The organism is Lapidilactobacillus gannanensis (assembly GCF_003946675.1).
Taxonomy (GTDB): domain Bacteria; phylum Bacillota; class Bacilli; order Lactobacillales; family Lactobacillaceae; genus Lapidilactobacillus; species Lapidilactobacillus gannanensis.
The window spans coordinates 1-57671 of record NZ_RHOT01000010.1; the positions used below are offsets into that span (position 1 = coordinate 1).

Below are 57671 nucleotides of genomic sequence, written 5' to 3' on the forward strand. Positions count from 1 at the left end.
TCCGGCCCATACAAAAACTCCTTCCTAGGAAGACAAGCTTTAATTATTTGCTTGTCTACCCAAGAAGGAGTATAGCCGGCAAAATTTACCGAACGCTTTTCTGATTTCAACAGTTATCTGCCTGTTAAAACCCGACCATATTTTTAGTTTGGCCAACAATTGGACCCGCTAATTATGAATAACGATTACTCGTCATCAACCTTGATTTTACTTGAAGCTTTAACGAATGGTAACCAAATCATAAAGGCGATGACCATCGTAATGATTGAAAGTAACGTTGCCCGCCAGTCAAAGTTCGTTGCTAGGAAGGCATACAAAACAGGTGGTGTGATCCAAGGTACAGCAACTTGGACTGGACTAACCCAACCAGCCTGAGTAATGAAGTAAGCTATCGTCACATCAACTACTGGTGCGACAATAAATGGAATAAAGTAAATCGCATTTAGAACGACTGGTAAACCAAACATAATTGGTTCATTAATGTTGAATAGTCCCGGTGCCAAAGCTAATTTAGCGACTGCTTTTTCATCGCTACGTTTAGAAAAGGCTAGAATAGCAACAATCAACAAGACAGTTCCACCGGCACCACCAAACCAAGCATAAATATCAAATGAACCACGAACCCATTGATAAGGAATTTTAGCATGATTCTTCATTGCTTCGATATTTAAGTTTTGGGCTGGCGTCCAAATAGATTCCAATACTGGTCCTAAAACATTAGAACCATGAATACCGAAGAACCAGAAGATTTGAACTAAGAAGGTAACTAAAATAACCATGCCAAAGCCTTGTCCAGCTTTCATCAAGGGGGCTTGAATTGTTTTTGCCAACCAATCACCAAAGAATGCACCTGTCATCTTCGTAAATAAGAAGTTGATCAATGAAACAGCGTACATGGAAATCATCCCAGGAATCAATGCCGCAAACGCTTTGGATACTGCAGGCGGTACACTATCGGGCATCTTAATGGTCAAATCTTTCTTCATTAACCAAATATAAATTGATACCGCAATCGCCCCGAAAATCATAGCTGTAAATAGATTGGCTGAATTCAACTGTCCCATGGCAAAAACACCATTAACAGTTACAGAATTATTAGTAGCAACTGCACCAGAATCATTCAACACTTTAACTGCTGATTGAGAAATATTCTTAGTTAAACTAACCATGCTGGTATTGTTGATACTCATAAAGAAGGCAGCGACAGATAATAATGAGCCTGACAATCCATCAACACCATAGTTATGAGCTAAATGATAGCCCCACATTGAGGCAAAATAAATTGAAAAAATAGCAAGTGAACCGTTCCAAACAGTACCATCAATCGTAATAATTGGCTGCACGGCGTTAACGAAGCCCGTCCAACCCCATTGTTCTGGATAAGTCTGTAATAACGCATTTAATAATGTTGATAATGAACCTGCCATGGTAATCGGCATTGTTGCAATAAACCCATCGCGCAATGCCATTAGCCATTTGATCGAACCAATTTTAGTCGCAATTGGAACGACATATTTCTCAAGCCAATTCATAATTGCTTGCATAATAAAACCTCCATTTATCCCCTTAATGCTGAATTTTAAGTTAAACGATTAACGATTAACTGACCGGGCAATTGTGACAATCGTATGTCGCAATCCCCGAATTGTTAATGACATTTGATAAATGTTTTCAACTAAGGCAACGCCACTGAATCCGGCATCACCTAAATGTTGAATATCAAAGCCACAACGTTTATTAGCCAGCGCAATTTCGCGAATTGTCGCACGATCTGCACCCTCTTGACTGGTCCCGATTGCTGATAAAGTTAGCGCGCCAGCTTGATGTACCAATTGCACCTTTTGATAAACCATTGCCTCGGTTAAACCAGGTACCGTACCAACTGCTGGCATTAAAATAATGTCGGCACCCTGAGCCACAAAGTCCTGCAAAATATCATCCTCGGGAATGACTGCCTCATTGGCACCACCGCCATGCATTTTACCAGCGATGATCAACCCGTGAAAATTCGCCTTGACCAAAGCAATACTCTTAAGAATTTGCTGTGTCGAAACACCTGTGCCTGGATTGCCAGCCAAACAAATAAAGTCAACCCCTAATTCATCAGCGGCCGCAATTGTCGCTAAGGTACAAGTTCGACCTAAAGCAATTTGATCACGATCTTCTAACATCTCAACAGAAGGGTCAATTGGCTCCAAATTAATCCCTACTGGCCGTCCGACTAACGAGCGTAAAGTCTTCACGACTTCTTTGCCAGTACCAATCCCCTTTACTTCGGGATGAAAAACATCAAAGCCATTTAATAAAATCAAATTGGCACCATAAGCAACCGCTACTTCTGCATTGGAAAGATCATCAATTAGCGGCGAATGGGTGGCAACTGTTTCACAACAAATAATTCTACCTTCAGAGGCTTGAATTGCCTGCTTCAATTCTGGTGCAGTCAATTTAAGCACGGTTGATGCATCACTACCTAATAATCGCTTCATTTTTTTATATGACCCTTTGTCTTTTTTTGATTCACAATAATAACATTACCTTGAGTATAAGGATGGCGCGAATGAGACAGTTCAAAAGGTGTCCCATCTTCAAAATAAACCACTTGGCTGACTTCCAAAATAGGATCACAAGGTCCCAGTGCCAATTCTGTCTGATCAACAGTCGTTGCCTTATCAGCACGAACAATTCGATAAGACGAGCCAATTTGTCGACCAAAATGATGCTCAATATAACTGTAAATTGACTTTAACAACACTGCCCGCGTAATCCCAGGTACTGCCTTAAAAGGCATCACTGTATATTCAATTGCATATGGCTGCTGATTCAAATACCGTACACGACAAATATCATAAACTGGATCTGTCTCCTTAATCAGTAGATTATCCCGTTCATTCTGATCAGGAAATCTTGTATCAAATCGCAGAATCTTGCTAGTCACTTGACCCTGATTTCGCAAACGATAAGTCGCACCATGATACTCACTAGCTAAAGTATCTAATTTAGAAATTTGCAAGGCACTTTGCCGAATATAAGTACCAGAACCACGAATACTATAAAGATAACCAGCATCCACTAAAATTTTTAACGCCTGTTGAATCGTCATTCGACTGGTTTTAAATTCAGCGGCCAAATCATTTTGCCGAGGCAAAGGCTGATTAACTGGATAGCGTCCTGATTTAATTCGTTCCATTAATTCTTGAGAGATCTCTTCATATTTAGGCATTAGCTGCCTCCTAACCGCAAACGTTTACAAACTAAGTATAAAGGCTATTTTTGAATATATAAAGTCATATTTTAAATAAACATTATCATATTAGAAAATATACCTTGTCATTTATCTAATGACTTCGAATTGAAACTTGTTCGAATTGTCAAAAATCAACATCCCCCATTACTTTAACTAGATATTGCAGATAGCTGTTAAAATTCGTATAATTAACTTATTAACGCGATAGTAGCTCACGTGGATAGAGCGACGGCCTCCTAAGCCGTAGGTAAAGAGTTCGAATCTCTTCTGTCGCATATTTCTGGTAAAATGGGAAAAGCATGGATAGCAAAGCCCTTATAAATACTGACTTTTAGCAAATGGGAAAAACAGGAAAATAGAAAAGTGTGGACAATGTGTGGACAAAAAAGTGTGATTTTCAAAAAGTGTCCACACTTTTGTCTGTATCCGTTAATATAAATGGCGACAGAACTTGTAATTTTATCAATTGCGAATACTAATTATTTTTAACCAGATCAAACGAATCTGGGACATAAGTTATTTTATTAAAAATAAAATGAACGTTAACTGCTGAAACGTGGCCTCAAAAGGCAACTGGTTCCGCTTAACGCAAAAATGCCGAGCAATTCTAACGAATTGCTCGGCATTTTACGTTCATGCGCACCGGCTGACTGCCTGGTGTCACACTCTTTTTTTGCATGAACTGGCTATAGTCCTGATTAGTCATGGTTATTTAAATGTCACCAAAGATATTGTATTAAAAGATATCCGATAAAAATTAGTGTGTTTAAGTAGTCGCAGCGCTTGTCATTGAGCCATCGCCAGCAACCGATCTGCGGTTAAGGGAGCCGAAAGCTTATAGTTTTTCTGTTAGCTTAACATCAGGGTACTTATCCCTGAACCAATTTTCTGCAAAGTGATTTTCGAATAAGAAGAGTGGCTTATCCTCCAGATCCTTCACCAATAAATTACGATTAGACGACATCTTCGGATCTAATTGTTCAGGATCAATCCACCGAGCCGTCCGTGCGCCGATTGGCTTCATGACAACTTCGGAATTGTATTCATGCATCATCCGATATTGGAAAACTTCAAATTGCAGCTGACCCACAGCTCCAAGAATATAATCATCTGTATTATAAGTCTTGTACAACTGAACGGCCCCTTCTTGGACCAATTGTTGCATTCCCTTATGGAAAGACTTCTGCTTCATCACGTTCTTAGCCGTAACTTCCATAAATAGTTCAGGAGTAAATTGTGGTAGCGGTTCAAATTCAACCGCTTCTTTGCCACCATAGATACTGTCACCAATTTGGAAATTACCAGTGTCATAGAGACCAACAATGTCGCCAGCCACAGCGGATGAAACTTGTTCCCGTTCAGCTGACATGAACTCAGTGGCATTATTTAACCGCAAGGGCTTACCCGTCCGCGTCAAAGTTACCGTCATGCCCTTGGTGAATTCACCTGAACAAATCCGGACAAACGCAATCCGATCACGATGAGCTGGATTCATATTCGCCTGAATTTTGAAAACAAAACCGGCAAATTCCGGCGCTGTCGCTGGTAAATCAGTGCCATTTTGCAATTGATGATCACTAGGTGCTGGTGCCATACTTAAGAAACTCTTCAAGAAAGTCTCCACGCCGAAATTAGTTAAGGCTGAACCGAAATAAACTGGTGTTTGCTGACCAGCTAGAACCTTCTGCAAATCAAATTGATTGCCGGCTTCTTCTAACAACTCAACATCAGCCACCGCTTGCTGATAAACAGCATCTTGCTTCAAAGGATTGTCACCAACAATCTCACCAGTTTCAGGATCTAGGGGTAAGAACCGCTTAGACTCATCGGTAGGCCGATAAAGTTCAAGTTGTTGCTGCTGACGATTATAGATTCCCTTCAAACCTTTGCCCATACCAATTGGCCAATTCATGGCGACGCCCTCAATATTTAAGAGCTCTTCCAACTCAGCAATTAAGTCTAGCGGCTCACGACCATCACGGTCCAATTTATTCATAAATGTAAAAATAGGAATGCCCCGTTGCTTAACAACTTTAAATAATTTCTTAGTTTGAGGCTCGATCCCTTTAGCTGAATCGATCACCATGACCGCCGCATCAACTGCCATTAATGTGCGATAAGTATCTTCTGAGAAGTCCTCATGTCCCGGCGTATCCAAAATATTGACGCGCTTTCCGTCAAAATCAAACTGCATCACTGAACTGGTGACAGAAATCCCACGTTTCTTTTCAATATCCATCCAGTCAGAAGTCGCAAAATTTCCCGACTTCTTCGCTTTGACGGTACCAGCCTGCCGGATGACCCCACCAAACAATAACATTTGTTCAGTAATAGTTGTTTTCCCAGCATCAGGATGAGAAATAATCGCGAAAGTCCGACGTTTGGCTACCGCTGTTGCTAATTCACTTGTATTCATATTTACCTCACTTCATTCATCACAACGACATTATCAAATAAAATATTCTGTTCTGATTATAGCACGACAATTAGCCCAACCTTAGCTGGTCAAAAATTAACCAGCTCCAGTAACTAGGCTTAATGATCGACGACAAATCAATTAGCGCTCACATCGGTGAAATCGCACCTTTCTTAATAAATCAAAAAACTACAAAAAACCAGTAAAAAAGAGTTCGGGGTTTCGGTCCCAAACTCCTCATGTTAATTATCTTCAGGTTCTTCTGGAATAACAACAGGTTCTGCGGGTATTTCAAGCGTCACATTTTCTAACCGTGAACCACGCACCACGCCAGTTGTTAGCACCATACCATTGGCTAAAGTCACTTGTAAATGATTGCCATTAGTTGGGATTGTGCCTAATTCAGTAATTACAAAACCAGCAATTGTATCCACATCATCATTTTCCAGATTGGTCCCAAACTGATCATTAAAATCAGATAGCGGCATCTTCCCCGCAATTACATAACGATGATCATTGACCTTAGTGAAAAGTGTTTCTGTCGCATCAGACTCGTCATCAATCTCACCAACAATTTCTTCAATTAAATCTTCAATTGTGGCTAAACCGACAACACCACCATACTCATCCAAAAGGATAGCCATTTGCTGGTGAGTTTTTTGCATCTCTAACAGTAATTCATTAATGTTAACTGTTTCCGGAACAAACATTGGCGCCGTCATAATATCAGCAAGTTTTAAATGATCAAAACCTGTACTGTGAGCCTTCTGCAAAATATTCTTAATATGCAAAATTCCCACAATCACGTCTTTGTCTTCTTGATAAACGGGCACTCGTGAATATGGTTGGGCCAAAATCCGGTCGATATTATCACTATCCGGATCATTAATATCCACCATAAAGGCATCCGTCCGTGGCACCATTACTTCTCGTGCCATAATATCATTGAAGTTGATAATGCCCTCTAACATGTTGTATTCATCTGGATTGATAACACCAGTTTTACGTGACTTCTCAATCACTGACAACATATCATCACGGGTGACTTGATTATCAGCCGTTGATAAATCAACTGGCGTAACCTTCACTAATAAATTAGTGGAAGCTGACAATAACCACACGAAGGGACGTAAGAAACCACGCACAAATTTGACTGGACCGACACTAAGTTTAGCAACTTGTTCAGCCTTAGCCAAGGCAATTTGTTTAGGAAATAGTTCCCCAAAAACTAGGGAAATATATGACAGAATAATCGTAATAATAATGACAGAAGCTTGTTCAGCCCAGCTAGCAGTGCCAAAAACTGGTGCTAAAAGTTTAGCCATTGATGTTGCTGCACTTGCTGATGATAAGAAACCAGCAAAGGTAATAGCGACTTGAATCGTTGCCAAGAAGCTACTAGAGTCATTCATGACTTGCAATAACGACTTGGCACGCTTATCACCATCACTTGCCTCTGCTTCAATTTTGTTACGATTGACGGAAACGATCGCCATCTCAGCCGCCGCGAAAAACGCATTCACGAAGGTCAAGATCACGATCAAAAGTATCTGTCCACCCAACGACGAACTGGCCGGGTCACCACTCATTAATGAATCCACTCACTTTCGATTTTAAAATTTATGTTGAATGAGATAATTATACCAACTGCTTTACTCGCTTTCAATACTGTGACCTACAAAAGCGACTGTTTTAATTAAAAGATGATTAAAAAATAATATTGCGACCACTAGCCACCAAAATTGCACAAACTCATGGCAAAAGTTCCTTTATCAAAGTAGGCTGAACTTTAACTGCTGAAACGCGTTCACAAGAAGTAACCGCCCTTGGTCGCACCCCTAGGATAGCCCCTCACGTGGAAAAATCGGCTCAGCAACGAACGCATCGGCCACTTGATATGACTATTTAGAGTCATCCTTCGTTGCAACAAAGGCCGCTTCAGTTTTAGCCTTTTTCCGCAGCCGATAGAAATCAAGTAAATACTTAACTGTGGTTTTACCAACAGCGTAAACCGGAATACAAAGAACGATTCCCAGAAATCCAAACATATTACCAGCCACTAAAATCAGCACGATGATCGTTAACGGATGGATCTGTAGCGTCTTGCCAATGACATGTGGGTAAATCAGATTACCATCCAATTGCTGCACGATAATCACAACGATTGCTACTAAAATGGCCTTAGGGAATGAGACTGTTAAAGCAACCAAAATGGCTGGGAACACCCCTAGCCAAGGGCCTAAATAGGGCACAATGTTCATTAAGCCAGCAATAAACGCCAATAACAGCGCGTATGGCATCCGAATAATTAAATAGCCAATAAAGGTTAAAGTGCCAACAAATAACATATCCAAAAACTGACCAGCAAAATAAGTTGAAATTGTTTGATTCATTCTAGTTAATAATTCAGCAACCTCACTGCGAAACCGTTCTGGAAATAGACGCTGAATATTAGGCACTAACTTATGACCATCCTTTAATAGATAGTATAAAATAACTGGCACCGTCAAGGCACTGACAGCAAAACCACTCACTGAAGTAATCACCGTGCCAAAATTACCAAAATTTTGCGTAATAAATTTGCCGATCTCGGGATATAACGTTGTCGGCTGTAAGTTGATTTGATTAATCAATTGATTGACATGATATTTTTTAGCCCAGGCACTACTTAAAACCTGCTCATAAGTATGCTGGATGTCCTTAGCAAAAGTCGGTAAGTTACTAATGATATGAGAAATTTGGTTAACCAATTGGGGAATCACGGCACCAATACTCAACAATAACAACCCAAACAACAATAGAAAGGCAATTAATATTCCCCAACCACGCTTAATTTTTATTTTTTCCAATAAGTTAATTAGTGGATTAAGCAGGTAGTAGAGAAATCCGGCAAATAGAAACGGACCAAACAGCGTCGCAATAAAGGTTTGGATGGGACCAAAAATAAAACTAATTTTACTTAACACCAAAATTAACGTCGCAATGACTAGTAATTCTAAGCCAATTAATAAGATCCGCGAATTTTTCAATTTATTAAACATAATTTTCCTCAAATTTTTCTCGTCAAAACCGATTCAGAATAAGGTATAATGAAAGCAACTGGTCACAGCTTGACCAAGATCAACTTAGCCAGGGAGGCTATTTTTACAATGGATTTAACAATCAAGCATGCCTCGGGTGCGATGACTCAATTATATCAAGATTCACTACAAATACGCAAAACAGTTTTTGTTGAGGAACAGCAAGTTGCGGTTGCGTTGGAAATTGATCAATTCGAAAATGTGGCGACTAATTATGTCGGTTACTTGGATAAAATGCCGGTGGTTACCTGCCGCACAATTGTTGAAGCGGATGGTGGTTGGCACATCCAGCGCGTGGCAACCTTGCGCGAATATCGTCACCACGATTACGCTAAAACATTATTAACTAGTGTCATTACTGCAGCTCAGAAAGCGCGCGTACCTTATTTAATTTTAGGCGCCCAATTAACGGCGGTCCCGTTTTATCAGAAGTTAAAATTTCAAGCCACGACACGGCCAATTTTTCTTGATGCAAACATTCGTCATCAGGAAATGCGGTTAGAGTTAAACCATTAATTGTAAAAGTGAGGTTATAATATGTCCCGTTTTAAATTAAATGTTACGTACTTTTTCCTATTTGTGGTGCCTTATGTGACGGCCATCTTTATGATCAGTTCTGCTTATGATGCGTTAGTGCAACATTGGGATAATTGGTGGCGGTTAGGTGTTGGAGGTTTAGTTGGTGCCTGCATCATGTTGGCCTTAAAAATTATTATTCAACGACCACTGGGGCTGTTAGTCCTGCAAGATCCTAAATCTTGGGTTGCCCATTTTGGTAAATTCTTCTTGATTGATCAAGGTAAAGTGCTCGTGATTTTTAATTTAATCCTCGACTTTATTCTTAGTATTGCCGGAATTTATTTCATTCACTGGTTATTACCCCGGAATATTATTATTCAAAGTTCCCTAGGATGGCCCATTGTGGTCATGTTTATCTCCACCGCGATTGGTTCTTATCTTGCTTACGATATCTTAAGCATTGATCCAGAGCAACGATAATTACAAATTGTCATAACGGTTCAGCAGCTAAGGAAAGTTACAGAGTAACTCACAGTCTCGTCAGAAATAGTGTGTGCTCAAAAGGCAGTCAGCCGGTGAGCATTACAAAAAATGTCGAACAATTCGTTAGAATTGCTCGACATTTTTGCGTTAAGCGGAACCGGTTGCTTTTTGAAAACAGCGGTAGTAGTTACAGTTGCACTTTTAAATTTCAGGAATCAAATACTTTTTCTTTTATCAGTGAGACACAATTGGTCGCTGGCCAAAGCACAGTTAATCATGATCACCATTATAAATAGTATTCGGTACCGTTACATAATCGACTTCCTTTAAGGCCTGCAGATCACGACCACCCGCATATGAAATCGCCGATTGTAAATCTTCCTGAAGATCACGCAATTCTTGGTACAAATCACCCTTCAAAGGCAATAAAACTTTCTTGCCCTCAATATGTTGATGAACTTGTTTCTGTGATTCAGATGCGGAACCGAAATAAACCTTATACTTCTGGTCATGATGAGTCACAACTTCGCCAGGTGACTGTTCATACCCTGCTAAAAGCGAACCAACCATCACCATGGTCGCACCAAAACGAATTGATTTTGCAATATCGCCATGAGTTCGAATTCCGCCATCAGCAATAATTGGCTTAGTCGCGACACTTTGGCACCATGCTAACGCTGAGAGCTGCCAGCCACCCGTTCCAAAACCAGTTTTCAACTTAGTGATACAGGCTCGACCAGGACCAATTCCCACCTTGGTAGCATCAGCACCGGCCGCTTCTAAATCTCGTACGCCATCAGGTGTCCCAACATTCCCAGCAATCACAAAACTTTCAGGTAGACTTTGTTTAATTATTTTAATCATTTCGATCACACTATCAGCATGCCCATGAGCAATATCGATTGTGATATATTCCGGCGTTAATTTAGCAGCAACAAGTGACTTAACAAACGCGACTTCATCAGGTTTCACACCAACTGAAATTGAGGCATAAAGACCAGCAGCCTGTATTTTCCGAACAAAACTCAACCGTCGCTCTGGTGCAAAACGATGCATCACATAGAAATAATCATGTTTTGCTAACCAGAATGCCAAAGGTTCATCAATAACTGTTTGCATATTGGCGGGTACTACGGGTAATTTAAATGTTCGCTTTCCCAATTTAACGGCCGTATTAATCTCACGACGACTGTTCACAACACAGCGCCGTGGAATTAATTGAATATTCTCATAATCAAACGTTTCTAACACTTAATCACCTTTTTCAATTGTTCTTGTTTTTCAGCTCAGCAGAACCATCATACCAAATAAAGTATATTTTATCAACTATTTCCGAACTTTAATAAGCCATATAATCAGTTTAATTCGTATTTATTTAAATCAGTTGAAACCCAAATCCTGCCAATTATTGAAAATCAATTACTGCTAAAACGTGCTCTCAAAAAGCCATCGGTTTCGCTTAACGCAAAAAAGCAACCAATTCGTCTGAATTGGTTGCTTTTTTACATTAACACTCACCAGCTAACCACAGTTGTCACACGCTGTGACTTAATAACTGATGGCAAGTAGATTTTCTAAGGAACAATCTGCACTTAATCTCGATAAGAGACACAAATTTATTTGACCAGTAGTGCTTCCTTAGCATGAATTAACTCAGTTAGTAATTGGCAAATTGGTGTTGCTAAGTTTAACTCGGCTGCTTTTTTAGCAACATAGCCATTAAGGTAGTCAATTTCAGTTAGCCGATGATGCAAGATCAAATCCTGATACATTGAAGGATAGTGTAACCCCGCCTGCTTAGGATCGTACAGTGCTTCGATTTGCTGAGCAACTGGCTCAATGGTCAAAGTTACTTGATCTGTTGCTTTAGCGACTAAAGCAAATTCAGCAATAATTTGCCGCAATAATGATGCTGCTTGTGGAAGTTGACCGAATTCACCAATATTACAATCTAATAAAGTGCACAGTGTATTCAGGGTCCCATTAACACAAGCCTTCCGCCAAATGGAAAAGATAACATTTTCGCTATAGACTGCATTCAAGCCAGCCTGGCTGAAAAGATCACAAATTTCTTTAGCAGCAGTCTCTCCCGCTGGATCAATATTCTGAACCTCAACACGGCCATTACCAACTAACTTAACATGGCCTGGTCCTACAAGTCCTGCAGTCCACAGGGTCACGCCCATAAAGATATTCTCTTTACGAACATATTTCTCTAATGTTGGCACATGGCCTAACCCATTCAGCAAACATACAATCTTAGTGGTTTCACCTAAAATAGGCTCAATTGCCGCTAACATATTCGCCAAGCCCATTGACTTGGTAAAGAGAATGACCAGCTCAGGTTTTTCCTGAACATCTGCCGGTAAATAGGCTGGTAATTTTACTTGGGAACTGCCAGTTTCGGTATCAACCGTCAGCCCTTTTTCATTAATAGCCTGAACATGGGCAGCCCATTGATCAATTAAAATAACCTGATTACCGGCCCGACTTAACATCACGCCAAAACGCGATCCCATCGCACCTGCACCAGCAATTGCAATTTTCATAAATAAAATCTCCCTTCTGTAAATTACATGCCAATTCTACCTAATTTTGGCGCTAACAGCTAATAAAATGAACTATTCATCAGCTCTTAAACCATCGGGCTTTTAATAAATTATTAATTGTATTTAGCAGCCACTAATTAGCGCTCTAGCAGCGAGCACCTTTGCATGCAAACGACGTTATAACGCCTTACTAAAATGTTGCCGCAGCTTACTAATAAGATTGATCAAAAGACCAATGATGCCAATTGCCAGTAACAAATATCCCAACGGAATCAAGAAAAATGGTTCGTGTAATATTCCCTGGCTATCAACATATGAACCAATCAAGCCACTGATCAAAAAACAACCGCCACCTAAAACTAATAAAATCAAACTAATGATTCGCAACCGTAACTGCCGCATTTGACTGCCATCACGCATTAACTTTTGCTTCATGGTCACATCTCCTAGAATTAATTGATCAAGTGACAATTGAAAAGTTTGGGCAATTAGAACAACCATGGTTAAATCCGGCAAATTCCGATTAGTCTCCCAACTAGAAATTGTTTGCCGCGAGACATTTAATTGGCGCGCCAACTCCTCTTGGGTCAATTGTCGAGTCCGACGCAATTGCTTAATCTGTTTACCAAAATCCATCTTCAATCACTCCGATCTCTCTAGTCGTAACCTAAAGCAATCCAAAAATAAAGCTACTATTGCTGGCATCCATTAAACTTGGCCGCCAGCAATAGTAGCATCATTATCTCCTTAGGGCATTCGACGTTATAACGCTGGTTCATTAATCAGCTTAGTGCTGACCTTGGGCTTTCATTGCACTCGCATAGCCACGCTTCGACTTATAACCAGCAGCTAGAACGGTCTTCATTTCTTCAATATGCTTCAATTTAGTTGCTTCGGCCTTAGCACCAAAAATGAATTTGGCCCATTCTCGCTGATAGCCAGTCGTTAAGGTCTTAAAGAAATCACTTAATGCTGGTTCTGCCGCTAACAACGCCGCTACTTTAGGAATATCAACTTCATAATCAGCTAAACTTTTAGTTGCCACTACTGTCATCCCTCCTTAATTCCATTTTGAGCGAATCATGTCACCAAAATTCATTGCGCCCTGTGCATACTTATTTTTCATAGCAGGTTTAATTCGAAGTGCACAATCCTTCGCAATTTTATCGGCAATTTCCGGAACTGTTAAGGTTGAAGTATCCAAGATGGTGGGAAATTCAATTTCCGAATCCATTTGATCAGTCGTTGAAATTTTCGACAACATAAATTGATTATGCAAATCGCCACGTTTTTGCAGGCGCTTCTTGATCACCTCTGGTGTGGCCGTCAAAGTATAGTGGCGCACATCAATCTGAGCGGCCTGCAATTTACCAATAATTTCATCAAAATAAGTTGCATTGCTAAGGCGCATTGGAACAATTACCGTCTGCGAAGTTTGTAAACTAATTTTTCGCAACAACTGATAATTCCACTGCCGCCATTCAGGATAGTCCTGGAAGTTGTCCAGTAATAGTTCCGCTGGTAATTTTTTCTTCAGTAAAGCACCAATATTATCTGGTCGATACAAAATCGAGGCACTTAACCGCCGATTCAATTCATAAGCAACAATATTCTTGCCCACACCAACAGGCCCATTTAGCCAAATAATCATCTGCGTCACTCTTTCTCAAAATTCTTATACCTTATCATACCATCTCTACCGCAAGCGTAACATGTCACTAAAAATTAATTTGCTAATTAACGTTTTTTTGCTATAATTTCAGTTTGTTGTCGCTTATTTGGTATAATGAAAAGTAAGATTATTTCTAATTCGAAATAAACTGGTCATTCAAACGTTTAACTTTAAAAATTTTACGGTTAGTTATTTTAAATGTGTTTTCTTGCCAAATAGCTGCAGCTAATTGAAATTTATGAGTGTGCAACTTTTACCACCACCGACTGTTTAAATTAGTCTGCGCTAACAACACGACAAGAAAAATACGCTGATATTTTGATTGGAGGTCAGTAGATGACTACTGCCAGGATTGTTTATGCCAGTATGACTGGTAATAACGAAGAAATTGCGGGAATTGTTGAAGAGGCTTTTCAGGATTTAGAGATTGATGTTGAAACGACTGAAATCTCGCAGGCCGATGCAGCTGATTACCAAAAGGCTGATATTTGTGTTTTAGTCACTTATACTTATGGTGAAGGTGACATGCCTGATGAAGCGCAAGATTTCTATGACGATTTACTTGAAGAAGATTTAACTGGTAAAATTTATGGTACTTGTGGTTCAGGTGACCGTTTCTATGAGGGGCATTTCTGTGCCACCGTGGACGATTTCGACAAAGCCTTTGCTCAAACCGGGGCCACTAAAGGTGCAGACAGTGTTAAGGTTGATTTAGCTGCTGAGGCTGATGATATTGCAAATTTAGAAGCTTTTGTACAAAAGCTGGTTACTGCTGCAACTAATCGGTAACGCTAATGGAGAAAATAATCGGCTTTATTCGGCGTCATCGCGATTTTTGGGCGTACACGCTATTTGGCTTCTTAGCATCGGTGATTAATATTGTCTCCTTTATGCTAATTAAACAAGTTTTCCATACGCACTATATCTTTGCTAACACCTTAGCTTGGTTGATCTCGGTTATTTTTGGTTTTTTCACTAATAAATCACTTGTCTTTAAGTCTAAGTACTCGACTGGTTATGCGTTATTCACAGAATTATTAGCCTTTTTCTTCTTCCGTGGCTTAAGTTTTTTCGCCGATTCAGGCTTGATGGTGCTGTTCATCAGTGTCTTACATTGGAATAGCTTCATTAGTAAAACGATTGATCAAGTATTGGTTGGTCTGTTAAATTATGCAACTTCACGCTATACTTTCAGTAAAGAGAAAAAAGAAATGACCGCACGGTTGCGCAAGTTGCGCCAAGAGCGCCTGCACAACTATCGCCAAAAAAAGACGACTAATCATTCTAAGAAAACAGCATCACACAAAGAGCAATCAAAATAGCGAGCCGTGACAGTAATTTATTCTCTAAAAATAAAAACGAACGCTAACAGCTAAAACGTGTCCTCAAAAGACAACTGGCTCCGCTTAACGCCAAACACCGCACAATTCTTCTAACGAATTGTGCGGTGTTTTACGTTAAAGTTCACCGGCTGACCGCCTTTTGTGACACGCTTTTTGTTGATTAGGGAAATGTTTTGTCTTTTGTAACCACATCTTAACTACTAAAATGCAATCCATCTTTGATAGATGGACTTCAGTCGCCCGACTATTTTTTAAATTGTCGCTAACAATCAACGCATCTATTCACGATTGACTAGGACGTTAGACAATTCAGGCTATGATAATTCGTCCTTTTTTGCTTGAATTAAATTATCAAGGTGATCCAAATACTCACTATTTTCTTGTTGCGCAACAAAATTACTAATTAAGCGTTCCATCGTCGCTTTGGATACAACAGTACTTAAATAGGCCTCTTCCGTCATGACTGGCCGGTAAAGTCGCGTTAGAACAGTGCCACTGTAACCAATGCTCGAAGTTTTAATATACTTAGCCTCAAGTAATTTCCGCAAAACTGCTTGAATGGTATTTTTACTAATTTTAGTTTGTTCGCTAATTACCCGTGCTGATAACTCCTCATTAGTGCCCCACAAAATCTGCATAATTGCCAATTCTCGTTTTGTAAAAATCGGTTCATCCACTCCGAAAATCTCCCATCAAAAAGATTGTTATGTTATTATTAAACCGCAAATGGCAGAAAAAGGAAAGTGTTTTCAGCATATTTTTGTGCAAAAAGCTTATTTTTTAATAAAAAAAGAAAGTGATTAGCTCATTTTACTTCAATATTAAAAAACACAATTTTCAGTAAATACACGCAGTCACTCATTTTTTTACTCACATACTTAACAATTGGTCACCAAAATTTACCATGGTTATTATCTGCTCGTTAAACCTCAAAAAATTAGCAAGTTCGCCATAAAGCTTTAATGGTTGTTGTGTAAATTCACAAAAGCAACGCGATATGACGTTTCTTTATTAGTCAGTAATACTTTTTAGTCCAATGATGCTTTCTTTAAGATGAGTAAAATAAAGCTTATTCACGTCGTTGCGCTTCAAGTTGTTCGAGACGTTGTTGCCATTTCATCTCGCGGCGATAATAAATAATCGCTAGAAACAAAATGATTGACACTGCCACTGAGAAAGCTGATTGGAACCCAGCAAAAATTTTGTTCAGAAGCATCAGCAAACTACCACCAAGTAGAATTGTCGTAAAGCGCCAATTACCATGTTGCCAAAAATCAATCTTCATCATGCCACCAAACTTTCAATTAATTATCGTCGTTGTTTCGTCCAGTCACCCAATTTGTAAACATGTAAGCCACTATGGCCGCCGAAAATATTAATAGCACATCAACTAACGAGGCATAGCCCAAATTTCCGCCCCGATAAACGATTGGACTTAACCATTGAATAATCGGAAATAATGCCAAAAAATTAATCAGCCACTGTAACCGCCAGCGCCAAACAATTAGCTTAGAGAAACGTCTCATTAATTTCACCTCGTCAAATTTGCTCGTAAACTTAATAATTGCCAGGTTGTCGTCCAATCTAAAACAATCAGTAAACTGAGTCCTAATGCCAACCAAAATTCTAATCGCCAAAATAATAAGCCGATCAGACCCAGCGCTAACCAGCTCAAATGTTTAAATCGCCGTAGCTTTTGCGCTGCTGTTAATTGCCACCAAAAAATAGGCATTGTCGCCTCCCGGAAAACCTTATTTAAATAACTGCTAACAAATTGTACTATTGTGATCATTATAACGGATAATCGATTTTATTCATAGTACTGGTTATTACTTAAATTACAAAAGGACCCTGATTAAGCTAAGTCCATCAATAATCATTTCAACAATATGATGATAACTGCTTTCACAATACCACTAAAAAACTACCACATTGCTTTAAGAATCAGCAATATGATAGTCTACTATTTTAGCCTTATTATTGTTTGGTCATCACTAAAATCGGATACGGCCGGCCCTGATCATCTAATTTACGTCGTTCAGTGACCTGAAACCCTAAATGCTCGTAAAAACCACGCGCCTGGGGATTTTGTTCATTAACGGTGAGCTGTTTGGCATCGTACTGCTGACAAGCAATGGTGATTAACTGCCGCCCTAATCCTTGACACCGCATGACTGGCGCAACAAATAGCATGGCAATTTCTGTGCCCACCAAGCCAAGAAAAGCTTGTGGCTGTTGTTGTTGATCAAGGATCACTAACAACGTGGGAATGCTTTTAAGTGCCATTGGTACTTCTTCGGCAATCGCAGCGATTTCTTTTGTCGTTAAGAAATCGTGAGTAGCCGTTACTGAAGCGCGCCAAAGTTTAACTAATTGACTTACTAAAGTTGATGACCGATCGGTTATGGAAATATTTTTAATCATTAAAGCTAGCCTCCAATTCAATACTTTAAGCGTTAACGACCAGCACTAACCACCTCAAGCTTTATGATTAACATCTTTATTATTGGTATCAATTAGGATTAATTAATGAACCCAAGCGAATAAATCTTTTAGTTTTTGTCTTGTTGCAGCGAAATTAAGCACTGCTAGAATAAGAAAAGCCGGCAAAAACTGAATTAAATAACGACTACGACCACCTTCAAAAATCAGTAGGAAAATAAATCCACCGACTAATGCCAACCGTAATACCTGAACAATTTTCCGATTATCCTGCCAACCGAAGAAAATCAAAGCCAGCCAAATACACCACCAAATCTGAACAATAAAACGCAGATCACCAACATTATTACCATACAGATAAACAAAATTTTCAACCTTTCGTTTAAAGCCATGTCCAGATGGTGAATATTTTAGTGGCACAAAATCACCATCTCGTAACCAAGCGAAAGTGCCATCAGAGGTATTATTGCCATGCTTCCGCCAGAGAAAAGCCAAATAGCCAGCTGGCCCCATTTTATGAAGTCGTTTTTTAATGGAATTGACTGAATAATCAATTCTATCTTGACGATGGATCAGTGTCACCATCTTGAAAGAATCTTTTGCATTATAACCGCCATCTCCGGATAATCCCATATTGATAAAATGAATCATTGGCTTCGCCCGAAAATAATAAACGCGAACGTAAGACTGGTTTTTAATCGTATGATTGATAGAAACGTAACTTCCCGCAGTGCTTACAGCAAGCGTTAGTGTCAGCAGCAATAGCCACAACCAGTGTCTGCGCTGTTTATTCAATAATTGAACTAGTTCAATTATAATAATTGCGATTGCCGGAATAATTGCTGAGGGTTTAATAAAATAGGATGAACTAACTGCAATGCCAAAAACAATCATGGCCAAGAGTTTAACCAATCTTGGAAAGTGCGTCTGACTAATTAGACAGTAACAAAAAAGATAGGCTGAAACAAACGGAATTACCCAAGTATCAGTATAAGGCACAATAATTGCAGGAAAAGTAATAAACCACATTGCATGAATATAAAGCGCCAGTGGTAACCTCGTCTTGTCAATGATTGCAATACTCCCCAGGTTGAAAAGTGCTGAGATATCAACCAAGAATAGCGTCACAAATTCAAAAAATAACCATGAATTTTGTTTAAAGAGTTGGGCAAACCAATGTTGCATCAAAAAAATACCTAAGTTATTTGGATTAACACTGAAATAACCAACGATATTAACATCGTTGGGTTTCAGTAATCCTTCATGAACCCCACTGACATCAAACCCTATCCCCGGATGAATGAGTAAAATAAAACCAATTTGTAAAAGGATTGCTAAAACAAAACTGATGACAGCTGTTTGTCGTTTATGAGTAATAAATAGCCAATAAAAAAAATGTCGAACTTTTTTACTATCGTAAATAATGATACCCAAAGCGATTACAATCAGCAAAAAACCAGTTGTAAATCCTGTTGTCCCGATTTTCGTGATATGGTTATCACCTAAAATAAGATTCACCGAAGTAAGCGCAAAAAATAACGTCGGCGCAAAAAATAAATAAAAAATAATTTTAAATAAACGGTGATTAAAGTGAAATAACTTTGTACGCATAATAACTCCTAGGAAACAAAATCAATAAATTGGGAATCATAAAACTTTATATAAATCATACCGCAAACATCATAAACAAGATATCTGATTCACTAATTCTGGATATTATAAGCGGTCCTTGCATGGCGATATTATCTAGATTGCTTAATCGCCTAATTGATTAAGCAATTCAAACCAAAAACGCCAAGTATTAGCATCTTACCCGATGAACCTCTACGCTTTACCTAAATTTAAAATCACGAAAACAATCAAGCATTGTTATTTAGGCGGAGACCCTTTACACTAATCATAAGGATTTATTGTCAGCACAATAAGGAGTAACCATTCATGAACAAACAACGCACTTATAAAATAAAATCATACGTCAATGCCAGCCATGCTGTTCGTTGGGCCACCGGTTCTGGCAAAAAACATAATCACACTTGGGAAATCACTTGCGAACTGCACACCCTTGACAAAATGGTGGCTTTCTTCGACATTGAAAAAATTATTCACCAAACCCTGGATACTCTTTCCGGCAAGTTTCTTAATGATTTACCTGAGTTTAAAACCATCAACCCCACTGTCGAAAACGTCACTGAGTATTTATTCGATAAAATTAGTACGACCTTACAAGATAACGGCGCTGAATTACTACGAATCGAGGTCAGCGATTCACCGACACGATCTTACTGTATTGATGTCTCAAATTAAAAAAGAGCGGTAAAAAAATTGTGCTAAAAAAGCACAATTTTTTATTTACTATTTATGGCGATGACGAAATTGTTGCCAATCTGTGCGAACTTGCTGCCTAATACTACTTATTTCGGTTGCCAATCTCTCGCCATTCCAGTCTAATGGTCGGGTCATCATATTAATGGTACCCACCAACCGAATCCAGAAACAAACTAAATTATAGCCAGGCAATGTAAAAATAATCCACCACAAATGACTATAAAAATGATGCTCGTCGGCAAAAGGCTTGAGCAGCGACCGCACACAAATGTAATTAAAAATTTCAACAATGACATACAAGAAGTAAATTAAAACATAAGATGCAAGCAGAACGACTAATGAATAACGGAAAAAAAGTAAAACAATACTTGCAAAAAACCAAATCATCTTAGGAAACATAAACGTGTGATCGATCATCATCCGCCTAACCAAAAAATTAGAAAAGAATTTTGAAAGGCCTGCGTGATCATCACTCATGTAATTTTGAGTTGCTTCCAGTTCACCACGTTGCCAGCGTTGCCGCTGAGTATATAATTCCTGCCACCCACTAATCGGCCCGATAAAGAATAACGCCTCCGCACATAACCCAACCTTATCACCCAACCGTTGGCGAATCTGAAAAGTCATATCTGTATCTTCACCAACAGTTTCGGTATTGTACATAAAAGTATTAAATAACACATCCCGTCGAAAGGCAGAAAAAGCCCCTGACATCGTAAATAATTCATTATGCGTCGATTCAATCGTCCGGCCAGATAGGAACGCTTGTGCATACTCAAAATACTCGTTCTTCTGGAGGGTTCGTAAGCGCCAGTTCTTTGTTGCCCGAATATCATGACGATTGGACAAGATGGTTCCAGTTAAGGCAGCAATATGGCCGTCATTTTCAAACTGCAAAATCATATTCATCAAAGCATGTGGCTCCAACAAACCATCACTATCAATATTAATAATATAAGTACCGATTGCATTATACATGGCAATATTAAGGGCATTGGCTTTTCCCTTTTTCGTACGAATAATGGACATGTTTAATTGGCTAAAAATATTTTGAGCATCACTAAAAACGCTGAAACTATTATCCGTACTCTGATTATCAACCACGATGACCTGTAATGCTTCAGCTGGATAGGTCGATTCAGCAATTGAATTTAAACAATCATACAGTGTATCTTCTGAGTTATAAACAGGCACCACAATTGTCACAAAAGGTAATTTAGCTGGCATCGATAACACTGGACGATGGCGACTGCGATGATAAACACGAATTGCTGAAATAATCGCCGGTAAAATTTCAACAATCACTGGAATGATAGTCCAAGTAATCCAGAAACCCATCTTGAAAAAGGTTAGTTCTAACCAATAATGAATCACTTCGTAACTCCTTTCGGCAAGCGATGGAAACGAGCATAGATTCCTCGAGCTAATTGCGAGTAGGTAAAGACGTTATAATACAGCATAATCACCAAAACATAGAACACCAACCGCCCAATAATCGTATGTGCCAAGAAGAAACTTTGGGGACCAAAGAAGTGGACGATTGTGACCACAATACTGATTCGTAAAACATTATCTAAATAAATCCAAATTACTCCCAACAGTGCATAAAAAACATGCTCACGTCTGGTATAGTTTGGGAAGAAAGTAATCAGTGCCAAAAAAGCCGTCGTTTCAATAATACCAGAGCATTCATAGTCGATTGTTAACATTGTCGTCGCATTTTGACTAAGAATATGAACAATGCCGTATTTTGGCATTACTTGACACATTCCCGTCAAATCACCAAATCCCTGGATTGCCTTAATCACGGCGTGTGTGAAAAACCAGACCCAATACGGATTGCTTAACGAGATTAGAATGAAAAAGAGTCCAATGCTACCCACAATGAAGAAGTAGGCTGGCAAGTGAACTTTTTTTAAAACTGATAAAATATAGAGCCAAACCAAAATACCTAAAAGTAACCAAGGATTCATAGTGTTAATTCCTCAGCACGTTTCTTACGACGATTAAATTGCCAAATACCAAATAAAGCAATTCCAAAACCACCAGCGGCTAATAGGATTGGACCAGTACTACCACCTGTGACAGTCAGGGTTTGGTTACCCAAAGCGACATTGGTCATCGTGATTGTTTGGCCATCATCAGCTGCACCACCAAATGATTTGACTGGCACCTTGATTTCCATCACATCAGTGCGACCGCCTGTGCTTGTTTCCATACGTGTCACATAACCTTCAGAGCCAGTAAGAACATTGATTTCACCGACATTATGAGCCATAGCTACCCGCTCAGTGTCCCCGATTTGTTTTAATTGTTGATAAGGCTGACCATTTGCTTTTACAATCTTAACATCATAGCTCTGAGTACCGATTTTAAAGTTATATGTTGTCGGTTGAAAATCATTATAGCTAGCACCGCGATGAGGATCCATATTGATATATAAATAAAGATTGCCATCATATTGAAGTAAGGCGGCATTATGAGCATTATAGTCACCATCACTAAAGCGCAACTTGGTCTTTTGCACATCGGACCAATCGTCAAAAGCACCATCAATTACAATATTGGGATGACCAGTATAGTCACCACCGCCACTCTGATTAGAATAATCAAAAGTTGTTGACGCTGTAAAACTACCGACATTATGCGGACCACCAGACAGCGTGAATTTCAAGCGACCAGCAGTTAATTCTAGGTCAGACAAAGCCACTTTGCCTTCAAAAACATCATTATATTTGTATTGATTATTGGCAGCAACTGCCGTCACATAACCGCCATTATCAGCAACATTACTATGGCCACTAGTGCCATCTATTTGAATATCCACAGCTACTTTAGTGCCAGGTTTTTGTGGAAATTGATAACTACCATTTGCGGCCGGCTTTGGTGAAAGCGAAAAGCTTTGACTGCCAACCTGCAAATTAAACGGTTCCCAGACTGAAAATTCAGGCGTCGTACCATCTGTAAATGGTGCGCCATCTGGTTTCACACTAACGTACCAATACAGGTAATTATTATCAACCGTCATTGCCAGTTGAGCGCCCTTGCTGGCAGTTACTTTAGGCACACTCGCCCAATCAGAGACATCACCATCAATCGTGATGTTACTGGCCGCCGCTTTAACTTGCTGGCGACTACTGAAACTAATTGCACCAATAAATAACACTAACATGGTTAGCCAGACTTTAAATTTCGTCCGCATTTTACCGTCCTCCGAATTAACTCAAAACAACCATTTACGAATTACTAAGTATTTTGAAAAAAGCATTAATTAATCTTCCGTAATTGTTGATAATTTATCATTATCAAGATTTACTTAATCATTTTTTAAACTTACCTAGGCTTATTTTAGCAGGGATTCACTTCTGTATCAATGTATTCTAAAATATTAATAATATTTAATTTATAGTTACACATTGTAACTATTTTAAACCAAGTAAACAGCTGTATTTTAATTACTAAGTAAATTGACCAACGCCCACGAACTAAAGCTGTATTTTAATTGCTTCTAGTCGTGTACCAAAGATGGTCATAACTTTAATCGGTTACATTTTTGGTTAAAACTTACTTAGTATAATTATCACAATTATAACATTTTATAAATAACACTGTACTCGAACAAAGAATCAGTCAGTCTTAATTTCTTGTGTATTCCGATTTTTCAACGGTCACTAGTTTAAACTCGATCAACACAAAAAAACAGTGCAATTTTCTCTATTTCTAGAGATAAATCGCACTGACTTGATTGACACCTTTAGCGGAATTTCATTGGTAATTCCTATTATGACGGCAATCAATAAATATTATTTAATCCGAGTATTGTCGGGATTATTATTAACATTGATTACACCTACCACTAATAAGATCAGCAACATACCGAGTACTACCGGTAAATGACCGGCCTGACGTTCATTAGTTTGTGGTAACTTCCGGGACTTAACCGTCACTTTTTGCTTAGCCTGACTGACAGTGTGACGATTAGTTATCGCCTGATTAACACTAGAATCAGCCGGCGTACTAGCAGTAGCAGCTGTTACTTGGTTTTTCCGGTAGCTAACTGTTACCGTTCGATCTTGGCTAGTGGCAGCCACTTTACTACGAACGACAACGTTAGTATCCGCTGTATAACCTGCAATGACAGGTGTAACCACATCTTTAAAAGCACCACTATTCCAAGTAGTTGTGGTTTGCTTAGTCACCAGATCAGTTTGTAATTCACCGTTTAAAGCAACTACTTGATGATTATCCGCGGCAATTTGCTTCCCAGTTGCATCAACGTAGTGAATTGTTTGCGTGACGTTTTTGACTAACTTCTTAGAGGTCAATTGATGTTGATAGTAAACTATTATCTCTGAATTTGCGGCACCATTGACTGGTGTTTGGCTTGGCACCACTGCCAAAGTTGGATTAACGTAACCCTTAGCACTTAAGTCAGGTGAACCAACTTGCGGAAATTCAGACAAGCCGACAGCATACCAACTATCACTTTTATGCGGTGTTACAGGTTTTGAACTTAAAACACCTGTACTATCAGGCATGGCATAACCAAGGTTCTCCCCAGTAACCAGATCAATAATCATGCTTGAACCAAAATGAACCTGTTGTTGGACTGGTACTGCAATACTTTCATTTGTTGCTTGGTCATAATAACGAATCGTTCTAGTCACGAACTTATTCAACGAATCGTAGTCACTTCCTAAAGGCCAAACAGCGGTACTAGTGCCCTCGGGCCAAATTTTATTGCCCGGAATAATCCCTTTAGAACCTTGTGCATTAAATCCACTGCCGCCATACCATTGATCCCAATTTGCTACTAGCTCTGCCCAGCGATCCGGCGTTGGATCAGCGCCATTCTCTGGATGTTCTGGAATATACTGTGGGTATTGAAACGCGACTGTACTCCCAGTACCAGCTGTAATATCTGAACTTGCAGCTTGAACAACGCCAATTTTATGCTCGTTCATCACGAGTGCCAAGCTTAAAAAAGCAACAAATAATAGGACTAATCTTGTTCATTGATTAGTCCGAAATAAATGAAAATGCATGTGAACTTCCCCCAATTCAATCATGATGCATAATAATTTAATAAGATAACTATAGATTAAATTATTACTAATTACAAATATTTTTCTAACTATTTATAAAAATAAATTCTGATTTTGTGATTTCTTTAATAACAGCCACTATTAGCCAACTGCTACGGTATTCAACAATAAAAAACCACTATTCAAATTTGTCAATGACGGCAAATTAAATAGTAGTTGTGCGATATTTCTGCGTTAAAACTTGCTCAACGTTAGTTCTGATCAGCTAGCAAACAATCTTAATGCTTTAGCAGATCAATTTTGGCAGCAATTTATTTGATTAAATGGGCCGACCAACATTAATGCGGTCAGTCATCCTCTGATTCATCTGCTGATCATCAAGCAGTTCCTGGCGCGACTCATTGTTCGCTGCCTCACGCTGATAACGCCCATTTTTCTGTTTAAGAAAAACAGCTTTACCTGAAAATACTGGCATATAAAATGGCTGATCAACGCCGTTTGTCCCCGCTGGTTCTCGGGACACAATGACCGCTAATTCTTGATTTATTTGAGGTAAAGGACAGTATGAATATTTGGCGGTGACAACCTCAGTTGACTGTAGTGCTGCTTTTTCCTGATCAGAAATAAAATCCTTAGTCGCCAAATGGGCTAATAAAATATCTTTGCGGATATTCCCACCAGCAAATAAAACCTTAATTGACTTTGGCACTCTTTTACCAGTGTGGGCCAATACTTGTTGGACCTTAATCGTTGCTAACGTGTATGCTGAAACCGTGCTGCCCTGATAAACATAGCTTTTCAGCGCCGTAATCTGCCCAACAACCGTTAATTCACCGCTCTCAATTAAGCCGGCAAAATCCTGCGGATAATTAACAAAATCTAGTTCAGCAGTAATCGGATAGATTTTCCGATAAAACGATGGCGGAGTTGCCGCCTTTTTTCTAACAGTTGAACCTTTTTTCGCCGGCGCTAACTTAGTCGTTTGCACAGTTGTCGACGAATGTCGCGCCTTAACTGCCCCAAACAAGCTCCCTACCAAAATCAGCACCAACAATATTGATAGGATAATTTTGATTTTTTTCTTCACTGCAATCTCAACTATTCAACAGTAATCGCCGTTTTACGTGCCATTAAGGTTGTTAGTTGCTCCTTCGTCGTCCGATTTAAAGATAAAGCAGGCAGTTTATCCAAGGCAAAATAAGCAATTTGTCCAGTTTCAATATTCTCGGCAAAGTGACCAGCAACTGGTTGGCAGGCAAAAACCATTTTATAATACTGGAACGGCTGCGGAATATCAGTTCTTTTAGCCGTGTCAAAGATATCAAGCAACCCCTGGACGGTCACCTGTAAGCCTGTCTCTTCAAATACTTCGCGAATAATATTCTCCGTTGGCGTATAACCTACATCAGCAAAACCACCAGGCAGTGACCACTCACCAGTTGGTTTGTCCTGAACCATTAAGATTTGCTGATTTTTGACGATCAAGGCACGAACATCAACTTTAGGAGTAATGTAGCCCTGGTCCTGTGTTAAAGCCGCCGTTAAATCAGCTACCTTAGTATTTGTGGTTGTGGCCATTTGTTCCAGTAGAATTTGCTCCAGTTTCTCATAGCGGTCTCGTTCAAAAGGTTCCTTAGTGTAATGCAGGCCGCTTTGGATCAGTGCCAGCATTTGTCGTTGACTATTTAATAGCTCTGAAGTCATTTGCCATCCTCCTCAGCCAGACAGTTATCATCGTCTAGCTTTATTGTGATAATCATATCATAATTCTGATAATAATCTTGATTAAACTAAAATAGTGGCAAAATTTTAAGAATTGTTAACGCGTTTCCATTTGAAAAAGTTGCTTAACCCAAAAATAGCGAGTAGTCCTGACAAAACGCATCAGAATCACTCGTTATTTCTCTTTAATATTCATCGACTGAATGCCTTTTACCACCCGATTAATAAAATCAGTTTCCTATAGCTATGATGCCTGAAAATAATCATCCACAATTTTCTTAATCGCAACCACACCATCTTCATAAAATAGTTTGGCTGGTACTTTGATCTGCGGTAGTTGTCGCGGATCGTTGAAAGGCGTACTTGGATCAGGGACAACTAAGGCGTCCAAATCTTGGGCCACATCCCATTTGAACTCGATTTGATAATCAGCATCAAAAACTTAATGTAACTTTTTCTCCAATTTCTTTGAAGACATGACACCATTGAAATACGTGTAACTAGCTACCTGACTGTTGTAGAGCACGAAAGCAATCTTCTTCATCAACCAGACACTCCCTTAACCACTTTTCTAATTCTCTGAGAATTATTCCTAAGTGATCATCAGCCCGCAATTGTTGCCAGATTACCAATATTTCCAAAGTGATTCCTTAATCAGGCTGATTTGATACTTCTAAATAACTCATCAGTTCACATGTAGTATAATTCTTTGTGACCTATAATTCAATCCATTTTTTATAGCGACTGCTTAATTTATTACCGCCTTAAACGTCGCCGTTTGCAGCGCCGCAATTAACTCATGTAAATCGTTCAAAGTATCTTGCTGCTCATCAAGTAACCATTCGCGCCAAATCTCGTAAATACCGGCACTCATGAAGCCAATCCAATAACGGCGTTTTGTCGCTGGAACCTGTTGCAACATCGGCTCACTTTCATAAAAACGTTGCATATTCGCGAAAAAAATTTGTCGGATAATCGGTTCATAATGTCGCTGAATCGACAGCTTCATTGCCGCCCCGAATTGTTCAAGAAACTCACTTAATCGCTGTAACTTTTCCGCTGGTGAAACATGATTAAGCACCTCATCGAAAATCTGCCGAACTTCAGGCTCGAAATAAGCGACTAACACATCGTCAAGCGTTGTAAAATTACGATAAAAAGCCATTCGACTCACACCTGCTCGCGTCACTAATTGCGAAACTTTAATATCATTGAAATCAGTTGTTTGCAATAACTGCAATAGCGCCGTGGTTAAATACTCCCGGGAATCCTGTTTAATTAATTGTGCATGTTTCGTTGCTGCCATTACAATTTCTCCAATCTGTCACAGATGCGACTTTTGCCCTTGCTTACCTTGCCCAAGCATTGTACGATATTCTCACTTGTGTTACAAGTATAACATCTGTAAGGAGAGCAAAAATGAATAACAAGCAAAAATTAGTCGTCGTTACTGGCGGCACCGGCTTTATCGCCAGCCATATCATTAGTCAACTTTTACAACAAAATTATCGGGTGCGGACCACCGTACGTTCCTTGGCCAAAACAGAACTCGTTAAAACGATGCTCACTAACAGCGGCATCAGTGATTTTGCAAACCTTGAATTCGTGTAAGCAGATCTGAACTCAGACAAAAATTGGACTCAAGTCATGAAGGACGCTACTTATGTCATGAGCGTGGCCTCATCAACACCGACTGGTGAATTTGCCGATGCTGAGGCCATGACCACAACCGCTGTTAATGGCGTCTTACGTGTGTTAAAATTTGCTCGCGACGCTCGAGTTAAACGCGTGGTCCTAACCTCAGCATATGGCGCTGTCGGCATGGGCCACGACAAGCAACGGACGAAACCTTTCACTGAGAAAGATTGGACGAATCTAGACGCCATTAAGTTAGACCTTTACCAACGTTCAAAGACGATGGCAGAACATGCCGCTTGGCACTTCATAGAAACTGAGGGGCAAGGCATGGAAATGGCCGCGATTAATCCGGTCGGCGTGATGGGACCAGTTTTAGCCAGCGATTATTCGCACTTTAACCGTCAAATTCAAGAATTATTAAGCGGCAAAGTCCCAGCAGTCCCTAAAATCAATTCTGGTTATATTGATGCTCGCGACGTCGCCAGCCTCCATATTCTGGCCATGACGGCACCTCAAGCAGCTGGTGAACGTTTCTTAGCGACTACTGGGGAAACTCTGTCGATGCTGGATGTGGCCAATATCCTACGGACAGCTTTCCCTGCTTACGCGGAAAAATTACCGCATAGAACCATTCCTAATTTTGTATTGAAGCTAGCTGCTAAATTCAACCCATCTCTAAAAATGTTAGCAACTTTAACCGATAACTTCGCCGACACTAGCGATGAAAAAGCCGTTAAATTATTAGGCTGGCAACCACGTTCAGCCAAAGACGCCATTATCGCCACCGCCCAATCAATGATTGATTTAGGGATTGTCACAAAATAAGCCAACCTTTTCTAACAATCTACACCGTTGATGAAGCTAATTAAACAGAGTCTGTTCTGACTCCATTGCGGGCTTGCTGGTTGTGGAACGCGGCCGACATTGATTTGAGCCTTTGCTCTGCAAAGTCTCAAATACAAGTCTTATTGTAAGTGCTAAAGCACTAAATGTGTTCGAAGCAGCAAACGGCTATGATTAACTGCAAATAATCACTCAATCTGGTTGCACCAGCTCAAGCAATTATTTGCAGTTACTCTACGCCGAAAGACCGATGCTCCTCACACTCTAACAATAATTTGGCGGCTGACAACCACGCCCTCCATTCCGTCCGGAGTTGATTTAGTGCATTTCATGTTAGTCAGAAGTTAAGGCGATACAGCGTGGTTGGTAAAATTAAGACAATCAAAAATAAGAGTATGCAGTACAATTCAAATGCTTTTATATTCAGAATATTGGAAAAATAAAAAATCATTCAATTGAAAAGGAGTCTTCAATCATGAAAATTGCCATTATTGGTGCCACTTGGAAATCCGGTCAAAAAATATTAGCACAAGCTTTAAATCGCGGTTTAGACGTAACGGCAATTGTCCGTAGTCCAGCTAAATTAACTGCTAAAGTACCATTTATTCAACGAGAAGTGTTCCAAATTACTGCATCTGATTTAGCACCTTTTGACGTGATCATCAGTGCTTTCGGAAACTCTGATGGCAATAATCGGCAAGAACATGTTCAAGTGATGACCATTATCTCGATATCTTGAAAAACTCGCATAAACGTTTATTGACAGTTGGTGCCGCCAGCTATTTATTTACCAATGATCAAAAAACGAAGAAGTTTTATGATACGCTAATGATGAAATTATCCGGCTTACGCACGGGTTCGTTAGTTTTGGAAGCAGCCTACACCACCTTGCGTGATCAAGCGACTGGCTTTGATTGGACGGTGGTGGCGCCAGCAGTCACCTACAGCTTCGACCGCCCAGCAACTGGTCATTACCACACCAGTGCCGAGGTTGTACAAAAGAACGCCGCGGGTAAATCAGTCGTGTCCTACACTGACTTTGCCGCAGCCTTAATTGATGAAGTACAGGCACCACAATATTTAAATCAGTTAATGAGTGTTGCCGAGGATTGATTCGACAAAATAAGCCATTAAAACCAAAGTTCAATTTGGTTTTAATGGCTTATTATATTGACCGTTACTTATCAATAATTTTGATTTTAATCAACGAATTGTCTTTCCTACCGCTACTCCTCGCCAGGATCGATTTCATCAACAATCTTGCGGGCTTCATCAGTAGTCTTGGTTTGCATCAGGTCATTTCTAATTGCAGCAGCGCCTTTCATCCCCCGCACGTAAATCTTGAAGAAACGTTGCAGTGGTGCAAAGTGACCTGAAAAACCTTTAGCAACAAATTCATCATACAAATCTAATTGATAACGCAGAAGATTAAGTAACTCATGGGCTGAATGCTCCTGAGGAACTTTCTCAAAAGCGTAAGGATTCATGAAGATGCCGCGGCCGATCATGATGCCATCAACACCAGGATGTTCATGAGCTAATTTCATGCCGGCCTGATAATCGGCAATGTCACCATTGATTTGTAATAATGTGGCTGGCGCATAAGCATCGCGCATTTGCACCAACTGGTCGATCAACTCGTAATGAGCCGGCACCTTACTCATTTCTACGGTCGTCCGCAAATGAACGGTCAAAATTGGCACCTGTTGCTGCAATAGAAACGGAATCCAATTTTCCATTTCATTGATTTCACTAAAACCTAAGCGCGTCTTGACACTGACTGGTAAGCCACCCTGCCGCGCACCATCAATCACAGCCTTAGCCGTGTCAAAATGGCGAATTAAATCACTACCACTATGATTTTTCAGCACCGCTGGGTCAGGACAGCCCATATTAATATCAATGGCTTGATAACCTTGCTGTGCCACCGCAACTGCTGCCTTGGCAAAGTCTGTCTCATCATTGCCCCATAATTGAACAATTGGCTTCGGTGACTCCGCAGGATCAATATAAAGCCGACCTTTAGTAGTTTCTTTGGCCAAGGGATGGGTCATACTCAACGCATTGGTAAATTCCGTATAAAAATTATCAGGTGCCGCGGCCCGCATGACGACTCGTCTAAAAACAGAACCCGTCACGGCCTCCATTGGCGCCAAACTAAAGAAAGGCCGCTGCTCGCGCTTAGCCTGATCAGCAATCTGCTGCCAATAACTTGATTCCGTCATACTTTCCACTTCCAATTAAATTTAACATTACTTACCATTGTACCGATTATATGAGCAGATTGGCAAATTAAAAAGTGTGTGCGGATCAATGGTCAGACTGCAGTTTAGCTGTGACTGCATAAAGAAAAAAGGCAAAAATTCCCAATATAAATCCAATCACGTGTGCAATCTCATAGAAGAAGTACTGTTCACGCAATATTACTGGAGTTATCCATCTTATAACAAAAAATAAAAATAGCATGATCATGAAAGTAATTTTTATTGGATGGCCAGATAGATACGTATTTCGTATCTTCGATGAAAATAATATAGCGAGTAATAGAACAGCTAGCAAAGCATTTATCGCAACCGAGGAACCTGTATAAATACCTGATAAATCATTCGTATTCAGCCAGGAAGGGGCCATTTCGTTGACAGATTTTTTTAGGATTATTTGCCTAGCGATATCACATACAATATTACCAACAATGCCAAACATTGGAAACAGAACGGCCAGCGTTAAATGCCCGAGATACTCTTCAATGAGTCGACCAATAACAAATAAAAGAACTAAATCTAGCAACAAGTCAGGCGAATAGTGTACCCAAAAAGAAGTAAAAATCCGATAAAACTCACCACTATTTAATGCATCAATTGTGTCACCGAACAATCGATTAATTTGTAAATCGGGATCGACAAAATATAAAATAAATGTCAGCGAACAAATAACAGTATAAATTATCGTTACAAAGTAGTGCTTAATGAATTTTTTTACTGCACGCATCAGATTATCTCCCCCCAATAGTAATTTAATTCACGTAAATAAAATCATTATATTCTATTATTAAAGGAAATCAAAGATTATGCACTAAACGCTAATCTCGATAAGGGAAGAGTAACAAAAAACTAGAATATCTTGTCCGAGTCTTTTCTCATAGTTATCTTTCTTAGGCAATTATCAATGAGCCTGTCGTTTTGATGATAGTTTGTAACTTCAATTATTGGCAATAAAAGCAAACCCTGATCATTCAGCGATTAATACAGCAATCATATAAATATATCCGATAATTGAATAATAATTTGACAATGCATCTATTATTGTTATAATTAGTTTGTGATTATTGTACCAAAAATATGAAGTAAATGAGGTTGGCACTAATGAAGACGAAAAAATTAAGTAAGCCACTTGAGACCATCATCCTGTTAGTGGTGGGCCTCATGATTGGTATTTTTCTCAAAAGCGTCTTGCAAACTGCTAGTTCTCACCAACTGGCCAGGTATGAGATTGTGGTTGCGCCCACAAAATCAAGCACGATTACTTATGCCCTTAACGATCACGAATCTTTCTCCTATGACAATCCACGAAAGAAGCTCTGTGGTGTCGTTTATGACCGTAAAAAAGGCTTCTATCAGTTATATGAAATTAAACCAGCTTATTAACCAATTAGCGTGTCATCATGGCTGACGCGCTTTGGCGCCAATATCGTCACAAATCATCGCTTACCAAAGTAAAACATCCCCGCCAGTATATGGCAGGGATGTTTTTGTAAAGACTCACTAGTGTTCAAGTAAATATTATAACCACTACTAGTTACATGAATGGTTAAAACCCGGGGGATTTCATGATAACTGTTTAGCTAGGTCAATCACATTTCCCTTGATCTGATCTCTAACTTGACGGAACACAGCTAATTTTTCGGCATCAGTTCCTTCAGCAAGCGCTGGATCAATTAACGGCCAATGAATTCTCTTAACTTCTGGTGGTGTGATTGGGCATCGATCGCGTGCGTCTCCACAAAGCGTCAGCACTACATGACATTGGTTGAGGTATTTGGCATCAATCGTTTTTGACTGGTTATTTGAAATATCCACACCACTTTCAGCCATCACTTTAATTGCTAAAGGATTAACACCATGTGCTTCAATCCCAGCACTTTGAACTTCCCAATCTTTTGGAAAAATTGTTTTCGCAAACCCTTCTGCCATTTGACTACGACATGAATTACCGGTACAAATAAAATATATTTTTTCCAAATTTTTTCGCTCCTATTGTATCCAATCTGCTAGTATACTCACGTTTTCTAAATCATTCTTGACACTTTGAGGTAGCATAGGAAAAATGACAATAAAATAACTAGATTAATTATAACTTAGATGTCTAGGAAAAGAGTCATTAGCTTATTTGACGAAGCACGTAAAAAACGTGTCCTGTCAACTACAAAAAAAGGCACTTCACAAAGTAAATTGCGAAGTGTCTTAAACATTGATATGCTGGATATATTAACGTTTTGAGAATTGTGAAGCTTTACGAGCTTTCTTAAGACCTGGCTTTACGTTCCTCGGTTTTATACGGTTTCACCGAGTTTCAAAGTCCCTTTATATCAACGTTTCTATTCACTCACTTTTATGGAATTTCAACGAGTTTTGAGCGTGACGCCCTAATTTGGTACAAAATGGGCATTTCGTAAAGCTACGATTAACGCAAAGCAAACGCACAAATGAACGTAAAGCAGGTTGTAACCAGACCTGCTTTTTTTGTCCTCAAAATTCGTTTTAATCAAGAACAAATCACTAAATATGGAGGAAATTACATTGATGAAAGCAGCTCGGCGAACCTCAATTTTCGCCGCATTGATTATGCTATTCGTCCAACTCTTTGTCCCCGCCTCAATCGCTCTCGCCGCCAGTATGACCAACACCAAGGTCGCTGACTGGCGAAATACTTGGCACCTGCATCTGTTCAATGGCTTACATTGGACGGACACCGGTATGTGGATGAAAAAGGTGGACGGCAAAGTTGCCTTCTGTGTGGAGCACGGGGTCGATCTCGATATGAGCGGCTCTGGCTACAACCCCAGCGCCTACTCCGACGCTAAGAAGGATCAACTAGCCAAGATCGCTTACTACGGCTACTACCAAAAACCAACCAATCGCAACTACGCCGTGACCCAGATGATTATTTGGGAAACGCTCGGCGATTCGTTGCTCACCACACCAAACAAGACCTATCAGTCTGAAAAGAAAGCGATTCTCGATAAGGTCGCCGCGCATGATCGTAAGCCGTCTTTCAACGGCAAACAGATCACGCTCGCCGTTGGTGATTCAATCACGTTGACTGACACCAACGGACGGCTCGCAGCTTTCGCCCAGCAAACGGCAAACACCGCGAACCTCAAGATCACCAAGTCCGGCAACAAGCTCACGCTGACGGCTACTGCCCAGTCGAAGGAATCCGGCAAGGTGGCTTACGCGATTGCAAAGGCCGCTGACGTTGGTACTTCTTTCGTCTACACGAAAGGCTCACAACAAAAACTCGTCAACTTCAAGCTCTCCAACAACGGTGAGTTTAGCCTGCCAATCAAGGTCAACTTGAACGGTAACGTGAAGGCCAAGAAGGTTGACGCCGACACCAACAAGGCGCTACCGGGTGCTAAGCTCAAGTTTGAATACGCTGGCACCACAAAGGAAGTCACAACTGGCACTGACGGCTATGCTGCTCTGAATGGGATCAAAGCTGGTACCAAGATCAAGATCAGCGAAGTCACTGCCCCTAACGGCTACGTCAACAAGGGTGAACTCAAGGAAGTCACCATCGAACCCGGCAAGACCGTTGAAGTTGTCCTCGGCAACAAGGAACAGCTCGGTAACGTGACCCTCGCCAAGATTGGGCGTGAGTTCGGTAGCGACATGTTCAATGCCTACTACTCGCTTAATGGTGCTGTCTACGGCATTTACACAAGCACCGGCACACGGGTTGGCGCAATCACCACTGACGGTAACGGCAGAGGCACCTTGCAGAATCTCAAGCTTGGTAGCTACTACGCGCTGGAAGAAAAAGCTCCTGCTGGCTACGTTCTGAATACAGCCAAGCTGCCGTTTGAATTGAAGTATGCTGGTCAAACTGTCGCGGTCACTACTGCTCACGTCGATACGACTGATCAAGAACAACGCGGCACCGCCACCATCGAAAAAGTTGACACCGTTACGGGTAAGCAGCCACAAGGCGCTGCCAGCCTTAACCGCGCTGTCTACGAACTCCACCGTGCAGCCGATGACAAGCTCGTGAAGTCGGTGACGATTGCCAACAACATCGCTTCTGTTTCCGGTTTGGAACTGGACGATTACTACTGGCAAGAAGTGAAGGCACCGACTGGCTACGTGCTTGATCCGCAAAAGCATCCCTTCAAGCTGGCATACGCTGGGCAGAACGTGACCACTACCGCCGCTACCACGACGGTCAAGGAACAAGTCATCACTGGCGACCTCGACTTGCTCAAGTACGGTAACTACGACTGGGCAACTCAAGGCAAAGGCACTAAGCCAGTCATGCTAAAGGGCACCCAGTTCACTGTCACCAGCAAGACGACTGGCAAGGTTGTTCGCACTGCCCTCACCGATGCGCAAGGCTACGTGAAGTTCACGGATCTACCTTACGATACCTACACCGTCACTGAAACCAAGACCCCAACGGGCTATAACGGCATCAAGCCGTTCACAGTCACGGTTGACGGTACCCAAAAGTCCCAGCATTACAGCATCGAAAACAAGGTTATCGAAGAAAAGCTGCGTGTTGTTAAGGTCGATACCGAAACTGGTAAGACTGTGCTGCGCGCTGGTGCAATCTTCCGGATTAAGAACCTACGAACCAACAAATACGAAGTCCAGCCAACTGCCGACAAGACCGGTACGACTGACAAGTTCGCTACCGACAATTCCAGCGAGTTGATCACAGCCGAAGCGCTCGGCTACGGCAAATACCAACTCGAAGAAGTTCAAGCTCCAGAAGGCTATGTACTGGCTAAGGAACCAGCCAAGTTCACCATCGATGGTAGCCATAAGGACGGCATCGTGGTCATTAAGTTCGCTGACCTCTCCCAAAAGGGCGTCGCCACCTTGACCAAGACCGGGGCTACCCCAGTCGCCGTCGAAAAGGTTGAAACTGAATACGGCGATCAGTACAAGTTCAAGTACGACTATACCGCCTTAGCTGGTGCGAGGTTCGAGTTCAAGGCAGCCGAAGACATTACGACCGCTGACGGTACCGTTCGTGCCCACAAGGGTGCCGTGGTTGCTACCGGCACCACTGACGCTCAAGGTCAGATTCAGACCCCAGAACTCTATCTTGGCAAGTACACGGCAACTGAAATCTCTGCACCAAACGGGTTCATTATGAATACCGATCCGATTGCTTTTGAACTCAAGTATGCCGGGCAAGAAGTGACGGTAACCTCCACCTCACTTGAAGCAAAGAACGACTTCCAGCAGCTCGACGTTTCGCTAAACAAGCAAGAAGAAAGCATCACCGGCTGGAAGGACAACCTCCCAGTTATCAAGAACATCGCGGCCAACGGTCAGACTTTCGGCTTGTTCACGCAAGGCGAAACCAAAATCGGCGATACTGTGATTCCTTCTGAATCACTCGTCGCCACCACGACGGTCAAAGACGGCAAAGGTGAATTTGGCGCGATCCAGTTGCCAGAAGGCTACTACTACGTCAAGGAACTTGATGCCGGTGAGAAGCACGACTTGAATACCACGATGTACGGCTTCCATTTCCACACCACTGACAATGAGAAAATCAAGCACATCGACCTCAATGACGGCAAGGTGATTAGCAACAAGCTCTACGAAAACGAACTGTCATTCAAGAAGATCAATGAAATTGCTACGCTGGTTGCGGGTAAAGGCTACTCCTACGCGATGACCGGTAACGCTGCTGGTGCGATTTTTGAACTGCTTGACGCTGACAAAAAGGTCATTCAGACCATCACCGTTTGCAAGGATTCCACTGGCTCCATCAAGCACTTGCCTGTGGGCACCTTCTATCTCCGTGAATCCAAGCCTTCTGCTACTAACCTTGTTCTTTATAAGGAAACCCTCAAGCTCGTATCTACTAAGGACGGCGTGACGATCTTCGATAGTAAGGATAAGCAGATTGGTGAGACCAAGTCTGATGCCAAGGAACCGACTATCGACTTTGAACTGACCAACGACTTGATCAAAGGCACAGGCGAACTGACCAAGACCGACGTTTCTACTGGGAAGCGGCTGCCAAACACCGGCATCCGCATTCTGGACGAAAACGGCAAGACGGTCGTATCTGGTCGCACCGACAAGAACGGGGTCTTCTCCTTCGGCAATTTGCCTGCTGGCAAGTACAGCTTCCAAGAATACGACGCACCAAAGGGCTACGAAATTAGTGAAGCCCTCGTGCCATTCGAGATCACTAAGGATGGCGAAATCGTGAAGGCCGTCATGACCGACAAGCAGACACCTAAGCCTGGCCTCCCACAAACCGGTAACGCGACCTCCGGCTGGCTCATCGTCATCGGTGTAGTGCTGCTGCTCGGCGTCCTCGCTGCAATGGTTGTGATCGGTGGTGCCAAGAAGAAAGACGGCAAGTAACATGCGCATTTCTTCTATCAATATGTACCCTGATCCCGGTGGCGACGTGCTGCTCCAAGGAGACATCGTATTGGATCATGTGCTGATCTTGAAAAACGTGAAGCTCATCGAAGGTCAGTATCGCTGGTATATTCAGTTCCCACGATACGCTGATGGCCGCACGGTTCACCCAATCTCCAAATCGTTTTACGACTATCTGCTCCAACAACTAACCGAATACTATCACCAAGCCACAGCCGAGTAGCCCAACTACCCGGCTTTTTGAATACGAAAGGAAGACTTCAACATGGAACTCAAATTTGTTGCACCAAATATTGAAAAGACGTTCGGTCACCTATACTTCGGCTCGCTCAAGCGCGAACTGTCAGAAGGAGATCGTGACAACCGCAAGGTTGTCTCCCGCACTTACGAGTTGTTCTCCGACTTGCAGCGCACCGACAACATCGAAATCACTATTCCGGCGAAGAAAGGTGACAAGGCCGAAAGCATTGAAGTTGACGCACCGGTCACCATCATCAAGCCGCGGATTGCGACCGTTGGCTACCGGATCGGTGAACAAGCCTTTGTGCGCTACATCTGCAATGCCGACGATATTGTCCCAGTCAAATAAAGAAAAGAGGAACTCACATGCGATTAGCAGAAGGCATCGTTATCGACTTAGAAGAAACCTTTGGCGTCCTAAAATTCTCCGGCCAGCGCCGCGAACGCTTCGTGCAAGACGAAGACGGCAATCGTACTGACGACGTGAAGGAACGCACCTATGACTTGAAGTCCATGAAACAGGGAATGATGATTCAGGTTTCCATTCCGGCCGAAGCTGGAATCAAAGACTTCAAGTACAACCAGATTGTTGCTTTGGTTGACCCAGTGATCGACACCGTGGCAAACGCGAACTTCAACCGCGTCGAAACTTCGTGGTACATGAAGGCCAAGGATCTCGTGATTGCCACCGCACCGGTCAAGCCACAGGAGAAGCCAAGCAACAATGACAAGAAATAGCTCATTGCCCCACTCCTCACGCGCGCCGCCCGCTGCGGCGGTTGCTTACCACTCATGAAAGGAGTTGACCATAGATGATGACTTCCACATTGACCGTAGTTGGTCGTGAAGTGTTCATCGACGACTATAACGAAGAAATCGACAACGACTACCGCCTTGACCCAGACGAGATTCTGCAAGACATGGTGGAACTCATGGAAGAAAGCCCTGAATCTTACCAACACCTACATTTCGACAGTGAACAGACCAACGACGGCATGAATAAGCTGTTCTCGTTCACTTCATACGAAGGTGAAGATGGCTTGCGGCTCTCGTATCTGGGCGTCAGCGATGAATGAAAGGACTGATGACATGGCACAAGCACTAAGCATTGACGGCTTTTTGGAGGACTATCCCGAACTAGTTGACCCTGATTACCACGACCCCAGCCCTGACGCTTTGATCGACATGGTACTGATGGCCGCCGAACAGGCCAATCCTGATGAACCATTTTCCATTTGGGTAGACGGCGAATGTACCCGCGATCATGAATCCAAAGAGTTCAGTTTCAATATCGACACCGAAGACCGACAACCCGCTATCAAATATATTGGCGTCAAGTAACGCCCAAAGGAGAATTTCTATGAATGATCAAGTAACCCTCGTCAACCTGGACGACTTTCAATTTCACTACGAACACATCGCTGACTTTGACAACGGTGCATCACCCACTGGTGACGTCATCATCAACTTAATCGACGCAGCTAATCACGCGATTCAAGCTGGCATGAATGCTTGTGACCTGATTTTAGCCAGCGAGCAGTGTGCGAAACCCGAAGCCTACCTTCAAGGCGCGCGCTTTGGTTTCAACGTTTCAAGTAGTCCACTTGGTCTCGTGATTGGCTACGACGGAGTGAACATTGACGAATGAAACTCACGTATCGCGGTACACGGGTCTATCCCCGTCAACGCAACTTACTCTACAACACGGCGATGACGGTTGTGGTTTGCTTGTGGGTAACTGGAGCTGCCATTGCCTATTGGCCGCTGCTAAGACAAATCAACTGGAAGTTGTTTAGTTGGCCGGACGTGGCCGCCTTGCCTTGGTCATGGCTACCGCTGATTATTAACAGTTTATGCACAGCGCTACTCTTTGGCGCTGGCTTGTGGTCATATCGAACTTGGTTTGCGGATTCCTACAAGCAGATGGAACACCGCCAAAAGCTCGCCCGCATGATCATGGAGAATAAATGGTACCAAACTGACCAAACCAACAGCGAGAGTTTCTTCAAGGACTTAGGCTCAACGCGCACCAAAGAGAAGATCTCGCACTTTCCCAAAATCTACTACCGGCTCAAAGACGGGCTGATCCACGTTTCCGTTGAAATCGTCATGTCTTCCTATCAAGATCAGCTCCTGCACTTGGAAAAGAAGCTCGAAGCCGGTCTTTACTGTGAGCTGGTAGACAAGATCTTGCACGATTCTTATGTCGAGTACACCTTGCTTTACGACACGATCGGCAAGCGTATCACCATTGCTGACGTGACCTGTGAACACGGCTCCATTCAGCTCATGGAAACTGTGGCTTGGCACTATGACGCACTGCCTCACATGTTAATCGCTGGTGGCACTGGTGGCGGGAAGACCTACTTCATTTTGACGTTGATTGAAGCACTTCTGAAAGACGGTGCCCAACTCACCATTCTTGACCCGAAAAATGCCGACCTTGCCGATCTGGCAGACGTGATGCCAGGGGTCTACTCGAAGAAGGAGGCCATGCTTGGTGCGCTTGAAACCTTCTATCAGGACATGATGGCGCGCAACGACAAAATGAAACAAATGGACGGGTACAAGACCGGCGAGAACTACGCCTATCTTGGACTACCCGCCCACTTTCTGATTTTTGATGAATATGTCGCCTTCATGGATATGCTTGGCCGCGATGCTATGCAAGTCATGTCCAAGCTCAAACAGATTGTCATGCTTGGCCGTCAAGCCGGCTTCTTCCTCGTGTTGGCTTGCCAACGGCCTGACGCAAAATATTTAGGCGACGGGATAAGAGATCAGTTCATGTTCCGCGTTGCGCTTGGGCGCATGAGTGAGCTGGGCTATTCCATGATGTTCGGCGAAACCAATAAAGACTTCTTTCAAAAACCGATCAAGGGACGCGGCTATGTGGACACTGGCGGCAGCGTGATCTCTGAATTTTACACACCACTAGTGCCGCGCGGCTATGATTTCCTCACCGAAATTGGTGCCGTAGCCAATACCGTACCCGCAACCCCAACAGAACAGGAGGTATCAAATGAGCACTGATGTCAAAATCGAAAACCACGCGCAATTCCTCAACGACTTTCACGAGAACTTGCCTTTCCAATCCGACGAAGACGCGGAAGACCAACTTGAATGGATGGCAATGCACGCCCACGAGTACCCAGATTCACGGATCTGGATGGGCGCTCCCGGCGGCCTTACCGCTGATCGTTTTCCGAAGCGCTTTTGGTTCAACGTCACTACTGGCGACGACGGTGGCTTGGTCATGACTTACACCAATGTCGCAGATGAAGGCGATGAGGAGTAGATCTATGGTAATCCGATCTCGTTCACCAGATCTAATGCAGCATCGCAGGTGGCTTCATAAGTGACGTTCTCACTGTATACGTAGGCCACTCGGTACTTTTCCCAGCGCTGTTTCAATAGCACAGACCCACGCAATGTTGCAATGATTTCTGCGTATCGCGGCAACAGTGCTTCCGAACCACGAAGATCCGCCGTCGCGTGCAATGCATCCTTTAAGACTTTGAAATCAATATTCTGCCGTTGCACCTTATCGAACAGATACAAGTCGTAGAAGTCTTTCATACGCGAATTAAGTTCTTGCCGCACAACCATGGATTCGAGTTTCTCGGCAAGAATGGTCTCCATATTGTAAGCCATAACTAGAATATCTTGATCATTAAAAATCGTACGATGATGCCATGAAATTTCGCGGGGCGTGATTGTGTCCCCCGTTGAAACATCGATCTTCGTATCTACGACGCTGTTGTAGATCTTTGCTTCGATATGAATGCGAAACCCAGCGTATTCTGCGGCGACACGAATATCGTCAATCTTAGCAATTCTGATTGTTACGTCGCTGTCTGGCTCGTTCATATCAGCGATGTCCGTAAACACTTTGAGGATTTCCTCTTTTGTTACCGGCAAGCCTTTGATCGAGGTATCAACGTCACGAGTTGCCCGTGTATCAACACCTAGCATTGACGCGATTAGAAACCCGCCTTTGAGAATCAAGTTATCCCGGTAAGGCGAACGAGAAATACGATCTACAATCTCGTCTAACGCCACCTCTTGCATCAATATTTGGGGATCAATCTGCTTTTCCTTGGCAAGGTTACGCACCTTGGCTTTGAACTGTTGCCCATTTGAAAAACCTAGTTTCACAGTAGTACCTCCATGTAGTTGTTGATTTTTTCTCTAACTTTGAACAAATCTGCATAGCGTACCAGCCGCCCAATATCTTTTTGCTTTAGCTGCGAATAGCTAATCATTGCTTGACGAATAGTTTCCGAATCTGATGAATCACGCGCTCGTAAAATATCACAGAGGGTTCGCTCAATATTGTAGACCCGTACCTTGTGCTGACCCGGAGACAGCACTTCCTCAACGCCTAGCTCATGCCACTTTACATTTTGACGATAGACCCGCACAGGAAACTCGCCGAGTGAACTTGCATTATAGCCGCGAGGAAAATTCATTTGGTAACGATCCGGTGTCCTGTCGATCATATGATGCAAAAAGAGCGCAGTGTCTTTATAGTAGATACCTTTGTTAAAACGATACTGAAGGATATACATGTCATCTTCAAATATCGCCGGGTCAATATACACCCCACGCCCTACTCGTTCTAGCTTACCAAGGTTTGCAAGATCAATAAGCAGATGTGGATCAATTCCAAGTTTTCTAGCATCCGCAGTCGTTACCTGCCCGTTATTTTGCTTCAAGAAGGATTCAATTAAATCTGACATTAAGTTCGCCTCACGTTTCAAGCATCATTATACCATATAACGATGCTTGAAACGTGAAATCACAAGTACGAAAGGAGAACCCATGAGAATACCAATTATTAACAATCAAAGTCGTTTTCAGGAAGACTACGCTGACACGATTATAGCTGGAACCCCAGAGGACGCAGAAGACGCCCTGCTGGAAATGTGCGATTACATTGAGCCTTACGAAGACGGCGATCACTGGCTCGAGCTCGTCGGTGATCGCACTATTTCGGGCAAGCCCGTCTACTTCTGGTTCACAGCTAACATGACGCAAACTGGCATGCAGCTCACCTATCATAGCTGGGCGCATCATTACTAATCGGCTACACGCCGTCGTCAAGACAAAGCCTTTGAAAGGAGCAGGACTATGACTAACCAATCTGTTCAGCAAGGCTGCACCCTGCCGCCACGCGCGGCGTGCAGCGCAAAAGCCGCAAGCGTGAGTGGCAGCGGTCGGCTGGCGCCGACCGCTTACCCCCAGTACTCTAACAGGGGGGTATTAAATACAACGTCTGTGCCTGAACACAGGGTAGAAAGGTTGATATGACGGCGTTTCAATAGAAAAAGACAAAATGATGGATGGCAACCCCAATCCATCATTTTTTGAAAGGAGCGTTGCCATGTGCTCATGGCATGAAAAAACTAAAATCAAACGCAAGCAACTCAAGCTGACCCAAGCTCAAGTCGCCCGGCGCTTAGGTGTCACGCGGATGCATTACGTTCAAGTGGAGAACGGCAAGACTAACCCTAGTTCATCGCTGCAAATGGAAATCGACCGGCTGCTCAAGAATTGGAACGATGAACCAGAACTAACGCTGATGTTTGACTACATGCGCGTGCGTTTTCCAACCCATGACGCCAAGGCCGTGATCACCAAGATTCTCGGCCTAACCCCGGAACACCTGATATTTGAGGAACATGGCTTCTACGGCTATTCGGCCATGTATATTTTTTCCAACATTCAGGTCATGGTCGCGCCGGTTGGCTCAAACCTTGGCACGCTGGTTGAGATGAAAGGCCAAGGCTGCCGTGAATTTGAAGGCATTCTGCTAAGTCACGGTGAAACCTGGTACGACTACTTTCTTCGGGTCGATGAAGCTGGCGGCATCTTCAAGCGGGTTGATATTGCGATTAACGACATGGTTGGCCTGCTAAGCATCCCAGAACTGGTCAATAAGTGTCTGAACAACGAGTGCATCTCTGTCATGCGATCGTTCCAAGGGCTGCAATCGGGTAAGCTCGTGGATCTCGACGAGGCTGGCCGAGGCAATACGCTTTACGTCGGCACGATGAAAAGCGACGTGTACTTCTGCATCTACGAAAAGGCAGCCGAACAAGCTGCCAAGCGCGGTATCTCGATTGCTGACACGCCGATCATCAACCGGTTTGAAATTCGCTTGAAAAACGAGCGAGCAATCAAGGCGATTGAGAACATGCTGATTACCCGTGACGCCGAAAAGGTCGCGTTCGGTATCATCACCCGTTATATGCGGTTTGTAGATGTTGTCCCTGATAAAAGCCGCTTGAAGTGGCCGCTCAACGACCGCTGGGCATACTTTATCGGTAACGGACGCCAGCCGATTCGTCTGACTACCGATCCCCAGCCCTTTGACCTGAACAAGACCAAGGCGTGGCTCCAAAAGCAAGTCATGCCCACGCTCAAGGTCATCAAGGAAATTGACAACTACTTCGGTACCACTGATTTGCAGCTCATGATCAAGGATGCCGAACTAACCGACAAGCACCTCAAGCTTATTGAGCAACAGACTGTCGGCAGCGAGGAACTAGGAGGTGACATGTTTGGTCAATGACGTGCTGGCTTCTCACCCGCTGCGAGGCAAGGCATTCAAAGACTGCGTGCTTAACGTTTACGTCTACAAGGCGACATTAGTCGGTGTCGTCGAGCACAAGAAGTACCGGCGCATTTGCGACATGAACAGTTTTGGCTTCGCGGCACAAGGCTACATCGCTTGGCGGCACCAGCAACAAGAACACCCAGCGGCTCTGATTGGCCGCGATGGGCGCGCCTTGAACTACGGTGAGCTGCGCCGACTGCTTTATCAAACAGCCGAAGAATCAGGCTGGCCGGTCTTCGCTGCACCAGTGGAAGACCTGTTTTTCGATTAACAAACTTGGTCGCGATTGACCGCGCCAAAACAATCGCAATTCAAAAAGGAGTGATGGTCACAAATTCAACTAAAGGAGTATCAACGCAATCGAACTAGACGTCATCTACAATCGCGATTGTCTGGAAGGTATGGCGGACTTACCGACAGCCTCTATCGACATGATCCTGTGCGACTTGCCGTATGGTACCACAGCCAACGCTTGGGACAAGGTGATTCCGTTTTCCCACCTCTGGGGTCAATACGAACGGCTCATCAAACCCCAAGGCGCGATTGTGCTAACCGCAACTGAACGGTTCTCTGCGGACTTAGTGCAATCAAACCCGGCCTTGTATCGCTACAAGTGGGTTTGGATCAAGAATACTGTCACCAACTTCGTCAATGCCAAGAACCGCCCCTTATCCCGTTTCGAGGAGATTCTCGTCTTCTCCAAGTCGGGTACGGCCAACTTTGGTAACTCCCCTGACACCAAAGGCATGAAGTATTTTCCTCAAGGACTGCTCCCCTATAACAAAACCGTCAACTCGCGTAAGTATGAAAATTCCAATCAACTGCACCCGTGGAACGCTCCCGATAGCTACACGCAAGAATGGACGAACTACCCGTCTGACGTGCTCAACTACAAGTCTGATCGCACCGGCTGGCACCCGACGCAAAAGCCTGTCGATCTTTTTGCCTACCTCATCAAGACTTACACCCAACCCGGCGAGATCGTGCTGGATAACTGCATGGGGTCTGGCACCACCGCGATTGCTGCAATGGACACTGACCGCCACTTCATCGGCTATGAAATTAGCGAAGAATACTGGCGGCGCGCCCTTGACCGCATCAAGCACCACCACGCAACTCAAACTGAACTATTCTGATTCATCACTCATGATCCGGTCGCCGCTGACCGCGCCAAAACAGCGGCAATCTTGAAAGGAGCCATGGTCACTAAACTAAAAATCAAAGGATGATTATTATGAATTTCGGACAAAACTTGTTTAATTGGTTCACTTCCAACGCGCAGAGCTTGGTGCTGATGGCGATTGCCATTATTGGGGTCTACCTCGGCTTCAAAAGGGAGTTCTCTAAGCTCATCGGCTTTCTCGTCATCGCGATCATTGCCGTCGGGTTGGTGTTCAACACCGCCGGGGTCAAAGACGTACTGCTGAATTTGTTCAACCGCGTCATGGGGGCTTAGCCTATGGACGATATCAAAGTCTTTATTGCCAATCTTGGCAAGTATAACGAGGGCGAGATCGTCGGCGCATGGTTCACGCCGCCAATCAACAACGAAGAACTCGCTGAAAAGCTAGGACTGAACGACCAGTACGAAGAATACATGGTTCAGGACTACGAAGGCCCCGTTGTCTTTAGTGAGTATTCAACGATTGGTGAGATCAACGAAGCTGCCGCAGCCGTTGAAGCATTGAAAGGCACCGATATTTACCCTGCCATCAAGGAGCTGATTGGCGAATGGTATGACAACGTGGTTGAACTCGCCGCCCACAAGGAGGACATCGCTTGCTACCACGTTGCGAATATGACTGAACTAGCCGAAACCCTGGCCGATGAAGGCTGGTTCGGCGATATTCCACCTCAAGTTGAAAACTATATCGACTATGCCAAGGTTGGCCGTGACCTTGAGATTGAAGGAGGCTACGTTGAAACCCCGCACGGCATTTTCCAATTACTAGAATAATTGCTGGACTGGCGCTGCAACAGGCGTCAGTCTTTTTATCTCATCGAAAGGAGATCACATGAAGAAAGTCCGCTCCTATACCAGCATCTGGTCAGTGGAAAAGGTGCTCTACGCCATCAACGACTTGACGCTGCCGTTTCCGATCACCTTCACGCAAATGACCTGGTTCATTGTCAGCTTGTTTGTGGTGATGCTGCTCGGCGACTTGCCGCCGCTATCTCTGATCGACGGCGCGTTTCTCAAATACGTCGGTCTGCCGGCTGGGATCACTTGGTTCATGAGCCAAAAGACCTTCGACAACAAGAAACCCGTCGGCTTCTTGCGGTCGGTGATCAACTACGCCTTTGCGCCGAAGCTGACCTATGCTGGTAAACCTGTGAAGGCACAGAAGCAGAAACAAACCGCTGCTGTGACCTACGTTTGGAGGTATCACCATGAAATTTCCCATTAAGTACATCGAAGACAATCTGGTCTGGAACACAGACGGAGAAAGCTTCGCCTACTTTGAACTCGTCCCTTACAACTACTCGTTTCTTTCACCTGAACAAAAGCAACAAGTCCACGAAAACTTCCGCCAGCTAATCTCCCAAAATCGCGATGGCAAGCTACACCTCTTACAACTCGCCACCGAAGCCAGCGTCCGCGACACCCTCGATCGCTCAAAGCAGTTGGTGAAAGGGTCGCTGAAAGACGTCGCCTTCCAGCACATCGACGGGCAAGCCGAAGCCCTGACTGAAAACATCGGTGACAATCAAGTGGACTACCGTTTCTACATCGGCTTCAAGCTATTGCTTAACGACGCCGAAATCACTGCCAAGTCGATGTTCAAAGACATCTCCCTTGGCATTCGCGACTTCTTCGCCGAATTCAACACAACCTTTGCCGGTGACTTCATGACCATGAGCAACGCCGAAGTGGAGCGCTACGCCAAGTCCGCCAAGTTTCTCGCCGAAAAAATCGGTCGCCGCTTCAAGGTGCGCCCACTCGACAAGAACGATTTCGGCTACCTATTGGAGCACCTTTATGGCATGACTGGTCAAGATTACGACGACTACGAATACCACCTGCCGCGCATGAGCAACAAGCGTGACACCATCGTCAAGCGCTACGACTTGATCAAGCCCACGCGGTCGCTGATTGAGCAGCACCAAAGGTCACTCAAGATCACTCACGGTTTGGAGGAAACCTACGTTACCTATCTGACGCTTTCAGACATTGTGGGTGAGCTAGAGTTCCCCGGCTCTGAAATCTTCTATTTCCAGCAAAGCCAATTCGATTTTCCAATCGACACTTCATTGAACGTTGAGATCGTAACGAACAAAAAGGCACTGACCAAGGTGCGCAACAAGAAGAAAGAACTCAAGGACTTGGATTCCCACGCTTATGAATCTGGCAACGAAACCACACGCGGCGTCAGTGATGCCTTGGATTCCGTCGATGAACTGGAAAGCACCCTCGACCAAACCAAAGACGCCATGTACAAGATTTCCTACGTGATCCGCGTCTCTGGCCGCAGCGAAGACGAAATGAAGCGTCGCGCCGATCAGATCCTCGATTTCTACGACAGCCTGAACATCAAGCTCGTGCGCCCGTTCGGTGACATGCTCGGTCTGCATGGCGAATTTATCCCGGCATCCAAGCGCTATATCAACGACTATATCCAATACGTCACCAGTGACTTCATTGCCAGCCTCGGCTTTGGCGCCACCCAATCACTGGGTGAAAAGGAAGGGATCTACATCGGCTACAACGTGGATACCGGGCGCAATGTCTACCTTCAACCAGACATCGCCGCGCAAGGGATCAAAGGCACCGTCACCAACGCCTTGTCCGCTGCCTTTCTGGGTAGCCTCGGTGGCGGGAAATCTTTCTCCAACAATTTGCTTGTCTACTACGCTGTGCTATACGGCGCACAAGCGCTGATTCTCGACCCGAAGTCTGAACGGACTGGCTGGGCGGAAAATCTCGACTTCATGGGTGATGAAATCAATATCGTTACGCTCACCAGCGAAGAAGCCAATCGCGGAATGCTCGACCCCTATATCATTTTGTCCAACCTCAAGGATTCGGAAAGCCTCGCGGTGGACACGTTGACCTTCTTAACTGGGATCTCAAGCCGCGACGCTGACCGGTTCCCGACCTTGCGCAAAGCCATTCGTGCGGTCACGCAAGCGCCAGAACCAGGACTGCTCAAGGTGATTGATGAACTCCGCCGCGAAGATACTGACATTGCTCGTAATATCGCCGATCACATCGAATCCTTCACGGACTACGACTTTGCCGCGCTGCTGTTTTCGGATGGCACGGCTCGCCGCACCATCGCACTTGACCGCAAGATCAACATCGTGCAAATTTCTGACCTCGTGCTGCCTGATGCCGACAAGACGCAAGACGAGTACATCACTGCCGAAATGCTTTCGGTCGCGATGCTCATGATTATCAGCACCTTTGCCATCGACTTCATTCACCAAGACCGCTCGCAATTCAAGATTGTGGACTTGGACGAAGCCTGGGCGTTTTTGAACGTCGCGCAAGGCAAGGCACTGTCAATGAAGCTAATCCGTGAAGGACGCTCGATGAATGCCGGGGTCTACTTGGTGACGCAAAATGCGGACGATCTGCTGGACGAAAAGATGAAGAACAACATCGCCCAGAAATTTGCCTTCCGCAGCACCGACATCACAGAAATCAAAAATACGCTGACCTTCTTTGGTCTCGACGCCGAAGACGAAGGCAATCAAAACCGGCTCCGTTCCTTGGATAATGGCGAGTGCCTATTCCAAGACATCTGGGGACACGTCGGCGTGCTGCACTTCGACTACATCTTTGAGCACTTGCACAAAGCGTTTGACACTCGGCCACCAAAGCCAAAGGAGGTGAATCTTGATGACCAAAGCTAATCGGCGCCGACTGTTCCTATTTCTGGGACTGGCGGCAGGGTTCATGATGGTGCTACTCGTGGCTGGCAGTCAACCGGTTCACGCCGCTGGGCTGGTGGATGATCACTCTGGCGGCTCCGCTGAATATGCCAAGTACCCGTTGTCGCATTATCAGCTCGACTACTTCGTGGACACGAGTTGGGACTGGCTACCTTGGAACTGGGGCGACGGGATTGGCAAATCGGTCAACTACGGGCTGTATGCCGTCACCAACTTCTTGTGGACGTTATCTGTCTATCTTTCAAACGCCGCCGGGTACTTGATCCAGCAAGCCTACTCGCTGGACTTCATCAAGGACACCTCGGCCGCGATTGGGAAGAACATGCAGTTGCTGGCAGGCGTTTCGCAAAACGGCTTCTCAACTGACGGCTTCTACCCAGGATTGTTGTTGTTGATCACGCTAGTCGTTGGGATCTACGTCGCCTACACTGGCATCATCAAGCGGGAAACCTCAAAAGCCATCTCGGCAATCGTCAACTTCGTGGTGATCTTCATTACCTCCGCCAGCTTCATCGCTTACGCGCCCAGCTACATCAGCAAGATCAATGAATTCAGTTCCGACATCAGCACCAGCGCCTTGAACACCGGCTCCAAAATGATTCTCGGTACGAACACGTCAACCAACAAGTCCGGCGTGGATGCAATCCGTGACACCTTGTTTGAGATTCAGGTCAAGCAGCCCTGGACACTGTTGCAATTTGGCGACAGCGATGCTGGTGAAGTCGGCGAGAATCGGGTCAACCAACTGATGAAGGCTGATCCGTTCGGGGATAAAGGCAAGACCCGAACGGACTTGGTGCGCGCCGAAATCGAAGATAAGGACAACGAAAACCTTGCGCCGACCATGACTATCAATCGGCTGGGAACAACCACCTTCGTTGTGATCTTCAATATCGCGATTACCTTGTTCGTCTTCTTCCTGACGGCAATGATGTTGTTCTCGCAGATCCTGTTCATCATTTACGCGACGTTCCTACCGGTGTCGTTCCTGCTTGCCATGTTGCCCTCGTTCAACGGCCTGATGAAGCAAAACATCATGAAGCTGTTCAACACGATCATGACCCGCGTCGGCGTGACGTTGGTGCTAACAGTGGCGTTCTCCCTGTCAGCGATGGTTTACGGCTTGTCCGCCACCTCGCCGTTTTTCCTCGTCGCCTTCCTGCAAGTCACGATTTTTGCTGGCGTCTGGATGAAGCTCGGCGATCTGATGGGTATGATGCAGCTACACAGCTCTGACGCCCAACAAGGGGCACAACGCTTCTCAAGGCGTGGCAATCGAATGCTGCGGCAATTTGTCGGCAGTGCGATGGGCGGTGCAATGGCTGGTCGGTTCCTATCGCGTGGCATGGGTAAAGCACACGCCCCGCAACTCCCCGCCACCGGCCAACGTGAACAAACGAACGGCGCACCCAAGCCTAAGCCAGTGCAAAAGCCACGCAGTCAGCGTCTTGGTGAAAAGCTCGCCGATGTCTCTGATGTCGGCAACAAGCTCAAGGACAAGACCAAACGCGGCTTGAATCAGGTGAAAGACGCGCCAACCAACGTTTTGTATGGTCTGCATCGCGGCAAAGAGTTAGCCAAAGACGCAACGGAAACGGCGAAAGGTAACTTCAAGGACCGCCGTGCCGCTAATGCAAAAGAACGCGAACAACAACGCGAGAAGCACCGTCAACAGATGCGTGACCGTAAGCTCGCCATCACCCCTGGTGCCAAGCCGAGGTCAGCTTCTGGTACGCCACGCCGCAAACCAACGTCTGATCCTAGTCAGCCACTGCGCAAACCGCTTGCGACAATCAAGGGCAAGCGTCCCGCTGGCATGACTGCCGATCGCACCAAGTTAGTCGGTAAGCCGTCACAAACACCGCAAACCAAGCGGCGCACGATCAAGCCGGTTAGTCAGCGTCCCATCACGCCGACTAACACGCCACCAACCGAGACCACCAACGGTACTCGGCCACCGAAGACACACAAGGCCGCACCGAAACCGTTGAAACTCGTCCCAGAAAAAGCAACCAGACCTCACACGCTAAAGCCGCAGCGGATTTCCAAGGCCAAGGCGCGTACGAAGAAACGATGAAACTCTGGCGTTGGTTGGCACTAGCCGCTTTGCCAATCATCATGTTAGGCATGTTGTTCTTCACCGTGATCGCCAGCGACGATGAAGAAGACCCGCCAAACTCCGCGCTCACCACCGATGCCATGAGCCTCTCCGCTGCGGTTCTCAAGCACCGGCTGACTGTGGAGAAATACTGCCGAGAATTCGGTATCACCGATCAGGTCATGGTGATTCTTGCCATCATGCAAGTCGAATCTGGCGGCCAAGGTGGCGACGTGATGCAAGCCAGTGAATCACTGGGACTGCCGGTCAATACACTTGGTACTGATGCCTCAATCAAGCAAGGCGTCAAGTATTTCGCGTCACTGGTCAAAAGCATGAAGGCTGCCGATGTGGATCTCAACACTGCGATTCAAAGCTATAACTTCGGTGGCGGATTTATTGACTATGTGGCAAAGCATGGCAAGAAATACACCTTTGAGCTGGCAAGTGATTTTGCCAAAGCGAAAGCTGGCGGCAAGCAGGTCAAGTATACGAATCCGGTGTCGGACACCGGCTGGCGCTACGCTTACGGCAACATGTATTACGTCAAGGTGATCTCACAATACCTGGTCACGGATGGCGCGAAGTTCGACGACAAGACGGTGCAAGTCATCATGACCGAAGCACTCAAGTACCAAGGCACAGCCTACGTGTTTGGCGGCTCAACGCCAGCCACTGGCTTCGACTGTTCTGGATTGACCAGTTGGTCCTATGCCAAGGCTGGCATCACCTTGCCACGCACGGCGCAAGCACAATACGACGCTACCGCCCACTTGAACATCAAAGACGCCAAGCCAGGCGACTTGGTATTCTTCCACTCAACCTACAACACCGCCGACTACGTGACCCACGTTGGGATCTATGTCGGCAATATGAAAATGTACAACGCTGGTGATCCGCTCGGTTACGCCGACTTGAATTCAAAATACTGGCAAGCGCATCTGATTGGTGCTGGCCGGGTCAAAAGGTAGGTGAAGCTGAATGGATGGTTCTGGCATCAGCTACTTCGACTGGATGGAACTGATTACTAACACCTACGACGATGCGCTCCAAAAAGCCCACGTCGATCTCAAATTCGGCGATAACAATGCGCTGCGCAATAAGGAACTAGACTTCGCCTCCGCTGAATGGGAACGGATCAAGTTCTTTAAGCAGCGCCTACCCAACACTGATGACCTCTGCGTTGTGCTCGAACGCTTCGTGGATCGAATGCCTGAAATGGAGTACGGCCACCGTCGCGAATATCGACTGGCCGTCGCGCATGAAGTCGCGGTGGATCACTGGCTCGTTGGTAAGGTGTTCGCGCCAGTAGACCGTAAGTACATTCTCGACCGTGAACGCCACCTGGCCGAAGACTACTTCGACCACGACCGGGAACTCGGCGAGTACATTGAAACCGACTACGCAAGCTACAAGCGCATCTCCTTGCAACGCCTGTTCACCCAGTTTCTCGATATTTATGATGACTTTTACCGCTGCTACGAAATCAGAAAGGACAGGGTGACTTAACCTTGAGTAAAAATGAAACCAAAAAGAAAGGCTGGTTCAAGAAACAACCAGCCGCACCAAAGCCGCCGAAGATCAAACGGCGCGGTTTGCGGCGCCCGGTAACCCTACTTTGCTGGGCGGTACTAATCGGCGCTACCAGCTTCGGCGTCTATAAAGACCTGACCGCTATCGACACCCACACGATTCATGAAACCCAAGTTATGAAGACTAAGGTGATCGACACTCACGCGTTGGCAACCTTCACCACTGACTTCGCGAAGATCTACTACGCTTGGCAGCCGAATCATGAAGCGCTGGATCAACGGCAGAAGAACTTGCAACCGTACCTCGTAGAACAACTGCAATCACTGAATGCCGACACCGTGCGCAACGATATTCCAACAACTGCCACGGTAAGTGAGGTCAAAGTCTGGGACGTAAGCAAGACCGCCAAAGACACATTCCGCGTACTATTCACAGTGACCCAAGATCTCACCAAGGGTAAAGACAAAAAGTCCGTGACCAGCACCTACACCATCAACATTATGCAAAACGGCAACGGCGATATGGTAGTCACCAAGAACCCAACCATTGCCGCTGAACCAGCGACAGCACGAATCAAGCTACCGGACACACAGTCCGATGATTCGGTAGACAGCGCCACCACAGAAGACGTCACCAAGTTCCTCAAGACGTTCTTCGCACTTTACCCGCAAAGCGATCGCAACGAACTCAAGTATTACGTCAAGAACGGCGCACGCCCAATCAAACGGAATCTCAAGTTTGTTGAGCTACTCGATCCAATCTTCAAGCAGACGAAAAACGGTTTAACTGTCACCTTATCTGTAAAATACCTCGACACTGACAACGACATGACCCAGGTTTCGCAATACACTCTGAACCTTTCGAAACAAAACAACAACTGGACGATTATCGACGGCATGTAATGTAAAAGAACTCGGCTCAACCACCACGCATTTTTGCGGAATGGTTAAGTCGAGTTCTTTAGTGCCTTTTTTCAAGTATATGTCGTCTGTTTTGAAGTTGCCCTACTAACAATCACGGTAGAATTTACAACAAGACATGATTATCCACACGTTCAACTAAAAAGGTGGACAGTTACGACCAAATTATTTCAGCACGCGTACCCCAAACGATGGCATAAAGTAACTTGAAATCGTTGATACACGAACTGTTTCACCAGGCTTCGGCGCGTCGATAAACTGGTTATTGCCAATGTAGAGCGCATCATGATAAGGGGTACCGCTGTTGCCCCAGAATAAGAGGTCACCGGGCTGAAGATTGCTCAAGTTAACGCGCGTACCAGCATACTGCTGGGTGCCTGTCCAGCCACCGATATTCATCCCTAATGCGTGAGAGAACACGTAATACATCAATCCAGAACAATCAAAACTATTGGGGCCCTTTGCCCCGTATACATACGGCTTCCCTACTTGCTGTCTGGCTAATGCAATTACTGCTGCTGCTTTTGCACTAACCGAAGTACCAGTTGTACTTTGTGTTACTGTACTTTGTGTTACTGTACTTTGTGTTACTGTACTTTGCGTTGTTGTACTCTGGGCTGTAGCGCTGCGAGTTGAGCTGCTTTGTGATGCTGCTGTAGAGTTTTGAACTGGTGTTGTCGCGGAAGCTGTGCTTGCCGTTTGAGAAGCGCCGTTGCTTGCTTCCGAAGTCGTCGTTGATTGCTTGATTGCAGCAGTTGATACTGCGTTAGTATCACTAACTTCACGGGTACCAGCACTAGCCACCCATGCACCATTGCCAACTTGATACCAAGTATATCCGTCAGCTTTTGTCGTGTTGGTGAAGCTAAGGCTTTGACCAGTCGTAAAACTACCAACAATCTGGTACTTTAACCCAGGCCCAGTGCGCTTATTTGAGCCAGCGATCACCGTAAGCTTTCCGGTGATCGGTTGAGCACCAGCATTGGCAACCCATTGATTATTTGCCAGTTGATACCACGTATAGCCATCAGCTTGTGCCACAGTTTGATAATTACGATCAGTACCAACCGCTAAACCACCAGTAATTGCAGCGTGAATGGTGGGTGCTTGGCGTACATTTGACGAATACTTCGTGCTTAAGGTACTTGCATGTACACCATTAGTTTGTGAGAGTGCGATCCCTGCAAGGATCGTTGCGCTGGTCAATCCAATCATTGATAATTTTGTCAATTTCATATTGTCTGTTCCTCCCGAGTGAAGATATCACTTGCACTTGCCATGATGTCATATTAGCCAACGATTGTGGAGAATCGGTGTAGACCCGATTACCGTCATGTAACAAAGCCAGCACTTACATGACAAATTCATTCCATCGAAAAAAATACGCTGCCGGTTTATCTCGGCAACGCATCGATTGATTACTAACTTGTCTTGTTCATTCATTAATTCGTCAAATTGATCTTAGGTGTTTGGCGGGCGTCATGCGTCGACTTAAATAACGGCTTCAACTTAAAGCCCAGTAGTTGAGCAGTTATATTCCTCGGAAAGGTACTGAGCAAACGATTGTATTGCGTAGCTTCACTGATGTAACTTGATCGCGATATTGCTATCTGATTTTCAGCAGCCACCAGGTTAGTCATTAACCCGCTAACTGATTTCTGTGACCCTAACTGAGGATACTGCTCTTGAATCACACTAACTAAGGTCACAACCTGTTGATTCAGCTGACGGTCTGCATTGGCTTTGGCTACGGTACTGTTTGCATCATGATATGCTGAACGCGCCTTCGCAATCCCAATAAACACTTTTGTTTCATCTTTCATCTGTCCTTTAACGACGGCGACTAAGTTGGGAATCAAGTCAGACCGTCGTTGCATTGCAACCGCTACTTTGCTCCAGCTCGCATCTACTGATTGCTTCTTCTGCTGCAGTGTATTATACTGCCTGATTGCCACAAGCGTCCCCATCGCCAACAGGATGATGAGGGCAATGCCGATGATGAATTTTGGCTTCAAATGAATATTCTTCAATCATCTCGCTACCCTTCAACAACCCATGGATCCAGACCCGGAAGAGCCTTGTTCGATTGAGACCTGCTCACTCACTCGCGTTTGTAATACGCCACGCAACGAGTCAACATCACCTGAGAAAACCAACTGAATACGTTGATGTTTATCCGTGATAAATTGCCCCAGCACTCGACCACCACGGCTGGTTTGCGCAAAAGGTGTCAAACGAATCTCCGTGATATGTTTGAAGTCAATACGCCGACGCAGGCCAAAACTCTGACTGATCAAAAAATTCTTGCCTAACCCACCAACGCCAAAGATGATGTTGATCATGATAAACAAAGCGAGAAAGATGGCATAATCCAAACGACCACCGATTTGACCGTTGACCAACCACATTAGAAAGAACGCTCCCATCAAAACCGAAGTAATGCTATAGTTAGCCCGGACATCAATTTTCGCTTGCCAATAGATGTAATACACGGCAAGTCCGAAAAACACGACATTTGCCGTATCGATCAATATTACACTGAACATAATAAAGTCCCTCCAATCTATGCGACAACACTGGCATCACCGAATAAGTTGACTAAGGCCATGGGTTTCAATGTACGATCAGCGATAACTGTCGCATTACTGGAATCAAAGTCCAAGGTGACGGTATCAACTCCGATCACGTCATGCAACGTGAAAAAGATGCTTTTGACTCGCCATTCACAACACATGCTAGTGAAATGTAAGACTATTTTACGCATAATCTGCTCACCTCATTCAGCCAAATCAGCCCATTCAACATTATGCCTACGCCGTACAACAATCAGTACAATCGCCGTAATCACTAAAATCACCGAAAGTACTTGTGATACTCGGATATCGCCAATTAAATATAAGCTATCAGTGCGCATCCCTTCAATGAACATCCGCCCAGTACCGTACCAAATCAGATAGGCAAGAAACAGCTCGCCGCGCCGAAAAAGCTGTTTACGATGGCGTAATGCTAAAAACAGTATCACTCCGGTCAAGCTCCACAATGATTCATACAAGAACGTGGGTTGTCGATAAGCACCATCGATCCACATTTGCCGAATAATAAAGTCCGGTAAGTGTAAACCACGCAAGAACGCTAACGTCGTCACTGCACCATGAGCTTCTTGATTCATGAAGTTACCCCAACGGCCAATTGACTGTGCCATTAACACCGCCGGAGCTAGTACATCTAACATTTGCCAAAGCGAAACGTGATGCTTGCGCGCCACCAATATCGCCACTAAAAATCCGCCAATCAAGCCACCATAGATTGCAATACCACCATGCCAGATGGCAATGATTTCAGCGGGATTATTCCGGTAACTGGACCACTCGAAGACGACGTAGTAAATGCGCGCACTGATAATCCCAA

Annotated in this window: 63 protein-coding genes, 1 tRNA gene and 1 pseudogene (1 of these 65 running past the window's edge); 31 read left to right on the forward strand and 34 right to left on the reverse strand. The window is 44.0% G+C overall.

Annotated features, from left to right (window positions below; translation table 11 throughout):
* Positions 1–185: 185 nt before the first annotated feature.
* From EKM81_RS04000 to EKM81_RS04010, 3 genes are read right to left on the reverse strand one after another with little or no spacing between them, the layout of a single operon-like run.
* The gene (locus tag EKM81_RS04000; RefSeq protein WP_125648777.1) at positions 186–1544 is read right to left on the reverse strand and encodes a PTS sugar transporter subunit IIC; all 1359 of its coding nucleotides are present in this window, start codon (positions 1542–1544) and stop codon (positions 186–188) included.
* Between the two features lie 48 nt (positions 1545–1592).
* On the reverse strand, positions 1593–2489 hold the full coding sequence (locus EKM81_RS04005) for a DUF7916 family protein (protein ID WP_125648780.1): 897 nt from the start codon (positions 2487–2489) through the stop codon (positions 1593–1595).
* Positions 2486–3223, reverse strand: coding sequence for a GntR family transcriptional regulator (locus EKM81_RS04010; RefSeq protein WP_125648783.1), 738 nt, complete (start codon positions 3221–3223; stop codon positions 2486–2488). The genes EKM81_RS04005 and EKM81_RS04010 overlap by 4 nt, the downstream gene beginning before the upstream one ends.
* A 225-nt stretch (positions 3224–3448) precedes the next feature.
* Between EKM81_RS04010 and EKM81_RS04015 the strand changes: the two genes are divergently transcribed.
* A tRNA-Arg gene (locus EKM81_RS04015) sits at positions 3449–3522 on the forward strand.
* Between the two features lie 560 nt (positions 3523–4082).
* On the opposite strand, the gene EKM81_RS04020 is transcribed toward EKM81_RS04015, so the two are convergent.
* From EKM81_RS04020 to EKM81_RS04030, 3 genes are all read right to left on the reverse strand, one after another.
* The gene (locus tag EKM81_RS04020) at positions 4083–5663 is read right to left on the reverse strand and encodes a peptide chain release factor 3 (RefSeq protein ID WP_125648786.1); all 1581 of its coding nucleotides are present in this window, start codon (positions 5661–5663) and stop codon (positions 4083–4085) included.
* A 242-nt stretch (positions 5664–5905) separates the two neighbouring features.
* Positions 5906–7252: a hemolysin family protein gene (locus EKM81_RS04025; protein ID WP_125648788.1), complete on the reverse strand. Its 1347-nt coding sequence runs from the start codon at positions 7250–7252 to the stop codon at positions 5906–5908.
* 312 nt (positions 7253–7564) lie between these two features.
* Positions 7565–8704 (reverse strand): AI-2E family transporter, encoded by a 1140-nt coding sequence (locus EKM81_RS04030; RefSeq protein ID WP_125648791.1) that lies wholly within the window; start codon positions 8702–8704, stop codon positions 7565–7567.
* 108 nt (positions 8705–8812) lie between these two features.
* Between EKM81_RS04030 and EKM81_RS04035 the strand changes: the two genes are divergently transcribed.
* Together EKM81_RS04035 and EKM81_RS04040 are read left to right on the forward strand one after the other, a co-directional pair.
* Positions 8813–9259 carry a GNAT family N-acetyltransferase gene (locus EKM81_RS04035; protein WP_191987260.1) on the forward strand — a complete coding sequence of 149 codons (447 nt, stop codon included), beginning with the start codon at positions 8813–8815 and terminating at the stop codon, positions 9257–9259.
* 21 nt (positions 9260–9280) lie between these two features.
* Entirely contained in the window at positions 9281–9742 is a 462-nt protein-coding gene (locus EKM81_RS04040) for a hypothetical protein (protein WP_125648794.1), read from the forward strand.
* Between the two features lie 273 nt (positions 9743–10015).
* Here EKM81_RS04040 and EKM81_RS04045 read toward each other — a convergent pair whose 3' ends face one another.
* From EKM81_RS04045 to EKM81_RS04065, 5 genes are all read right to left on the reverse strand, one after another.
* The gene (locus EKM81_RS04045) at positions 10016–10996 is read right to left on the reverse strand and encodes a GMP reductase (protein ID WP_125648797.1); all 981 of its coding nucleotides are present in this window, start codon (positions 10994–10996) and stop codon (positions 10016–10018) included.
* 365 nt (positions 10997–11361) lie between these two features.
* Positions 11362–12294: a 2-dehydropantoate 2-reductase gene (locus EKM81_RS04050; protein ID WP_125648800.1), complete on the reverse strand. Its 933-nt coding sequence runs from the start codon at positions 12292–12294 to the stop codon at positions 11362–11364.
* A gap of 177 nt (positions 12295–12471) precedes the next feature.
* Positions 12472–12930: a DUF3955 domain-containing protein gene (locus EKM81_RS04055; RefSeq protein ID WP_125648803.1), complete on the reverse strand. Its 459-nt coding sequence runs from the start codon at positions 12928–12930 to the stop codon at positions 12472–12474.
* 151 nt (positions 12931–13081) lie between these two features.
* On the reverse strand, positions 13082–13339 hold the full coding sequence (locus EKM81_RS04060; RefSeq protein WP_125648806.1) for a YdeI/OmpD-associated family protein: 258 nt from the start codon (positions 13337–13339) through the stop codon (positions 13082–13084).
* 15 nt (positions 13340–13354) lie between these two features.
* Positions 13355–13945 (reverse strand): AAA family ATPase, encoded by a 591-nt coding sequence (locus tag EKM81_RS04065; RefSeq protein WP_125648808.1) that lies wholly within the window; start codon positions 13943–13945, stop codon positions 13355–13357.
* 357 nt (positions 13946–14302) lie between these two features.
* Here EKM81_RS04065 and EKM81_RS04070 point away from each other — a divergent pair, with 357 nt between their 5' ends.
* Both EKM81_RS04070 and EKM81_RS04075 read left to right on the forward strand, forming a co-directional pair.
* Positions 14303–14755: a flavodoxin gene (locus EKM81_RS04070; RefSeq protein WP_125648811.1), complete on the forward strand. Its 453-nt coding sequence runs from the start codon at positions 14303–14305 to the stop codon at positions 14753–14755.
* Between the two features lie 5 nt (positions 14756–14760).
* The gene (locus EKM81_RS04075; RefSeq protein ID WP_225420171.1) at positions 14761–15288 is read left to right on the forward strand and encodes a GtrA family protein; all 528 of its coding nucleotides are present in this window, start codon (positions 14761–14763) and stop codon (positions 15286–15288) included.
* Positions 15289–15623: 335 nt separating this feature from the next.
* On the opposite strand, the gene EKM81_RS04080 is transcribed toward EKM81_RS04075, so the two are convergent.
* The 5 genes from EKM81_RS04080 to EKM81_RS04100 form a co-directional block, all read right to left on the reverse strand.
* Positions 15624–15986 (reverse strand): BlaI/MecI/CopY family transcriptional regulator, encoded by a 363-nt coding sequence (locus EKM81_RS04080; RefSeq protein ID WP_125648814.1) that lies wholly within the window; start codon positions 15984–15986, stop codon positions 15624–15626.
* A gap of 392 nt (positions 15987–16378) precedes the next feature.
* On the reverse strand, positions 16379–16597 hold the full coding sequence (locus EKM81_RS04085; RefSeq protein ID WP_125648817.1) for a hypothetical protein: 219 nt from the start codon (positions 16595–16597) through the stop codon (positions 16379–16381).
* A gap of 243 nt (positions 16598–16840) precedes the next feature.
* Positions 16841–17041 carry a hypothetical protein gene (locus EKM81_RS04090; protein WP_125648820.1) on the reverse strand — a complete coding sequence of 67 codons (201 nt, stop codon included), beginning with the start codon at positions 17039–17041 and terminating at the stop codon, positions 16841–16843.
* 245 nt (positions 17042–17286) lie between these two features.
* A complete protein-coding gene (locus EKM81_RS04095) occupies positions 17287–17733 on the reverse strand; it encodes a GNAT family N-acetyltransferase (RefSeq protein ID WP_164509201.1) in 447 nt (148 codons plus the stop codon).
* A gap of 102 nt (positions 17734–17835) precedes the next feature.
* Positions 17836–19362: a TIGR03766 family XrtG-associated glycosyltransferase gene (locus tag EKM81_RS04100; RefSeq protein WP_125648823.1), complete on the reverse strand. Its 1527-nt coding sequence runs from the start codon at positions 19360–19362 to the stop codon at positions 17836–17838.
* A gap of 327 nt (positions 19363–19689) precedes the next feature.
* Between EKM81_RS04100 and EKM81_RS04105 the strand changes: the two genes are divergently transcribed.
* Positions 19690–20055 carry a 6-carboxytetrahydropterin synthase gene (locus EKM81_RS04105; protein WP_125648825.1) on the forward strand — a complete coding sequence of 122 codons (366 nt, stop codon included), beginning with the start codon at positions 19690–19692 and terminating at the stop codon, positions 20053–20055.
* A 48-nt stretch (positions 20056–20103) separates the two neighbouring features.
* Here the strand turns inward: EKM81_RS04105 and EKM81_RS04110 are convergent, their stop codons facing one another.
* The 8 genes from EKM81_RS04110 to EKM81_RS04140 all read right to left on the reverse strand — a co-directional run bounded on the left by EKM81_RS04110 (position 20104) and on the right by EKM81_RS04140 (position 28149).
* Complete coding sequence (locus EKM81_RS04110; protein ID WP_164509203.1) at positions 20104–21447, reverse strand: TIGR03111 family XrtG-associated glycosyltransferase; 1344 nt, start codon at positions 21445–21447, stop codon at positions 20104–20106.
* Positions 21447–22049, reverse strand: a complete 603-nt coding sequence (gene xrtG / locus EKM81_RS04115; protein ID WP_125648828.1) for an exosortase family protein XrtG — start codon at positions 22047–22049, stop codon at positions 21447–21449. Before xrtG ends, EKM81_RS04110 begins: the two co-directional genes overlap by 1 nt.
* Positions 22046–23278, reverse strand: coding sequence for a Firmicu-CTERM sorting domain-containing protein (locus EKM81_RS04120; protein ID WP_125648832.1), 1233 nt, complete (start codon positions 23276–23278; stop codon positions 22046–22048). Before EKM81_RS04120 ends, xrtG begins: the two co-directional genes overlap by 4 nt.
* Before the next feature lie 601 nt (positions 23279–23879).
* Positions 23880–25040: a mucin-binding protein gene (locus tag EKM81_RS04125; protein WP_125648835.1), complete on the reverse strand. Its 1161-nt coding sequence runs from the start codon at positions 25038–25040 to the stop codon at positions 23880–23882.
* A 400-nt stretch (positions 25041–25440) separates the two neighbouring features.
* Complete coding sequence (locus tag EKM81_RS04130; RefSeq protein WP_125648838.1) at positions 25441–26208, reverse strand: hypothetical protein; 768 nt, start codon at positions 26206–26208, stop codon at positions 25441–25443.
* 11 nt (positions 26209–26219) lie between these two features.
* Positions 26220–26825 carry an NUDIX hydrolase N-terminal domain-containing protein gene (locus EKM81_RS04135; RefSeq protein WP_125648841.1) on the reverse strand — a complete coding sequence of 202 codons (606 nt, stop codon included), beginning with the start codon at positions 26823–26825 and terminating at the stop codon, positions 26220–26222.
* 262 nt (positions 26826–27087) lie between these two features.
* Entirely contained in the window at positions 27088–27246 is a 159-nt protein-coding gene (locus EKM81_RS11150) for a hypothetical protein (RefSeq protein WP_164509202.1), read from the reverse strand.
* Positions 27247–27591: 345 nt separating this feature from the next.
* Positions 27592–28149, reverse strand: coding sequence for a TetR/AcrR family transcriptional regulator (locus EKM81_RS04140; protein WP_125648844.1), 558 nt, complete (start codon positions 28147–28149; stop codon positions 27592–27594).
* 113 nt (positions 28150–28262) lie between these two features.
* Here EKM81_RS04140 and EKM81_RS04145 point away from each other — a divergent pair.
* From EKM81_RS04145 to EKM81_RS04155, 3 genes and pseudogenes are all read left to right on the forward strand, one after another.
* Positions 28263–29306 (forward strand): annotated as a pseudogene (locus EKM81_RS04145) (SDR family oxidoreductase).
* A 493-nt stretch (positions 29307–29799) separates the two neighbouring features.
* Entirely contained in the window at positions 29800–30063 is a 264-nt protein-coding gene (locus EKM81_RS04150) for an NAD(P)H-binding protein (RefSeq protein WP_125648847.1), read from the forward strand.
* Positions 30060–30437 carry an NAD(P)-dependent oxidoreductase gene (locus EKM81_RS04155; protein ID WP_125648850.1) on the forward strand — a complete coding sequence of 126 codons (378 nt, stop codon included), beginning with the start codon at positions 30060–30062 and terminating at the stop codon, positions 30435–30437. Before EKM81_RS04150 ends, EKM81_RS04155 begins: the two co-directional genes overlap by 4 nt.
* 113 nt (positions 30438–30550) lie before the next feature.
* Here EKM81_RS04155 and EKM81_RS04160 read toward each other — a convergent pair whose 3' ends face one another.
* Together EKM81_RS04160 and EKM81_RS04165 are read right to left on the reverse strand one after the other, a co-directional pair.
* Positions 30551–31549 carry a tRNA dihydrouridine synthase gene (locus EKM81_RS04160; RefSeq protein WP_125648853.1) on the reverse strand — a complete coding sequence of 333 codons (999 nt, stop codon included), beginning with the start codon at positions 31547–31549 and terminating at the stop codon, positions 30551–30553.
* Between the two features lie 85 nt (positions 31550–31634).
* The gene (locus tag EKM81_RS04165) at positions 31635–32312 is read right to left on the reverse strand and encodes a rhomboid family intramembrane serine protease (RefSeq protein WP_125648856.1); all 678 of its coding nucleotides are present in this window, start codon (positions 32310–32312) and stop codon (positions 31635–31637) included.
* A gap of 374 nt (positions 32313–32686) precedes the next feature.
* On the opposite strand from EKM81_RS04165, the gene EKM81_RS04170 reads away from it, so the two are divergent.
* Positions 32687–32968 carry a hypothetical protein gene (locus tag EKM81_RS04170; protein WP_125648859.1) on the forward strand — a complete coding sequence of 94 codons (282 nt, stop codon included), beginning with the start codon at positions 32687–32689 and terminating at the stop codon, positions 32966–32968.
* Between the two features lie 180 nt (positions 32969–33148).
* On the opposite strand, the gene arsC is transcribed toward EKM81_RS04170, so the two are convergent.
* Positions 33149–33562 (reverse strand): arsenate reductase (thioredoxin), encoded by a 414-nt coding sequence (gene arsC / locus EKM81_RS04175; RefSeq protein ID WP_125648862.1) that lies wholly within the window; start codon positions 33560–33562, stop codon positions 33149–33151.
* Positions 33563–34123: 561 nt separating this feature from the next.
* Between arsC and EKM81_RS04185 the strand changes: the two genes are divergently transcribed.
* The 9 genes from EKM81_RS04185 (at position 34124) to EKM81_RS04225 (ending at position 41492) form a co-directional block, all read left to right on the forward strand.
* The gene (locus EKM81_RS04185) at positions 34124–37933 is read left to right on the forward strand and encodes a SpaA isopeptide-forming pilin-related protein (RefSeq protein ID WP_191987262.1); all 3810 of its coding nucleotides are present in this window, start codon (positions 34124–34126) and stop codon (positions 37931–37933) included.
* Between the two features lies 1 nt (position 37934).
* Positions 37935–38177, forward strand: coding sequence for a hypothetical protein (locus EKM81_RS04190; RefSeq protein ID WP_045137143.1), 243 nt, complete (start codon positions 37935–37937; stop codon positions 38175–38177).
* A 42-nt stretch (positions 38178–38219) separates the two neighbouring features.
* Complete coding sequence (locus EKM81_RS04195; protein WP_003606404.1) at positions 38220–38543, forward strand: DUF961 family protein; 324 nt, start codon at positions 38220–38222, stop codon at positions 38541–38543.
* 17 nt (positions 38544–38560) lie between these two features.
* Complete coding sequence (locus EKM81_RS04200) at positions 38561–38932, forward strand: YdcP family protein (protein ID WP_125648867.1); 372 nt, start codon at positions 38561–38563, stop codon at positions 38930–38932.
* Between the two features lie 74 nt (positions 38933–39006).
* On the forward strand, positions 39007–39270 hold the full coding sequence (locus EKM81_RS04205) for a hypothetical protein (protein ID WP_019864315.1): 264 nt from the start codon (positions 39007–39009) through the stop codon (positions 39268–39270).
* A gap of 13 nt (positions 39271–39283) precedes the next feature.
* On the forward strand, positions 39284–39535 hold the full coding sequence (locus tag EKM81_RS04210; RefSeq protein WP_032799616.1) for a hypothetical protein: 252 nt from the start codon (positions 39284–39286) through the stop codon (positions 39533–39535).
* Positions 39536–39554: 19 nt separating this feature from the next.
* On the forward strand, positions 39555–39842 hold the full coding sequence (locus tag EKM81_RS04215) for a hypothetical protein (protein ID WP_125648870.1): 288 nt from the start codon (positions 39555–39557) through the stop codon (positions 39840–39842).
* Positions 39839–41227 carry an FtsK/SpoIIIE domain-containing protein gene (locus EKM81_RS04220; protein ID WP_019864310.1) on the forward strand — a complete coding sequence of 463 codons (1389 nt, stop codon included), beginning with the start codon at positions 39839–39841 and terminating at the stop codon, positions 41225–41227. Before EKM81_RS04215 ends, EKM81_RS04220 begins: the two co-directional genes overlap by 4 nt.
* Complete coding sequence (locus EKM81_RS04225) at positions 41217–41492, forward strand: hypothetical protein (RefSeq protein WP_019864308.1); 276 nt, start codon at positions 41217–41219, stop codon at positions 41490–41492. The genes EKM81_RS04220 and EKM81_RS04225 overlap by 11 nt, the downstream gene beginning before the upstream one ends.
* Positions 41493–41494: 2 nt before the next feature.
* Here EKM81_RS04225 and EKM81_RS04230 read toward each other — a convergent pair whose 3' ends face one another.
* Entirely contained in the window at positions 41495–42352 is an 858-nt protein-coding gene (locus tag EKM81_RS04230; protein ID WP_094516055.1) for a nucleotidyl transferase AbiEii/AbiGii toxin family protein, read from the reverse strand.
* Entirely contained in the window at positions 42349–42936 is a 588-nt protein-coding gene (locus EKM81_RS04235; protein WP_019864304.1) for a type IV toxin-antitoxin system AbiEi family antitoxin domain-containing protein, read from the reverse strand. The genes EKM81_RS04230 and EKM81_RS04235 overlap by 4 nt, the downstream gene beginning before the upstream one ends.
* Positions 42937–43018: 82 nt before the next feature.
* Between EKM81_RS04235 and EKM81_RS04240 the strand changes: the two genes are divergently transcribed.
* The 12 genes from EKM81_RS04240 (at position 43019) to EKM81_RS04295 (ending at position 54245) form a co-directional block, all read left to right on the forward strand.
* Positions 43019–43279 carry a hypothetical protein gene (locus EKM81_RS04240; RefSeq protein ID WP_094516056.1) on the forward strand — a complete coding sequence of 87 codons (261 nt, stop codon included), beginning with the start codon at positions 43019–43021 and terminating at the stop codon, positions 43277–43279.
* A 301-nt stretch (positions 43280–43580) separates the two neighbouring features.
* Positions 43581–44771: an XRE family transcriptional regulator gene (locus EKM81_RS04245; RefSeq protein WP_125648903.1), complete on the forward strand. Its 1191-nt coding sequence runs from the start codon at positions 43581–43583 to the stop codon at positions 44769–44771.
* On the forward strand, positions 44752–45087 hold the full coding sequence (locus EKM81_RS04250; RefSeq protein WP_225420173.1) for a hypothetical protein: 336 nt from the start codon (positions 44752–44754) through the stop codon (positions 45085–45087). The genes EKM81_RS04245 and EKM81_RS04250 overlap by 20 nt, the downstream gene beginning before the upstream one ends.
* A 130-nt stretch (positions 45088–45217) precedes the next feature.
* Positions 45218–45952 (forward strand): DNA-methyltransferase, encoded by a 735-nt coding sequence (locus EKM81_RS04255; RefSeq protein ID WP_125648876.1) that lies wholly within the window; start codon positions 45218–45220, stop codon positions 45950–45952.
* A 98-nt stretch (positions 45953–46050) separates the two neighbouring features.
* Positions 46051–46272: a hypothetical protein gene (locus EKM81_RS04260; RefSeq protein ID WP_003606383.1), complete on the forward strand. Its 222-nt coding sequence runs from the start codon at positions 46051–46053 to the stop codon at positions 46270–46272.
* A gap of 3 nt (positions 46273–46275) precedes the next feature.
* A complete protein-coding gene (locus EKM81_RS04265; protein WP_125648879.1) occupies positions 46276–46773 on the forward strand; it encodes an antirestriction protein ArdA in 498 nt (165 codons plus the stop codon).
* Between the two features lie 58 nt (positions 46774–46831).
* Entirely contained in the window at positions 46832–47224 is a 393-nt protein-coding gene (locus tag EKM81_RS04270) for a conjugal transfer protein (protein ID WP_016383437.1), read from the forward strand.
* Positions 47208–49673, forward strand: coding sequence for a conjugal transfer ATPase TcpF (gene tcpF, locus EKM81_RS04275; protein WP_125648882.1), 2466 nt, complete (start codon positions 47208–47210; stop codon positions 49671–49673). Before EKM81_RS04270 ends, tcpF begins: the two co-directional genes overlap by 17 nt.
* Positions 49660–51789: a CD3337/EF1877 family mobilome membrane protein gene (locus EKM81_RS04280; RefSeq protein ID WP_125648885.1), complete on the forward strand. Its 2130-nt coding sequence runs from the start codon at positions 49660–49662 to the stop codon at positions 51787–51789. Before tcpF ends, EKM81_RS04280 begins: the two co-directional genes overlap by 14 nt.
* Entirely contained in the window at positions 51786–52781 is a 996-nt protein-coding gene (locus tag EKM81_RS04285; RefSeq protein ID WP_016383440.1) for a bifunctional lytic transglycosylase/C40 family peptidase, read from the forward strand. Before EKM81_RS04280 ends, EKM81_RS04285 begins: the two co-directional genes overlap by 4 nt.
* A gap of 10 nt (positions 52782–52791) precedes the next feature.
* Positions 52792–53319 (forward strand): hypothetical protein, encoded by a 528-nt coding sequence (locus EKM81_RS04290; RefSeq protein ID WP_016383441.1) that lies wholly within the window; start codon positions 52792–52794, stop codon positions 53317–53319.
* Between the two features lie 2 nt (positions 53320–53321).
* The gene (locus EKM81_RS04295) at positions 53322–54245 is read left to right on the forward strand and encodes a conjugal transfer protein (protein WP_123018964.1); all 924 of its coding nucleotides are present in this window, start codon (positions 53322–53324) and stop codon (positions 54243–54245) included.
* A 183-nt stretch (positions 54246–54428) separates the two neighbouring features.
* Here the strand turns inward: EKM81_RS04295 and EKM81_RS04300 are convergent, their stop codons facing one another.
* From EKM81_RS04300 to lgt, 5 genes are all read right to left on the reverse strand, one after another.
* Entirely contained in the window at positions 54429–55499 is a 1071-nt protein-coding gene (locus EKM81_RS04300; protein WP_125648888.1) for an NlpC/P60 family protein, read from the reverse strand.
* Positions 55500–55705: 206 nt separating this feature from the next.
* A complete protein-coding gene (locus EKM81_RS04305) occupies positions 55706–56293 on the reverse strand; it encodes a LemA family protein (protein WP_016383444.1) in 588 nt (195 codons plus the stop codon).
* A gap of 15 nt (positions 56294–56308) precedes the next feature.
* Entirely contained in the window at positions 56309–56809 is a 501-nt protein-coding gene (locus EKM81_RS04310; protein ID WP_123018965.1) for a hypothetical protein, read from the reverse strand.
* Between the two features lie 17 nt (positions 56810–56826).
* Entirely contained in the window at positions 56827–57027 is a 201-nt protein-coding gene (locus EKM81_RS04315) for a hypothetical protein (RefSeq protein ID WP_016383448.1), read from the reverse strand.
* 12 nt (positions 57028–57039) lie between these two features.
* Positions 57040–57671, reverse strand: partial view of a prolipoprotein diacylglyceryl transferase gene (lgt, locus tag EKM81_RS04320; protein WP_016383449.1) — the 3' portion only. The gene runs 178 nt beyond the window's last position; only the last 632 of its 810 coding nucleotides appear in the window; the start codon falls outside the window, past its right edge; the stop codon is at positions 57040–57042.

Coding starts and splice junctions, on each gene's coding strand:
- EKM81_RS04000 (WP_125648777.1), bottom strand. CDS start 1,544: ATGCAAGCAATTATGAATTGGCTTGAGAAATATGTCGTTCCAATTGCG.
- EKM81_RS04005 (WP_125648780.1), bottom strand. CDS start 2,489: ATGAAGCGATTATTAGGTAGTGATGCATCAACCGTGCTTAAATTGACT.
- EKM81_RS04010 (WP_125648783.1), bottom strand. CDS start 3,223: ATGCCTAAATATGAAGAGATCTCTCAAGAATTAATGGAACGAATTAAA.
- EKM81_RS04020 (WP_125648786.1), bottom strand. CDS start 5,663: ATGAATACAAGTGAATTAGCAACAGCGGTAGCCAAACGTCGGACTTTC.
- EKM81_RS04025 (WP_125648788.1), bottom strand. CDS start 7,252: ATGAGTGGTGACCCGGCCAGTTCGTCGTTGGGTGGACAGATACTTTTG.
- EKM81_RS04030 (WP_125648791.1), bottom strand. CDS start 8,704: ATGTTTAATAAATTGAAAAATTCGCGGATCTTATTAATTGGCTTAGAA.
- EKM81_RS04035 (WP_191987260.1), top strand. CDS start 8,813: ATGGATTTAACAATCAAGCATGCCTCGGGTGCGATGACTCAATTATAT.
- EKM81_RS04040 (WP_125648794.1), top strand. CDS start 9,281: ATGTCCCGTTTTAAATTAAATGTTACGTACTTTTTCCTATTTGTGGTG.
- EKM81_RS04050 (WP_125648800.1), bottom strand. CDS start 12,294: ATGAAAATTGCAATTGCTGGTGCAGGTGCGATGGGATCGCGTTTTGGC.
- EKM81_RS04055 (WP_125648803.1), bottom strand. CDS start 12,930: ATGGATTTTGGTAAACAGATTAAGCAATTGCGTCGGACTCGACAATTG.
- EKM81_RS04065 (WP_125648808.1), bottom strand. CDS start 13,945: ATGATTATTTGGCTAAATGGGCCTGTTGGTGTGGGCAAGAATATTGTT.
- EKM81_RS04070 (WP_125648811.1), top strand. CDS start 14,303: ATGACTACTGCCAGGATTGTTTATGCCAGTATGACTGGTAATAACGAA.
- EKM81_RS04075 (WP_225420171.1), top strand. CDS start 14,761: ATGGAGAAAATAATCGGCTTTATTCGGCGTCATCGCGATTTTTGGGCG.
- EKM81_RS04085 (WP_125648817.1), bottom strand. CDS start 16,597: ATGATGAAGATTGATTTTTGGCAACATGGTAATTGGCGCTTTACGACA.
- EKM81_RS04090 (WP_125648820.1), bottom strand. CDS start 17,041: ATGCCTATTTTTTGGTGGCAATTAACAGCAGCGCAAAAGCTACGGCGA.
- EKM81_RS04095 (WP_164509201.1), bottom strand. CDS start 17,733: ATGATTAAAAATATTTCCATAACCGATCGGTCATCAACTTTAGTAAGT.
- EKM81_RS04100 (WP_125648823.1), bottom strand. CDS start 19,362: ATGCGTACAAAGTTATTTCACTTTAATCACCGTTTATTTAAAATTATT.
- EKM81_RS04105 (WP_125648825.1), top strand. CDS start 19,690: ATGAACAAACAACGCACTTATAAAATAAAATCATACGTCAATGCCAGC.
- xrtG (WP_125648828.1), bottom strand. CDS start 22,049: ATGAATCCTTGGTTACTTTTAGGTATTTTGGTTTGGCTCTATATTTTA.
- EKM81_RS04120 (WP_125648832.1), bottom strand. CDS start 23,278: ATGCGGACGAAATTTAAAGTCTGGCTAACCATGTTAGTGTTATTTATT.
- EKM81_RS04125 (WP_125648835.1), bottom strand. CDS start 25,040: ATGAACGAGCATAAAATTGGCGTTGTTCAAGCTGCAAGTTCAGATATT.
- EKM81_RS04135 (WP_125648841.1), bottom strand. CDS start 26,825: ATGACTTCAGAGCTATTAAATAGTCAACGACAAATGCTGGCACTGATC.
- EKM81_RS04140 (WP_125648844.1), bottom strand. CDS start 28,149: ATGGCAGCAACGAAACATGCACAATTAATTAAACAGGATTCCCGGGAG.
- EKM81_RS04150 (WP_125648847.1), top strand. CDS start 29,800: ATGAAAATTGCCATTATTGGTGCCACTTGGAAATCCGGTCAAAAAATA.
- EKM81_RS04160 (WP_125648853.1), bottom strand. CDS start 31,549: ATGACGGAATCAAGTTATTGGCAGCAGATTGCTGATCAGGCTAAGCGC.
- EKM81_RS04165 (WP_125648856.1), bottom strand. CDS start 32,312: ATGCGTGCAGTAAAAAAATTCATTAAGCACTACTTTGTAACGATAATT.
- EKM81_RS04170 (WP_125648859.1), top strand. CDS start 32,687: ATGAAGACGAAAAAATTAAGTAAGCCACTTGAGACCATCATCCTGTTA.
- EKM81_RS04185 (WP_191987262.1), top strand. CDS start 34,124: ATGAAAGCAGCTCGGCGAACCTCAATTTTCGCCGCATTGATTATGCTA.
- EKM81_RS04190 (WP_045137143.1), top strand. CDS start 37,935: ATGCGCATTTCTTCTATCAATATGTACCCTGATCCCGGTGGCGACGTG.
- EKM81_RS04195 (WP_003606404.1), top strand. CDS start 38,220: ATGGAACTCAAATTTGTTGCACCAAATATTGAAAAGACGTTCGGTCAC.
- EKM81_RS04200 (WP_125648867.1), top strand. CDS start 38,561: ATGCGATTAGCAGAAGGCATCGTTATCGACTTAGAAGAAACCTTTGGC.
- EKM81_RS04205 (WP_019864315.1), top strand. CDS start 39,007: ATGATGACTTCCACATTGACCGTAGTTGGTCGTGAAGTGTTCATCGAC.
- EKM81_RS04210 (WP_032799616.1), top strand. CDS start 39,284: ATGGCACAAGCACTAAGCATTGACGGCTTTTTGGAGGACTATCCCGAA.
- EKM81_RS04215 (WP_125648870.1), top strand. CDS start 39,555: ATGAATGATCAAGTAACCCTCGTCAACCTGGACGACTTTCAATTTCAC.
- EKM81_RS04220 (WP_019864310.1), top strand. CDS start 39,839: ATGAAACTCACGTATCGCGGTACACGGGTCTATCCCCGTCAACGCAAC.
- EKM81_RS04225 (WP_019864308.1), top strand. CDS start 41,217: ATGAGCACTGATGTCAAAATCGAAAACCACGCGCAATTCCTCAACGAC.
- EKM81_RS04235 (WP_019864304.1), bottom strand. CDS start 42,936: ATGTCAGATTTAATTGAATCCTTCTTGAAGCAAAATAACGGGCAGGTA.
- EKM81_RS04240 (WP_094516056.1), top strand. CDS start 43,019: ATGAGAATACCAATTATTAACAATCAAAGTCGTTTTCAGGAAGACTAC.
- EKM81_RS04245 (WP_125648903.1), top strand. CDS start 43,581: ATGTGCTCATGGCATGAAAAAACTAAAATCAAACGCAAGCAACTCAAG.
- EKM81_RS04255 (WP_125648876.1), top strand. CDS start 45,218: ATGGCGGACTTACCGACAGCCTCTATCGACATGATCCTGTGCGACTTG.
- EKM81_RS04260 (WP_003606383.1), top strand. CDS start 46,051: ATGAATTTCGGACAAAACTTGTTTAATTGGTTCACTTCCAACGCGCAG.
- EKM81_RS04265 (WP_125648879.1), top strand. CDS start 46,276: ATGGACGATATCAAAGTCTTTATTGCCAATCTTGGCAAGTATAACGAG.
- EKM81_RS04270 (WP_016383437.1), top strand. CDS start 46,832: ATGAAGAAAGTCCGCTCCTATACCAGCATCTGGTCAGTGGAAAAGGTG.
- tcpF (WP_125648882.1), top strand. CDS start 47,208: ATGAAATTTCCCATTAAGTACATCGAAGACAATCTGGTCTGGAACACA.
- EKM81_RS04280 (WP_125648885.1), top strand. CDS start 49,660: ATGACCAAAGCTAATCGGCGCCGACTGTTCCTATTTCTGGGACTGGCG.
- EKM81_RS04285 (WP_016383440.1), top strand. CDS start 51,786: ATGAAACTCTGGCGTTGGTTGGCACTAGCCGCTTTGCCAATCATCATG.
- EKM81_RS04290 (WP_016383441.1), top strand. CDS start 52,792: ATGGATGGTTCTGGCATCAGCTACTTCGACTGGATGGAACTGATTACT.
- EKM81_RS04300 (WP_125648888.1), bottom strand. CDS start 55,499: ATGAAATTGACAAAATTATCAATGATTGGATTGACCAGCGCAACGATC.
- EKM81_RS04310 (WP_123018965.1), bottom strand. CDS start 56,809: ATGTTCAGTGTAATATTGATCGATACGGCAAATGTCGTGTTTTTCGGA.
- EKM81_RS04315 (WP_016383448.1), bottom strand. CDS start 57,027: ATGCGTAAAATAGTCTTACATTTCACTAGCATGTGTTGTGAATGGCGA.